The sequence below is a fragment of the Bacteroidota bacterium genome, assembly GCA_039821555.1.
In the GTDB taxonomy this organism is placed as follows: Bacteria; Bacteroidota; Rhodothermia; order Rhodothermales; family Rubricoccaceae; genus JBCBEX01.
The window spans coordinates 57,672-108,692 of the sequence record JBCBNX010000013.1 but is presented as its reverse complement, the minus strand read 5'-3'; the positions used below and the strand labels follow the sequence as shown (position 1 = coordinate 108,692).

Annotated in this window: 45 protein-coding genes (1 of these 45 cut by a window edge); 21 read left to right on the top strand and 24 right to left on the bottom strand. The window is 68.0% G+C overall.

Features of this window, described 5'->3' with window-relative positions:
* The coding region (locus AAFU51_14195) for an alanine--tRNA ligase-related protein (GenBank protein MEO1572401.1) at positions 1-379 on the bottom strand (379 nt) is incomplete at its 3' end.
* A gap of 270 nt (positions 380-649) precedes the next feature.
* On the opposite strand from AAFU51_14195, the gene AAFU51_14190 reads away from it, so the two are divergent.
* Positions 650-1,519, top strand: coding sequence for an NAD-dependent protein deacetylase (locus AAFU51_14190; GenBank protein ID MEO1572400.1), 870 nt, complete (start codon positions 650-652; stop codon positions 1,517-1,519).
* Between the two features lie 9 nt (positions 1,520-1,528).
* Here the strand turns inward: AAFU51_14190 and AAFU51_14185 are convergent, their stop codons facing one another.
* Together AAFU51_14185 and AAFU51_14180 are read right to left on the bottom strand one after the other, a co-directional pair.
* Complete coding sequence (locus AAFU51_14185; GenBank protein MEO1572399.1) at positions 1,529-1,990, bottom strand: MarR family transcriptional regulator; 462 nt, start codon at positions 1,988-1,990, stop codon at positions 1,529-1,531.
* 66 nt (positions 1,991-2,056) lie between these two features.
* Entirely contained in the window at positions 2,057-3,223 is a 1,167-nt protein-coding gene (locus AAFU51_14180; protein MEO1572398.1) for a glycosyl hydrolase family 18 protein, read from the bottom strand.
* Positions 3,224-3,573: 350 nt separating this feature from the next.
* Here AAFU51_14180 and uvrC point away from each other — a divergent pair, with 350 nt between their 5' ends.
* The 4 genes from uvrC (at position 3,574) to AAFU51_14160 (ending at position 9,712) form a co-directional block, all read left to right on the top strand.
* The gene (uvrC, locus tag AAFU51_14175) at positions 3,574-5,439 is read left to right on the top strand and encodes an excinuclease ABC subunit UvrC (protein ID MEO1572397.1); all 1,866 of its coding nucleotides are present in this window, start codon (positions 3,574-3,576) and stop codon (positions 5,437-5,439) included.
* Positions 5,440-5,488: 49 nt separating this feature from the next.
* Positions 5,489-5,920, top strand: coding sequence for a hypothetical protein (locus AAFU51_14170; GenBank protein MEO1572396.1), 432 nt, complete (start codon positions 5,489-5,491; stop codon positions 5,918-5,920).
* Positions 5,921-6,139: 219 nt separating this feature from the next.
* Positions 6,140-9,022: an aminomethyl-transferring glycine dehydrogenase gene (gcvP, locus tag AAFU51_14165; GenBank protein MEO1572395.1), complete on the top strand. Its 2,883-nt coding sequence runs from the start codon at positions 6,140-6,142 to the stop codon at positions 9,020-9,022.
* Between the two features lie 3 nt (positions 9,023-9,025).
* Positions 9,026-9,712 carry a hypothetical protein gene (locus tag AAFU51_14160; protein MEO1572394.1) on the top strand — a complete coding sequence of 229 codons (687 nt, stop codon included), beginning with the start codon at positions 9,026-9,028 and terminating at the stop codon, positions 9,710-9,712.
* Between the two features lie 3 nt (positions 9,713-9,715).
* On the opposite strand, the gene recN is transcribed toward AAFU51_14160, so the two are convergent.
* Positions 9,716-11,446, bottom strand: a complete 1,731-nt coding sequence (recN, locus tag AAFU51_14155) for a DNA repair protein RecN (GenBank protein MEO1572393.1) — start codon at positions 11,444-11,446, stop codon at positions 9,716-9,718.
* Between the two features lie 420 nt (positions 11,447-11,866).
* Positions 11,867-12,163 carry a hypothetical protein gene (locus AAFU51_14150; GenBank protein ID MEO1572392.1) on the bottom strand — a complete coding sequence of 99 codons (297 nt, stop codon included), beginning with the start codon at positions 12,161-12,163 and terminating at the stop codon, positions 11,867-11,869.
* A gap of 134 nt (positions 12,164-12,297) precedes the next feature.
* Here AAFU51_14150 and AAFU51_14145 point away from each other — a divergent pair, with 134 nt between their 5' ends.
* Together AAFU51_14145 and AAFU51_14140 are read left to right on the top strand one after the other, a co-directional pair.
* Positions 12,298-13,173 carry a hypothetical protein gene (locus tag AAFU51_14145; protein MEO1572391.1) on the top strand — a complete coding sequence of 292 codons (876 nt, stop codon included), beginning with the start codon at positions 12,298-12,300 and terminating at the stop codon, positions 13,171-13,173.
* Positions 13,174-13,313: 140 nt separating this feature from the next.
* Positions 13,314-15,794: a DUF87 domain-containing protein gene (locus tag AAFU51_14140; GenBank protein ID MEO1572390.1), complete on the top strand. Its 2,481-nt coding sequence runs from the start codon at positions 13,314-13,316 to the stop codon at positions 15,792-15,794.
* 34 nt (positions 15,795-15,828) lie between these two features.
* Here AAFU51_14140 and AAFU51_14135 read toward each other — a convergent pair whose 3' ends face one another.
* From AAFU51_14135 to AAFU51_14125, 3 genes are read right to left on the bottom strand one after another with little or no spacing between them, the layout of a single operon-like run.
* Positions 15,829-16,317, bottom strand: a complete 489-nt coding sequence (locus AAFU51_14135; GenBank protein MEO1572389.1) for a VOC family protein — start codon at positions 16,315-16,317, stop codon at positions 15,829-15,831.
* Between the two features lie 55 nt (positions 16,318-16,372).
* On the bottom strand, positions 16,373-17,170 hold the full coding sequence (locus AAFU51_14130) for a hypothetical protein (GenBank protein MEO1572388.1): 798 nt from the start codon (positions 17,168-17,170) through the stop codon (positions 16,373-16,375).
* Between the two features lie 17 nt (positions 17,171-17,187).
* Entirely contained in the window at positions 17,188-17,781 is a 594-nt protein-coding gene (locus AAFU51_14125) for a GNAT family protein (protein ID MEO1572387.1), read from the bottom strand.
* 120 nt (positions 17,782-17,901) lie between these two features.
* Here AAFU51_14125 and AAFU51_14120 point away from each other — a divergent pair, with 120 nt between their 5' ends.
* The 4 genes from AAFU51_14120 to AAFU51_14105 all read left to right on the top strand — a co-directional run bounded on the left by AAFU51_14120 (position 17,902) and on the right by AAFU51_14105 (position 21,377).
* Positions 17,902-18,222, top strand: coding sequence for a DUF202 domain-containing protein (locus AAFU51_14120; protein MEO1572386.1), 321 nt, complete (start codon positions 17,902-17,904; stop codon positions 18,220-18,222).
* A 130-nt stretch (positions 18,223-18,352) separates the two neighbouring features.
* The gene (locus AAFU51_14115; protein ID MEO1572385.1) at positions 18,353-19,498 is read left to right on the top strand and encodes a DegT/DnrJ/EryC1/StrS family aminotransferase; all 1,146 of its coding nucleotides are present in this window, start codon (positions 18,353-18,355) and stop codon (positions 19,496-19,498) included.
* Positions 19,499-19,511: 13 nt separating this feature from the next.
* A complete protein-coding gene (locus tag AAFU51_14110; protein MEO1572384.1) occupies positions 19,512-20,102 on the top strand; it encodes a sugar transferase in 591 nt (196 codons plus the stop codon).
* 24 nt (positions 20,103-20,126) lie between these two features.
* Positions 20,127-21,377, top strand: coding sequence for a glycosyltransferase family 4 protein (locus AAFU51_14105; GenBank protein ID MEO1572383.1), 1,251 nt, complete (start codon positions 20,127-20,129; stop codon positions 21,375-21,377).
* Here the strand turns inward: AAFU51_14105 and AAFU51_14100 are convergent.
* From AAFU51_14100 to AAFU51_14085, 4 genes are all read right to left on the bottom strand, one after another.
* Positions 21,364-22,320 carry a prolipoprotein diacylglyceryl transferase gene (locus AAFU51_14100; protein ID MEO1572382.1) on the bottom strand — a complete coding sequence of 319 codons (957 nt, stop codon included), beginning with the start codon at positions 22,318-22,320 and terminating at the stop codon, positions 21,364-21,366. The genes AAFU51_14105 and AAFU51_14100 overlap by 14 nt on opposite strands.
* A 92-nt stretch (positions 22,321-22,412) precedes the next feature.
* Positions 22,413-23,711, bottom strand: a complete 1,299-nt coding sequence (hisS, locus tag AAFU51_14095; GenBank protein ID MEO1572381.1) for a histidine--tRNA ligase — start codon at positions 23,709-23,711, stop codon at positions 22,413-22,415.
* A gap of 113 nt (positions 23,712-23,824) precedes the next feature.
* Positions 23,825-24,301, bottom strand: a complete 477-nt coding sequence (locus tag AAFU51_14090) for a PTS sugar transporter subunit IIA (protein MEO1572380.1) — start codon at positions 24,299-24,301, stop codon at positions 23,825-23,827.
* Positions 24,302-24,477: 176 nt separating this feature from the next.
* A complete protein-coding gene (locus AAFU51_14085) occupies positions 24,478-25,881 on the bottom strand; it encodes a dipeptidase (protein ID MEO1572379.1) in 1,404 nt (467 codons plus the stop codon).
* A 128-nt stretch (positions 25,882-26,009) separates the two neighbouring features.
* Here AAFU51_14085 and AAFU51_14080 point away from each other — a divergent pair, with 128 nt between their 5' ends.
* A complete protein-coding gene (locus tag AAFU51_14080; GenBank protein MEO1572378.1) occupies positions 26,010-27,713 on the top strand; it encodes a hypothetical protein in 1,704 nt (567 codons plus the stop codon).
* Positions 27,714-27,741: 28 nt separating this feature from the next.
* Here the strand turns inward: AAFU51_14080 and AAFU51_14075 are convergent, their stop codons facing one another.
* Positions 27,742-29,055, bottom strand: coding sequence for a thiamine pyrophosphate-dependent enzyme (locus AAFU51_14075; GenBank protein MEO1572377.1), 1,314 nt, complete (start codon positions 29,053-29,055; stop codon positions 27,742-27,744).
* Between the two features lie 164 nt (positions 29,056-29,219).
* Positions 29,220-31,127, bottom strand: a complete 1,908-nt coding sequence (locus tag AAFU51_14070) for a 2-oxoacid:acceptor oxidoreductase subunit alpha (protein MEO1572376.1) — start codon at positions 31,125-31,127, stop codon at positions 29,220-29,222.
* A gap of 224 nt (positions 31,128-31,351) precedes the next feature.
* On the opposite strand from AAFU51_14070, the gene AAFU51_14065 reads away from it, so the two are divergent.
* From AAFU51_14065 to AAFU51_14055, 3 genes are all read left to right on the top strand, one after another.
* Complete coding sequence (locus tag AAFU51_14065; GenBank protein ID MEO1572375.1) at positions 31,352-31,819, top strand: hypothetical protein; 468 nt, start codon at positions 31,352-31,354, stop codon at positions 31,817-31,819.
* Positions 31,820-31,850: 31 nt separating this feature from the next.
* Positions 31,851-32,402: a hypothetical protein gene (locus tag AAFU51_14060; GenBank protein ID MEO1572374.1), complete on the top strand. Its 552-nt coding sequence runs from the start codon at positions 31,851-31,853 to the stop codon at positions 32,400-32,402.
* 135 nt (positions 32,403-32,537) lie between these two features.
* Positions 32,538-33,086: a hypothetical protein gene (locus AAFU51_14055; GenBank protein ID MEO1572373.1), complete on the top strand. Its 549-nt coding sequence runs from the start codon at positions 32,538-32,540 to the stop codon at positions 33,084-33,086.
* A 201-nt stretch (positions 33,087-33,287) separates the two neighbouring features.
* Here the strand turns inward: AAFU51_14055 and AAFU51_14050 are convergent, their stop codons facing one another.
* Both AAFU51_14050 and AAFU51_14045 read right to left on the bottom strand, forming a co-directional pair.
* A complete protein-coding gene (locus AAFU51_14050) occupies positions 33,288-34,394 on the bottom strand; it encodes an RluA family pseudouridine synthase (protein MEO1572372.1) in 1,107 nt (368 codons plus the stop codon).
* The gene (locus AAFU51_14045) at positions 34,391-35,560 is read right to left on the bottom strand and encodes an aminotransferase class V-fold PLP-dependent enzyme (protein ID MEO1572371.1); all 1,170 of its coding nucleotides are present in this window, start codon (positions 35,558-35,560) and stop codon (positions 34,391-34,393) included. The genes AAFU51_14050 and AAFU51_14045 overlap by 4 nt, the downstream gene beginning before the upstream one ends.
* 154 nt (positions 35,561-35,714) lie before the next feature.
* Between AAFU51_14045 and AAFU51_14040 the strand changes: the two genes are divergently transcribed.
* Positions 35,715-36,392 (top strand): energy transducer TonB, encoded by a 678-nt coding sequence (locus AAFU51_14040; protein ID MEO1572370.1) that lies wholly within the window; start codon positions 35,715-35,717, stop codon positions 36,390-36,392.
* A 29-nt stretch (positions 36,393-36,421) separates the two neighbouring features.
* Here the strand turns inward: AAFU51_14040 and purU are convergent, their stop codons facing one another.
* The 6 genes from purU to obgE all read right to left on the bottom strand — a co-directional run bounded on the left by purU (position 36,422) and on the right by obgE (position 44,807).
* Positions 36,422-37,297, bottom strand: a complete 876-nt coding sequence (gene purU, locus AAFU51_14035; GenBank protein MEO1572369.1) for a formyltetrahydrofolate deformylase — start codon at positions 37,295-37,297, stop codon at positions 36,422-36,424.
* A gap of 22 nt (positions 37,298-37,319) precedes the next feature.
* Positions 37,320-38,504, bottom strand: coding sequence for a DNA-processing protein DprA (dprA, locus tag AAFU51_14030; GenBank protein ID MEO1572368.1), 1,185 nt, complete (start codon positions 38,502-38,504; stop codon positions 37,320-37,322).
* Between the two features lie 116 nt (positions 38,505-38,620).
* Complete coding sequence (locus AAFU51_14025; protein ID MEO1572367.1) at positions 38,621-39,232, bottom strand: T9SS type A sorting domain-containing protein; 612 nt, start codon at positions 39,230-39,232, stop codon at positions 38,621-38,623.
* Complete coding sequence (locus AAFU51_14020; GenBank protein MEO1572366.1) at positions 39,214-42,606, bottom strand: vWA domain-containing protein; 3,393 nt, start codon at positions 42,604-42,606, stop codon at positions 39,214-39,216. Before AAFU51_14020 ends, AAFU51_14025 begins: the two co-directional genes overlap by 19 nt.
* Positions 42,549-43,541 (bottom strand): hypothetical protein, encoded by a 993-nt coding sequence (locus AAFU51_14015; protein ID MEO1572365.1) that lies wholly within the window; start codon positions 43,539-43,541, stop codon positions 42,549-42,551. Before AAFU51_14015 ends, AAFU51_14020 begins: the two co-directional genes overlap by 58 nt.
* 237 nt (positions 43,542-43,778) lie before the next feature.
* Complete coding sequence (gene obgE / locus AAFU51_14010) at positions 43,779-44,807, bottom strand: GTPase ObgE (protein ID MEO1572364.1); 1,029 nt, start codon at positions 44,805-44,807, stop codon at positions 43,779-43,781.
* Between the two features lie 115 nt (positions 44,808-44,922).
* Here obgE and rnhA point away from each other — a divergent pair, with 115 nt between their 5' ends.
* The 4 genes from rnhA to AAFU51_13990 all read left to right on the top strand — a co-directional run bounded on the left by rnhA (position 44,923) and on the right by AAFU51_13990 (position 47,833).
* On the top strand, positions 44,923-45,387 hold the full coding sequence (gene rnhA / locus AAFU51_14005; GenBank protein MEO1572363.1) for a ribonuclease HI: 465 nt from the start codon (positions 44,923-44,925) through the stop codon (positions 45,385-45,387).
* 216 nt (positions 45,388-45,603) lie between these two features.
* Entirely contained in the window at positions 45,604-45,906 is a 303-nt protein-coding gene (locus tag AAFU51_14000; GenBank protein ID MEO1572362.1) for a hypothetical protein, read from the top strand.
* 82 nt (positions 45,907-45,988) lie between these two features.
* Positions 45,989-46,513, top strand: a complete 525-nt coding sequence (locus tag AAFU51_13995; GenBank protein ID MEO1572361.1) for a TRAP transporter small permease subunit — start codon at positions 45,989-45,991, stop codon at positions 46,511-46,513.
* Positions 46,514-46,516: 3 nt separating this feature from the next.
* Positions 46,517-47,833, top strand: a complete 1,317-nt coding sequence (locus AAFU51_13990) for a TRAP transporter large permease subunit (protein MEO1572360.1) — start codon at positions 46,517-46,519, stop codon at positions 47,831-47,833.
* Between the two features lie 123 nt (positions 47,834-47,956).
* Here the strand turns inward: AAFU51_13990 and AAFU51_13985 are convergent, their stop codons facing one another.
* Entirely contained in the window at positions 47,957-48,892 is a 936-nt protein-coding gene (locus tag AAFU51_13985) for a hypothetical protein (protein MEO1572359.1), read from the bottom strand.
* A gap of 150 nt (positions 48,893-49,042) precedes the next feature.
* Positions 49,043-50,314, bottom strand: coding sequence for a Glu/Leu/Phe/Val dehydrogenase dimerization domain-containing protein (locus AAFU51_13980; protein ID MEO1572358.1), 1,272 nt, complete (start codon positions 50,312-50,314; stop codon positions 49,043-49,045).
* 207 nt (positions 50,315-50,521) lie between these two features.
* On the opposite strand from AAFU51_13980, the gene dacB reads away from it, so the two are divergent.
* Positions 50,522-51,021 carry the start of a D-alanyl-D-alanine carboxypeptidase/D-alanyl-D-alanine-endopeptidase gene (gene dacB, locus AAFU51_13975; protein MEO1572357.1) on the top strand. 1,066 nt of this gene lie beyond the right edge of the window, so only the first 500 of its 1,566 coding nucleotides appear in the window; its start codon is at positions 50,522-50,524; its stop codon lies off the right edge, out of view.

Genomic DNA, 51,021 nt, shown 5'->3' with positions numbered 1-51,021 from the left:
CGACGGCGTGCAACTCCCAGGCCCAGGTGATCGCCTCGCGCTTGAAGTAGTCCCCGAAGCTCCAGTTGCCGAGCATCTCGAAGAACGTGTGGTGGTAGGTGTCGAGGCCTACCTCTTCGAGGTCGTTGTGCTTGCCGGAGACGCGGAGGCACTTCTGGGTGTCGGCCACGCGCGTGTAGGGGCGGCTGCCGGTCCCGAGGAAGACGTCCTTGAAGGGGTTCATCCCCGCGTTGATGAAGAGCAGCGTGGGGTCGTCCTGCGACACGAGCGGCGCGCTGGGGACGATCTCGTGGCCCTTCTGGCGGAAGAAGTCGAGGAAGTCCCTACGAATGTCGGAGGCAGAGCGGATCTGAGACGAGGTATGGGTCGGGGTGCTCATGGGAGCAGCGGGCAAGCGTGTGGACAGGGGAGCGAATAAGCTACGCCGCGCCTCTCGGTGCGCTCCGGCACCGCGCGGGAGATTGGGGGAAAAGGCGCGCGGAACGTCGAGCGCTCGGCGGGATGCAAGCGCCAGACGCGCTGCCCCCGCTTGACACGCCTGGACGGCGGTCAAGCTGTCCCCCTCACGTGTGAGGGGGACAGTTTTGGTTGACTGGGAGCATCGCGACCGTCAACCAAAACGGGGGGAGCCGCCCCACCTCGATCTCGCATGCTCCCAACGACCGCACCCGCCACCACCCTCGATGCACTCGTGGACCTGCTCCGCGACCGGCGCATCGCCGTGCTCGTCGGCGCGGGGCTCTCGACGGACTCGGGCATCCCGGACTACCGAGGTCCCGGCACGCGGCACCGGAAGCGGAGCCCGATCCAGTACGACGACTTCGTGCGGAGCGCTGCTGCCCGGCAGCGCTACTGGGCGCGGGCGAGCCGGGGGTGGCCGCGCGTCGCGCAGGCGCAGCCCAACGCCGGGCACCGCGCGCTGGCACAACTCGACGCGGCGGGCCGCCTCACGGGCACGATCACGCAGAACGTCGACGGCCTCGACCGCGCCGCACGCATGGTGGAAGGCACCGACTCGCATGCCCCCGTCGTAGATCTACACGGGCGGCTGGCGGACGCGGTCTGCCTCGCCTGCCAGCGCGTCTACCCGCGCACCGACGTGCAAGGCTGGATCGCCGAGGTGAATCCGGGCCACCTCGAACCGTTCGACGCCGACCTGCTCGCGCCCGACGGCGACTTCGAGCTAGCCGACGAAGCCGTTGCGCGCTTCGTCCCGCCGACGTGTCCGGTGTGTGACGGCGCGCTCAAACCGGACGTGGTCTTCTTCGGCGAATCGGTCCCGAAACCTCGCGTGGCGCAGGCGCAGGCCCTCGTCGCGGACGCCGACGCGCTGCTCGTCGTCGGGTCGAGCCTCGCGGTCTACAGCGGCTACCGCTTCGTGCGGCAAGCCGACAAGGCGGACACGCCCGTCGCCATCGTCACGCTCGGCGACACGCGCGGGCATCGGCATGCGACCGTCGCCCTGGATGCACCGCTCGGGACGACACTCCCCGCGCTCGCGAACCGACTGCTCGCCTAGCTGCGTGCGTCACACCTGGTCGGCGCGCAGCTTTTCGAGGAGGTGCGAGAGCGTGTGGAGATCGTCCTCCGTGAGGTGCTGCGTGAGGGAAGAAATGCGCGTGTCCACAGGGCCGTCGAGGCGCCCGAGGACCTCCCGGCCTAGGTCAGTGATGCCGACCTCGACGACGCGGCGGTCGTAGTCAGCACGGCGGCGCTTGACGTAGCCGTTCGCCTCCAAGCGGGCGAGGAGGCGCGTCACGTCGGGCGTCCGGTCGAGGAGCCGTTCGCCGATGTAGGCGCACGGGACGCGGTCGGTCTCGGCGCCGCGCAGGATGCGGAGGACGTTGTACTGCGCGTGCGTCAGGCCCTCCTGCTGCATCACGCTCTGCAGCTCGCCCTGGACGTAGCTGTGCGTCACCATGACGTTGAGCAGCGTCTCCAGCGCGGGGGTGCGGAAGTGGGCTTGGTGGATGAGATCGTTGAGCTTCACGGCTGTCGGGCGGCGAGTGAGGGTGGCCCGTTCAGAACGTCCACCTCATCCACAAGTTCAGATCGGTCACGGCTGCGCGATCGCCACGGCGTCGCCTACGGGACGTGGGAGCTGCGTGCGCTGGGCCAACGGGAAGGCCTCCACGACAGCCGCCGTGAGTTCGCCGCCGTCGTAGCCCAGCGGGAAGACGGCGATGCCGCCGAGCTGCTTGCGCTTGACGAAGTCGAACTTCTCGGTGAGACTCACGAGGTCCTCGTACCACCCCTGCCGCCACTGACCCTCGGCGTCACGGTAGGCGTAGAACGGCGAGCCGCTGACGGGGTCGCGGCGCATGCCGAACGCGGCGGCGCGCTGGACGGCCGAGCCCGGGATCTCCGGTACGCGGGCCGAGATCGGTGCATAGGCGACGATCTCGCCAGGGCCGGTCGTGGCGGCTCCGGGTTCGCCGGTGACGGTGGGCCACTCGTAGCCGAAGTAGGGCACCGCCATCACGAGTTGGCGACGCGGGACGCGCAGCTGGTCGTAGCGGTCGAGGACGGCGTGCCAGTTGAGGCGGCCCCAGCCGCGCAGCGCGGAGATAGGCCCGGCGGTGTCGCCGTGCTGGTGGTGGAGGTCGTAGCCCTGCACGACGAGGTAGTCGGCGGCCTCGGCGAGCCCAACCTCGTCGTAGGCGTCGGCGGGGTCGAGGGCGAGCGTGAAGACGGTGACGGTGTAGCCGGTCCCGAGCGTACGGCTGAGGTCGGCGACGAAGCGCGTGTAGGCGTCGCGTGCCTCGGGCGGGACCGGATCGAAGAGCTCGATGTCGAGGTGGACGCCGTCGGCGTTGGCGTCGCGGACGGCGGCGAGGGTGCCCTGGAGCAGCCGCTCGACAGACGCAGGATTCGTGAACAGCTTCGTGAAGACCGCCGCGTCGAAGAGCGTCAGCGACGGCGCGGCCCGGGTGGCGCTGCGGTGCGCCGTCTCGACCATGCGCACGCCGCGGTCCTCCCAGCCGTGCGTATTGGCAAACGTGCCGTTCGCCTCAATGGCAAGCTCGAAGTAGAGCAGCTCGTCGATCGCGTCGAGGCGCGCGTGCTCGTAGGCGTCGCCCATCCAGTAGGGGTGGTAGCCGAGCACGAAGAAGTCGTGCTGCGCGCACGCCGGGAGCGTCAGGACGAGGGCGACGAGGAGGGCAAGGCGGAGCACGAGGCGGGCGGCGGCGAGGCGGAGGTCGGCGGTACCGAGCAAGCGCATGGAAACAGGAGGGAAGCGAGAGAAGCGTTGGTGCCTTCTCGCGCCAAGACCTCGCCGCGCCCCCGCGCGTGCGCTGGACCGTTCCCGCAGCGCAACCGTGCTGCGTTTGTGCACCGTGCTTTGTCATGCCCCTTCACCGTGCCCCTCTGACTGAACGCAGTCACAGGGTCGAGCGTACACAGGTGGATTCGTAACCGTGCCGCTCCCCCCGTCCCTGCGTCGTCTCCGCGTGCGTCTCTGATGAGCCGCCCGCTCCGCTCCTCGGGACTGTCCCCCTCAGGGATGAGGGGGACAGCTTGACCGCCGTCGCAGGCGTGTCAAGCGGGGGGAGCCACCTCACTTCTTCCTCCATGACCGACGCGCTCGCCGAGAAGCTCGCTCACCTCCCCACCCAGCCGGGCGTCTACCAGCACAAAGACGCCGGGGGCACCATCCTCTACGTCGGCAAGGCCAAGAACCTGCGCAACCGCGTCCGGAGCTACTTCCAGGAGTCGCGCCCCCGCGATGCGCGCCTGCGCATCCTCGTCTCCAAAATCGTCGATGTCGAGGTCATCGTCACCGACACCGAGGCCGAGGCGCTCATCCTCGAAAACAACCTCATCAAGCGCCACCAGCCGCGCTACAACGTCAACCTCAAAGACGACAAGACCTACCCCTACATCTGCATCAAGCGCGAGCGCTTCCCGCGCGTCTTTCCCACGCGGACGGTGCGTAAGGACGGCTCGGAGTACTTCGGCCCGTACACCGACGGCAAGGCGCTGAAGCTGATGCTCAAGACGATCAAGGACCTCTTCAAGCTGCGCACGTGCTCGCTGCGGCTCTCGAAGGGCAACGTCGAGGCCGGCAAGTTCGAGCCGTGCCTGGAGTACCACATCCAGAACTGCAAGGGCCCCTGCGTAGGCTACCAGTCCGAGGAGGACTACGACGCCGCCATCGACCAAATCCGGCAACTGCTGAACGGCAAGACGAAGGCGCTCGTGGGCATCGTCAAGGACGAAATGCAGGCCGCCGCCTTGGCAAAGGACTTCGAGCGCGCCGCCGAGCTGCGCGACCGGATGCGGGCGCTCCAGAAGTACGCCGAGAAACAGAAAGTCGTCACCACCGAGGAGGTCGACCGTGACCTCTTCGCGCTCGCCATCGACCGCGAGGACGACGCAGCCGTGGGCGTGCTCTTCAAGGTGCGCGAGGGCAAGATCATCGGCCGCCAGCACAAGATCCTGCGCCGCTTCGAGGGCGTCGAGGACGCCGAGCTGATGCAGCGCTTCGTGGAGGCGCACTACGCCGACGCGACGTTCTTCCCCGACGAGGCCTACCTGTCCCACGACGTGGCCTCGCCCGAGCCCATCGAGGCCGTGTTGCGCGAGGGGCGCGGCAAGAAGGTGCCCCTCAAGACCCCGGCGCGCGGCGAGAAGGCGAGCCTCATGCGGATGGTCGAGGCCAATGCCGACCTGCTGCTCGGCGAGTGGAAGCGGCAGAAGATCGCCCGCGGCGAGGAGCGCATCCCGCGCAGCGTCACCGCCCTCCAGCGCGACCTCGGCCTCAAGAAGCCGCCCCGCCGCATCGAGTGCTTCGACATCTCGCACCTCGGCGGCACGGGCACCGTGGCGAGTTGCGTGGTCTTCGAGGACGGCAAGCCGAAGAAGTCCGACTACCGCACGTACAAGATCCGCTCGGTCCCCGACGGCAAGCCCGACGACTTCCAGAGCATGCGCGAGGCGACGGAGCGGCGCTACAACCGCATGGTGCAGGAAAACGGCCCCTGGCCCGACCTCGTCATCATCGACGGCGGCAAAGGGCAGCTCAGCTCGGTGATGGAGTCGCTGAAGCGCACCGAGGTCGTCGGCCGCTTTGCCATCGTGAGCCTCGCCAAGCGGCTGGAGGAGGTCTACAAGCCTGGGCTGTCGGACCCCGTGATGATCCCGCGCACGTCGAGCAGCCTGCGCCTGCTCCAACGTGCCCGCGACGAGGCGCACCGCTTCGCCGTGACGGCCCAGCGCAAGCAGCGCGCGATCAAGACGCTCCGCACCGAGCTTACCGAGATCGACGGCATCGGCGCGAAGACCGCGCGCAAGCTGCTCTCGACCTTCGGCAGCGTAAAAGGCGTCCAGGCTGCCTCCGAGGACGCCCTCGCCGACGAGGTCGGTCCATCGGCAGCCAGCAAGGTCAGGGCCTATTTCGACACCCCACCGGCTGAGCGCGCGGAGAATGAGGCCTAGCGCCGTATCCTGCGGGCGAGCCACCCTCGAACACTACGCCCGTATCGCTATGCTTCGCCTCGCTGCTCTTACTGTCGCCCTGTTTGCCCTCACGCTGAACGTAGGCTGCGCCGACTCGTTCGTGACGCCGGAAACGCTCGTGCCCGGCGACCTGATCCCGGGGGGCTTGCCGCCTGCGGTGGGCAACACAACCGACAGCTTCGGCTTCGCCGTCACGGCGGACGACCTCGCGTTCGAGCAGGACTACGCCCTCAGCTTCACCGGCGACGCGTCGCAAGTCGGCCTCTCGGTCGTTGGCTACAGCAACGGTACCGCCTCGCTGGAACTGCTCGATGAGGACGGCACAGTGCTCTACGCGCGCAACCTCGCGCAGAATGTGGCCGAGGGGGCGCAGACCGTGGCAGGCCGTCCTGCCAGCGCCGTGCTGCGGTTTGAGGGCTACTCCGGCATCGTCTCGGTCGGCGTCTCAGGGGGCGAGTAGCTGCCTGCGCAGCACGTCGCGCGCCACACTTCCCACTGAAAGTCACGTCCGGGTGCACACCAATGCGCCCGGACGCTCTGGTTTGTAGAGGCGCGGACGTTACGAGGAAACCGTGTAGCGTCGGCGGCTTGCGAAACACGCGGCGGGGTGCTTCATTCTTTCAGTCTTGATTGAAACCTTCATCCCCTCAGCCCCCTGCCCCGGACGATGGAAACGACCGTGAACACCCCGACCGCGCTCGCCCACCCCGACCGTTTCGACCGCCGCCACAACGCCTCCGATGACGCCGCCGTCCAGGCGATGCTCGACGCCATCGGCGTGAACAGCCTGGATGCGCTTGTGGACGCCGCCGTACCCGACGCGATCCGCCTCGGCCGCGCGATGGACCTGCCACCCACACTCTCAGAGCACGCGCTCCTCGGCGAGGCTCAGCGGCTCGCCGACCACAACGAGGTGTTCCGGTCGTACATCGGCATGGGCTACCACGGCACGCTGACGCCGCCGGTCATCCTCCGCAACATGTTCGAGAATCCGGGGTGGTACACGCAGTACACGCCCTACCAGGCCGAGATTGCGCAGGGGCGGCTGGAGGCGCTGCTCAACTACCAGACGATGGTGAGCGACCTCACGGGGCTGGAGATCGCCAACGCGTCGCTGCTGGACGAGGGCACCGCCGCCGCCGAGGCCATGTCGATGTTCTTCGGCCAGCTGCGCGGCAAGCGCTCGACGTTCCTCGTCCACGACCGCTGCCACCCGCAGACCGTCTCTGTGGTGCAGATGCGCGCGGAGCCGCTCGGCATCAACGTGGTCGTCGCCGACCCGGCGGACTTTGACGCCCTGTTGTCTGAAAGGGGGGACGACGTGTTCGGCGTGCTGCTGCAGTATCCCGACACCGACGGGCAGATCCACGACTTCGCGGCGCTCGCGGAGCAGGTCCACGCCCAGAAGGCGTTCGTGGCCGTCGCGACGGACCTCCTCGCGCTCACGCTCATCGAGGCCCCCGGCGTGTGGGGCGCGGACGTGGCGGTGGGCAATAGCCAGCGCTTCGGCGTGCCGATGGGCTACGGCGGCCCGCACGCGGCGTTCTTCGCCTGCACCGACAAGTTCAAGCGCAAGATTCCCGGCCGCCTCATCGGCGTGAGCCGCGACGCCAACGGCGACACCGCGCTGCGGATGACGCTCCAGACGCGCGAGCAGCACATCCGCCGCGAGAAGGCCACCTCCAACATCTGCACGGCGCAGGTGCTCCTGGCCAACATCGCCGGGATGTACGCCGTCTACCATGGCCCCGACGGCCTCCGCGCCATCGCCGAGCATGTCCACCGCGCCACGAAGACGCTCGCCGCTGCGCTCGACCAGTTGGGCATTGAGGTGCTCACGACGGACTATTTCGATACGCTCCGCGTGCGTACCGGCGACGCCACCGCGCGCATCCTCGATCTCGCCGCGACGCAGTTCCGCATCAACCTCCGCGACTTCGGCGACGGTACGCTCGGCGTCGCGCTCGACGAGACGGTAACGCTGGACGACCTCGAAGACCTCGTCAGTCTGCTCCATGCCGGTGGCGAGCGGCAGGTCTTTGCCGCCGACGTGCTCGCAGAGGGCACCTACGCCGGGGCCAAGCCGCGCACGACGGACTACCTCACGCACCCGACGTTCTCGGCCTACCACGCCGAGCACGAGATGCTGCGCTACCTCAAGCGGCTGGAGAACAAGGACCTCTCCCTCGCGCACAGCATGATCCCGCTGGGCTCGTGCACGATGAAGCTCAACGCGACCGCCGAGATGATGCCGGTCACGATGCGCGGCTTCTCCAACCTCCACCCCTTCGCGCCGACTGAGCAGGCACAGGGCTACCACGCGATGATCGACGAGCTGCACGACGCGCTCTGCGAGATCACGGGCTTCGACGCCGTATCGCTGCAGCCTAACTCGGGCGCGATGGGCGAATACACCGGCCTCCTCACGATCCGCGCCTTCCACCTGGCGAACGGCGACGCGCACCGCACGGTCTGCCTCATCCCGTCGAGCGCGCACGGCACCAACCCCGCTTCGGCGGTGATGTGTGGCATGGACGTAGTCGTGGTGCAGTCCGACGAGGACGGCAACGTGGACCTCGACGACCTCCGCGCGAAGGCGGACGCCCACGCCGACAACCTCGCGGCGCTGATGGTGACCTACCCCTCGACGCACGGCGTCTTCGAGCCGACGATCAAGGAGATGAGCGCCATCGTCCACGAGCGCGGCGGGCGCGTCTACATGGACGGGGCGAACATGAACGCGCAGGTCGGCCTCTGCCGCCCGGGCGACTTCGGGATGGACGTGTGCCACCTCAACCTGCACAAGACGTTCGCCATCCCGCACGGCGGCGGCGGCCCCGGCATGGGTCCCATCGGCGTGACGGCGGAGTTGGCTCCGTTCCTCCCCGGCCACCCGGTCATCGCCACGGGCGGCGACCAGGCCATCGGGCCCGTCGCGGCGGCCCCCTACGGCAGCGCCTCGATCCTGCTCATCTCGTGGGCCTACATCCGCATGATGGGCGCCGAGGGCCTGACCGAGGCCACGCGCCGCGCGATCCTGAACGCCAACTACATGGCCAAGCGCCTCGAAGGGCACTACGACGTGCTCTACCGCGGTCCTGGTGGCACGGTCGCGCACGAGTTCATCCTCGACACGCGCCCCTTCGGCGAGGCAGGCATCAGTTCCGAGGACATCGCCAAGCGGCTCATGGACTACGGCTACCACGCCCCGACGATGAGTTGGCCCGTGACCGGCACGCTGATGGTCGAGCCGACCGAGTCGGAGACGAAGGACGAACTCGACCGTTTCTGTGACGCGATGATCGCGATCCGCAGCGAGATCCAGGAGATCGAGCTCGGCGTGGTCGACGCGGAGCAGAGCGCGCTCAAGCACGCCCCGCACACGGCGGCCGTCGTGACGGCGACGGAGTGGGACCGGCCCTACACCCGCGAGCAGGCCGCCTACCCGGCTCCGTGGACCCGCACGGCGAAGTTCTGGCCGACGGTCGGCCGCGTGGACAACGCCTTCGGCGACCGCAACGTGGTCTGCACCTGCCCCCCGATGGAAGCCTACGAGGCGTAGCCTATGCTCCTCAGCCTCGCCCTGACGCTGCTGGCCGCGGCGAGCCCACCCGACTCGCTGGCGGCGATGCACGGTGAGTGGGTCAACGACAGCACGACCGTCATCGAGACGCCACTCCCCGATGACGCGGGCGGCGGCGTTCTCGCGCAGACGATCTACTACCGCTACCTCGTCGTGTCCGACTCGGCGCTGACGGAGACGTCGGTGTGGGAGGACGATCAGGCAGAGGGCTTGCAAGCTGCGACCACCACCACGCGCTACGAGCGCGAGGGCGCGCAGCTTCGCATCGGCGATGTGCTGGTCGACGTGATCGTGGAGGGTGACCGCCTCACTACGAGCACCGCCTACGGCTCGACGATGTACCGGCGTTCGCGGCCGACCACGACGCCCGGCTCGCTCCTCGGCACCTGGGTCGTCTACGTCACCGACGACGCGGGCGTGACCATCGACCTTGCCTTCGTTTTCAGCGAGGACGGCACCCTGCGCGTCGGCTTTGAAGACCCGCGCCCCTTCCGAGCGCTCGGCGACTTCCTCCTGTTTGCCGACGATCAGGACCCGGTGGACCTCCCCACGGGACGCCTCGAACTCTGGGAGGTTGCACGCTACGAGGTCATCGGGCCGGACCGCGTCAACCTCGTCATGCCGACAGGCGAAACGACACCACTCGAACGGCTGCGCCCGCGCGACTAGGCGCTACTCCTCGCGTCCCGCCTCGATGAGTTCGCGGGCGCTCTGGAGCACGGCGTCGGAGAGGTCTTCGCCCGCGAGCAGCTTCGCCACGGCCTCGGCGCGCTCGGCGTCGTCGAGGCGGCGAATCGAGGTGCGCGTGCGCATCGCGCCCTCAGCGTCGGCGTCGATCTCCTTCTCGACGGCGAAGTGCAGGTCGCCGAGCGAGGCCACCTGCGGGAGGTGCGTGATGGCGATGATCTGATGGTAGCGCGCGAGCCGCCGCATCGTCTCGCCCACGCGGCGGGCGATCGTGCCGGAGATGCCGGTGTCGATCTCGTCGAAGACCATGATCGGGAGGCGGTCGCTCTTGGCGAGGATCGTCTTGAGCGCGAGCATCACGCGGCTAACCTCGCCGCCGGAGGCGACTTTCACAAGCGGCTTGGGGTCTTCGCCAGGGTTGGCGGAGATGTAGAACTCGACCACGTCCGCGCCATCGGGGAAGGCGCGCAGGCGCTCGTCGCCGCCGGGCAGCACGATCCAGCCATCGGCGTCCGGCTGCTGGCCGATCCGTACCTCGAAGCGCGCGTGCGGCATCCCGAGCGTGGCGAGCTCGACCTGGATCATCTCCTGCGTGCGCTCGCCGACCTCGTGGCGTTTCACCGTCAGCCGCTGCGCCGCCCGCCCGAGCGACTCCCGCGCGTCGGCGATCTTACCGTCGAGCCGTTGGAGCGCGCCCGCGAAATCGCTCGCGAGCGCGAACGTCTCGCCGATCTCGGCGCGATGCTCCAAGACGGACTCGATGGTGCCGCCGTACTTCCGCTTGAGGTAGTCGAGTTCGCCGAGGCGCTCGCGGATTTCGTCGAGGCGCTCGGGGTTGAACTCGATGCGCGCGTTGTAGTCCTGCAGAAATTGCGTCGCCTCGCCGATGGTGATTTCGGCGCTGCGCACCTCATCAAGCGTGTCGTCGAAGCCGGCATCGATGCGGGCGAGATCCTGGAGTTCGTTGCGCGCGACGACGAGTTGGTCGTAGACGCTGTTTTCGGACTCAAAGAGCAGCGTGTAGAGCTGCGAGGTCGCCTCGTAGAGCCGCTCGGCGTTTTCGAGGACGCGGCGCTCGGCTTCGAGGTCTTCCTGCTCGCCGAGTTGCGGGGCCGTGCGGTCGATCTCCTCGATCTGGAAGGCGAAGAGCTCCTTTTGCTGGGCTAGGGCGGCTTCGCGCTTCCGGAGGCTGTCGCGCTCGCGGGTGAGGTGCTGCACCTCGGCGTAGCGCTTGCGGTACGTCTCCACGAGCCCGCCGAGGCCGCCGAAGTCGTCGAGCAGCGCGCCGTGCGTCTCCGCGTCGAGGAGCGACTGGTGCTCGTGCTGCCCGTGCAGGTCGATGAGGTTGGCGGCGACGTTCTTGAGCACGCCGAGCGTGGCGGGCGTGTCGTTGACGAAGGCGCGGCTGTGGGATGCCGTCACCTCGCGGCGGACGATGAGCAGGCCCCCGTCCATCGGCTCAATCTCGTGCTGATCCAGGAGCGCCGTCATGCGCGCGGAGCCTGCGTCATCGAAGACGCCCTCGATGACGGCCTTCTTCGCGCCGGTGCGGATCGCTTCCAGCGACGCCCGCTCGCCGAGGATGAGCTTGAGCGCCCCGAGCAGGATCGACTTGCCCGCGCCCGTCTCGCCGGTAATGATGTTCAGCCCGCTGTCGAACTCGACTTCGAGCCGGTCGATGATCGCATAGTCGCGGACGCGCAGCGTGCGAAGCATGGCGGGAAGGCAGAAGGGTGAAGGCAGGAGGCCGGCCTGGACGGGCTGATTCGTAGCCGATAGTACGAGCCGGGGCCGTTGTATTCCGCGCGAGACGCCGCGGATCGCGTGGCGGCGAGAAAGTACGCGCGAAGATGCGACTCAGGAACGACGGAGGTGGCCACCGGCGCTCTTGCACGAGGCGGTGCTCGCGATGGTGAGGCCGCTTTGCCTCACGGCAAACGCGTCACCAGGGCGTGTCTCCTATGGGATGCCTGGTCCCATCACCGTCGTCCTCGCGAACGCGGCGACCCACACGATGTACTACACGAGTCGGCCTGCGGCGACCTGCCGCCCCGGATCGACTCCAGGACATCGACTCCAGGACATCGACTCCGGGACGCGGCACGGTAGAGGCGAGGCGCGAACCTAGCTCCGTGCTCAGGCCTTGCCGCGCCAGCGCAGGCTCTGCCGGTTCATCGCCGCTACCACGGGCGTGCCCCCGTCGCGCATGGCCTCGGCGTGGCGGACGGCTTCGGCGAGATGCGCCTCGGAGACGTACTGGTAGGCAGGGCGGCGCTCGACGTGCGCATACCAGGCGTCCTCGAACACGTGGTCGAGCGCGACGCGCATGAAGCAGTGGTCGAGGCGGATCGGCCAGCCCTCGGCGCGGGCCTGCGCGGGCAGCACGTCGCGCATGAGGTGGAGGTAGCGGGCTTCGAGATCGGTACGGGTCACGGGAGTTGGTGGGAAGACGAGGGCAGCGGCAGGGTGTCAAGACGCTTCCTCCGCTCCTCGTTTCCGCGTCCTGTCGTTTCCCAGATCTTCCCTCATCGCCTCCCCCGCCAATGAGGGCTCCGGCCCACTCGACCATGCGCCAGACTGACGCCTTCTTCGCTAGCCTCGACGCCCCAGCCCGCTGGCCGGAGACGCTCGTGCACGCTCGCCTCGTCCTCACCTACACCGAGGCGGCGGTCTGCGCCGGCATACCGGGGGATGTGTTGGAAGACCTGGAGACGTACGCGCCCGCGCTGGAAGCGCTCCTCAACGCAGGATTTCTGGGCCGTCCGCGCGCTGCCACGTCCGGAACTACGGCGGCCACGGCGGCCACGGTGGCCGCTGTGCTCACCGAGGCTGACACGCTGCAGCTCACGCTCTCGACCAGCGGTGCCCACGCCGACGTGCTCGTGCTGGTGCTGCGGCTGCTGCTCGCGCTCCACCAGACGCCCGCCGGGGCCTTCGAGCGGCTCGTCGCCATGCTGGGCAGCGAAGAGGAAGCCCGCGACGTGTTCGGCGGGAAGGACTGCGGCGCCCTCGTCCGCCGCCTTGCCGTCGTGGACGTCACCGGTCAGGCTGGCGCTGCGGAGCACGCCGTGTCGCCCCTGGCGCTTCTTTCTGCCGGGGCTCGTCGTCTCGCCTCCGGTCCGATTGGCGAGCACACCAGCGACGCAACGCACCGCTCCACGGCGTATGGGCTGGTTCAAATTGAACGGCTCGTCGTCACAGGCGCCGCCTTCGAGATCCCGGAGGACTTGGAGGATGCCTTCCTCACGCTCGCCGGACTCGACCTCTTCCTACCGCCGGACGCGGACCCCGACTTCGAGCCGGGCGAGGAGGAGTTTTGGCTCCGCGACGGTGCCCTCGTCGCCGACACGGTGTCGATGGAGGAGGCGCTGTTGGTCGAGTGGATAGCGTGCCTCGCCGGTGCGCCCGCCGAGATGCTACACGTGCGGGTGGAGGCTGAGTAGGTTCGCGATGGAGGGCGAGGCGACACACGCTGCGACACGGCGGAGCGATGGGCTGTAGGTAGGCCGCCGTTCCTCAGCACACGGGGGCTTGGCTCTTCCGATCTTCTCCCACGCCCCCCCATCTCCCACCCCCACTTGCCATGTCCGCTGCCTCCACCAAGTCCGCTTTCGAGGGCCTCGGCACGTTCTACCTCGGCACGCCCGTCGACCCAGCCACGGGCGAGCGGCTCGCGGAGCGCCCCGCCGACGCGCCCGTCCTCTACGACGCCGCCGACCTCACGACGCACGCCGCCATCATCGGCATGACGGGCAGCGGCAAGACCGGCCTCGGCATCGGGCTCATCGAAGAAGCCGCGCTCGACCGCATCCCGGTGATCGCCGTCGACCCGAAGGGCGACCTCGGCAACCTGCTGCTCACGTTCCCGGACCTCGCGCCGGGCGACTTCGCGCCGTGGGTGGACGCGCAGGAGGCGCAGCGCCAGGGTCGCACCACCGACGAGCACGCCGCCGCCACGGCCGACCTCTGGACCAATGGCCTCGCGAAGTGGGGGCAGACGGCGGAGCGCATCCAGCGGCTTCGCGCCACCGCCGACCTCGCGATCTACACGCCCGGCTCGTCGGCGGGCCTGCCGCTCTCGGTGCTCAAGTCGTTCGACCCGCCCAGCGACGCGCTCCGCCCCAATGCAGATCGTTGGGACACCGACTTGTACCGCGAGCGCATCGAGGCCACGGTCTCGGGCGTACTCGCGCTGGCTGGCGTCGAGGCCGACCCGATGCAGGCCCCCGAGCACATCTTCCTCGCCCGCGTCGTCGGCGATGCCTGGGCGGCGGGGCGCAGCCTCACGCTCGCCGACCTGATCCGTGCCCTCCAGGCGCCTCCGTTCGAGCAGCTCGGCGTGCTCGATGTGGACACGTTCTTCCCCGAGCGCGACCGGGGCAAGCTCGCCATGCGCCTCAACGGGCTCCTCGCCTCGCCGGGCTTCGCGGCGTGGGGCGAAGGCGAGCCGCTCGACGTGGCACGGCTGCTCCACAGGCAGGACGGCACCCCGCGCGTCTCGATCTGCTCCATCGCGCACCTCGGCGAGGCGGAGCGGCAGTTCTTCGTCACGAAGCTGCTCACCGAACTCATCGCGTGGATGCGGCAGCAGCCGGGCACGGGCAGCCTGCGCGCGATCCTCTACATGGACGAGGTGTTCGGCTACCTCCCGCCGCAGGGCAACCCGCCCACGAAGCCGCTCTTCCTCACGCTTCTCAAGCAGGCCCGTGCCTACGGCGTCGGGCTCGTCCTCGCCACGCAGAACCCCGTCGACCTCGACTACAAGGCGCTCTCGAACTGTGGGACGTGGTTCGTTGGCCGCCTCCAGACGGAGCGCGACAAGGCGCGGCTGCTCGACGGCCTCGAAGGCGCCACGCCCGGCGGCCTCGACCGTAGCACGATGGACACGCTCCTCTCGGGCCTCGGCAAGCGGCGGTTCCTGCTGCACAACGTCCACGAGTCCGCGCCGCAGGTCTTCGAAACGCGCTGGGTGCTGTCCTACCTCGCCGGGCCGCTCACGCGCACGCAGATCGGGACGCTGATGGAAGGGCGCGTCGAGACGGAGAGCCAGGGCAATGGTGCGGCGGAGCCGGTAGCCGCGCACCAGGCTTCACAGGTGGCAGACCGAAACGAGACGAGCAGCACAGGAGATGGGGGGCGTCCAGCCATACCTGGGGATGTGCCGGAGGTATTCCTTACGACAACGGAAGGGAGCGATGGGACTGGGTTGACCTACGTGCCGATGCTGCTTGCCCACGCCGAAGTACCGTTCGCGCGCAAATCGCTCGACCTCGACCACACGGCGAGCACTGTGCTCCTCGCCGAAGTCGATGGCGACGCGCCGGACTTCGAGAACGCCGAGCCGCTCGCGTCGAAGCCTACCACGGAGACGAGGCCCCACGACGGTACTGCGTTTGCCCCGCTGCCGTCGACGTTCGCCGATGCCGGGTCGTATGCCAAGTGGGAGCGGGCGCTCAAGCGCTGGCTCCAGCACGAGCGTCCGCTGACGCTTTTCCAGCACAAGGGCCTCAAGGCGACTTCGCAGCCGGGCGAGGACGAGCGTGCCTTCCGCGCCCGCCTGGCCGACCTCGCCCGCACCGACCGCGACCGCCGCAAGGCCGATCTCCGCGAGCGGTTTCAGAAGAAGCTCGACGCGCTCGAAACAAAGATGCGCGCCGCTGAGGAGCGCGTCGCCCGGGAAGCGTCGCAGGCGTCGCAGAAGAAGCTCGATACGGTCGTCAACGTCGGTGTGTCGCTGTTGGGCGCGTTCCTCGGGAGCCGCCGCATGAGCCGCACGACGGTCAACAAGATCGGGACCGCCGCCCGCAGCGCCGGACGCATGCGCAAGGAGTCCGACGACGTCGCCCGCGCCGAGAAGAAGCTCGACGATCTCAAGGCGCAGTACGCCGACCTCGACGCGGAGCTGATCCGCGAGCTCGAAATGGTCGACCTCGACGCCCCCGAGATCCAGCCGCTGGAGACGGTCGAGGTGAAGGCGAAGCAGACCGACATGCACGTCGGGACGCTCGCGCTCGCGTGGGTGCCCTACGCCCGCGACGCCGACGGACGACTCCGCCGCGCTTGAATCGTCGCCCGGGCCCGCTACTGCTCGACCAGGCCTACCGCTCGACGTTGTTGATCTCGATCCAGTGGCCGTCGGGGTCCCGGATGTAGACCTGCCGGATGCCGTCGCCGCGCGTGCTGATCGTGGACGCCGCACCCGGCCAATCGAAGTACAGGATGCCCTGCGCGTCGAGGTAATCCGCAAGGGCGTTGATGTCGGGCGTGGCGAGGGCGAGGTGGGTGCCCTTCGGAATGGTCTGCGCGGCGTCGTTCTCGATGAGATGCAGTTGGAGGCCGTCGCCGAGCTCGAACCAGCGGATACCACGCGCGCCGGGCGGCGTCGGGATTTCGGCGAGGCCGAGGGTGCCCGTGTAGAACGCCGCGCTGCGGTCGAGGTCAGCCACCTGAAGCGCCTGGTGCTCGAAGACGAGGCGCGGCACGCCATCCTCGTTCACGGCGGGAGGCTTCCGCTCGACAGACACGCTCACGCAGCCGACGCTGCTGAGCGCAAGAGTTAGGCAGGCGAGACGAACGAGATGGGGCATGGGGCGATGGGCTAGAGAGATAGGGCCGCAAGCTACGCTCCACGTCGCTCCCCATTCACTCGCAGAGCACGTCCCAGAGGGCGTGCATCATCCGGGTCTGCTCGGCGAGGTGGCCGTGCTGCGCCTCGACGTTGACGTAGGGCACGCCCTGCTGCGCGGCCCACACCGAGAGCGAGCCGTCGTCCGTGGCCGTGTTGGCTTGGAGCACCGCGTTGAACCCGGCTTCGGCGAGCGTGTCGAAGAGCGCGCGGTTGGTGACGAAGTAAAAATCGTCGGCGTCGGCTCCGGGGGCGAGGTGAAGCCCGGCGGCGTCCTCGGCGGAGGGGCCGTCGGTGGCGTAGCTCGTGGCGGCGTAGCTGCCCTCGGTGTTGTTGTGCGCGGTCACCACCACAGCGGGTTCGCCATAGAGGGCGAGCAGGCGTTCGGCGAAGCGGCGGACGGCCCGCCGCGCCTCGGGCGTGTCGCGCGAGAGGCTTGCTAGCGAGGCTCCGGCTCCGGCATCGGTGAACACGCGGTTCGGGTCCACCGCAAACGAGTCGGCGGCGAACGAATCGACCTGGCTCTCCTCGCTCTGTGCGTTGCGGAGCGCAAACGCCAGGTTGCGAGTCCCGGTGTGCTGGAGGTCGACGAGCCGGCCGCCGCGCTCGGCAATCACGGCACGCGCGGCCTCAACGCCCGTGTTCTCGTTGTCGTGCAGGACGAGCACGTCCGCGTCGCAGCCTGGCTGCTCGGTGACCACCACACGGACTACACCGGTGCCGATGGGCAGCGTCACGGTGCGCCGACCCTCCTGCGCCAGGAGCGGCGGCGCCGCGGCTGGTAGGAGCACAGCAACCAGGAGGATCGAGGACACAACGGAGCGCAGGGTCGTCACGAGTTGGAGGCGATGGGAGCCGATTCGGGCAGAACGTACGGCACCCACTCGCGGCGCAGCAGGCCGTAGAACGCCGTGTCGCAGACCTCGCCGTTGAGGTACCAGCGCTCGCGCAGCAGCCCCTCGTAGCGGAAGCCTGTGCGTTCGCAGAGCCGGATCGAGGCCACGTTGCGCGGGTCGATGTCAGCCTCGACGCGGCGCAGCCCAAGCGCCTCGAAGCCATAGCGCAGCACCGCGCCCACGCCCTCAGCGGCATAGCCTCGCCCCCAGGCGTCTCGCGCGAGGAGGTAGCCGATCTCCGCTGTTTGGTTGTCAGCGTCGAGGTCGAACAGCCCACACGCGCCAATGAGCGAATCGTCTGCAGCGCGCACCCAGCCCCAACGCAGCCACGTCCCAGCAGCGAGGGCTTCTCGGTCCTGCTCGATGAAGCGAGCGGCCTCGGCGGGGTCCGTCCAGGGCGCCCAACTCCAGTAGCGCATCACCTCAGGGTGCGAGAACAACGCGAAGACCGCGTCGGCGTCGGGCGGAACGAGTGCGCGCAGCACGAGCCGGGGCGTGCGCAGCACAGGCAGGACAGTAGGCAGCGTCATGAGACGGTAGGTGGGTAGCAATTTGGGACTAACAACGTAGGGCTTTTTCGCAAGACGACGCTGGCCCCCACGAGCCGAGTGCGAGAACTTGTGTCGTCCGTCCGCCTACCTCCAGCCGTCATGCCTACCTCCGAGCACCTTGCCTCCCGCCGCACCGACCTGGCGGACGAGCGCACGCAGCTTGCCAACGAACGCACGGCGTTGGCGAACGAACGCACGCGGCTAGCCAGCGAACGCACGCTGCTCGCCTACGCCCGGACAGCCCTTGCGTTGGTGGCCGGCGGGGTGACGCTGCCGAAGCTCTTTCCCGGAAGTCCTGGCATCGCCGCCCTCGGCGTGGTGCTGTTCTCGCTGGGCCTCGTCGTCGCCGTGGTGGGGCTGGTACGCTTTGCCACGCTGGCGCGCCGGATGCGCCAGATGCGAAAGGCCCGTGCGTCTTAGACACGGTAGCATAGACCCCATACTCTTCACCCGTCGCCCTTTACTCCCCCGCGCGGCTGCGGGTACTTTGACGCGCCCTCGCTCTCGCCCTCGCTCTCGCCCTCGCCCTCGCCCACGTTCCGCCTCCCCCGTGCTTCCGCTCGCCCAGCCCGACCTCAGCCCCCTCGAAGAGCGCTATGTCCTCGACGTGCTGCGTTCGGGGCGTCTGGCGATGGGGCCCTACACGGAGCGCTTCGAGGCGGCCATGGCCGATCTCGCGGGGACCCGGCACGCCGTTGCGGTGAGCAGCGGCACCGCGGCGCTGCACCTCATCGTGCGCGGCCTCGGGCTCCAGCCCGGCGACGAGGTCGTCACCACGCCCTACTCGTTCGTGGCGTCGTCGAACGTGTTGCTCTACGAACGGGTCACGCCGTGCTTCGTGGACATTGAGCGGCGCGGCTATGGCATCGACGTGGCGCAAATCGAGGCCGCGATCACTGAGCGCACGCGCGGTGTCCTCGCCGTGGACGTGTTCGGGCAGCCGGCCGACTGGCCCGCGCTCACGGCACTCGCGGAGCGGTACGACCTCGTCCTGATCGACGACGCCTGCGAAGCGCCCGGCGCGACGGTCGGCGGCCAGCGCATCGGCAGCTGGGGCGACGCGGCCGGCTTCGGCTTCTACCCCAACAAGCAACTCACGACCGGCGAGGGCGGCTGCATCACGACCAACAACGACGCGCTCGTGGCGTTCGCGCGCTCCGCCCGCAACCAGGGCCGCGCCGACGACGCCCGCATGGAGCACGTCCGCCTCGGCTTCAACTACCGCCTCGACGAGCTCTCGGCCGCCGTCGGCCTCGCGCAGGTCGAGCGCGCACCGGACCTGCTCGCCGCCCGCGCCCGTGTGGCCGCGCTCTACGCCGACGCCCTGGCTAGCCAACCCCGCCTTCGCACCCCGACGACCGTGCGCGGCGCGCGGAGTTGGTTCGTCTACGTGGTCGAGCTTGCTGCGGACGACCTCGACGATGCCGTGGCATCCGAAGCACGCGATGCGCTCATGGCCCGCCTCCGCGCCGACGGCATCGGCTGCGCGCCCTACTTCCCGACGATCCACCTGCAGCCGCTCTACCGCGAGCGGTTCGGCTTCGCGCCGGGCGTGTTTCCCGTCGCCGAGGCGGTGGCCTCCCGCACGCTCGCCTTACCGTTCACCACGCGCATGACCGAGGACGACGTGGCGCAGGTAGCCGATGGGCTCGCCCGGCACCTCCCGGCCGTCCTCGACGCCACGCTCGTCGTATGACTACAGGGGCGGCATGAGTGCGGGTTGGACCGACCGGATGCAGCGCGTCCGTGACCTCGCGCTCGTGGTGCCCGCACTCGTGGTGGGCGCTCCGCTTGGGCTGGCGCTCGCAGCCGCCGTGAAGGTCGAAGACGGCGGCCCGGTGTTCTTTCGCCAGACCCGCCCCGGCCGCGACGGCGCGCCGTTTTCGATCCTCAAGTTTCGCTCGCTGGGCACCCACCCGCACGACCCGAACCGCCCCGACCTCGTCGCCACGCGCGTCGGCGGCTGGATGCGGCGCTGGGGCATAGACGAGTTGCCGCAGCTCTGGAACGTGCTGCGCGGCGAGATGAGCCTCGTTGGGCCGCGCCCGGTGCTCTTCGGCGAGATCGCGCACTACGACGCTGAGCAGCGACTCCGCCTCGCCGTCCGGCCGGGCCTCACCGGCTGGGCACAGATCCACGGCCGCAACGCGCTCACCTGGCAGGAGCGCACCGTCCTCGACGTGTGGTACGTCCGCCACCGCTCGCTCTGGCTCGACGCGCGCATCCTGCTGCGCACCCCGCTCGCGCTGCTCCGCGGCGAGGGCGTCTACGGCCCCGGCAACCAGGATCTTTTTGATTGACGATTTGCGATTTAAGATTGCCCAATGGCTTCCTCAACAACTCCAACATCCAACATCGGACACCGCAAATCGAACATCCTTTGTCTCTACCAGCACTACAGCACCCCCGACGCGGCGGCGCACGGGCGGCTCTACACGATGCTGGACGCCTGGCAGGACCGAATTACGACGGACCTCGTCACGTCGCGGCTATGGCTCGACCGGCGGCTGACGAGCGCGTTTCCCGACGCCCCTGCGAGTACGCGGCTGCACGCGCTCGACGTGCCCTACGACAACGCGATGGGCGCGGCGCGGCGCATCCCGGCCTACCTCCGCTTCGCCTGGCAGGCCGAGCGCCTCGCCCGCCGTCTGCCGAAACCGGACCTCGTCTACGGTATCTCGACACCGCTGACGGTCGGCTGGGCGGCGCTGCGGGTGGCGCGGCACTTCGGCGTACCGTTCGTCTTCGAGGTGCGCGACCTCTGGCCCGACTTTCCCGTCGAGATGGGCGCGCTGCCCCCCCTTCTGGAGAAGCCGCTTGCACGGCCGCTCTACGCGCTCGAACGGCGGCTCTACCGCGAGGCCGCGCACGTCGTCGGCGTCTCGCCCGACATGACCGCGCACGTCCGTAGCATCGTCCCTGAGGCGCGCGCCACGACGGTGCTGCAGGGCACCGACCTCCACCTGCTCGACGCGATCACTGCGCAGGAGGTCGAGCGGCTGCGGCACGAGCACCGCCTCGGCGACCGACGTGTCGCCCTCTACGCGGGCACGCTGGGCCGCGCCAACGCGATTCCGGCGACGCTCGCTGCGCTCCAGCACCTCGCCCACCGCGGCGACCTCGTTTTTTGCTTTATGGGCACGGGCTTCCACGCCGAGACGATCCAGGCACAAGCCGAGCGGCAACCCAACATCCGACTGCTCTCGCCCGAGGCCAGGCACCGTGCACTTGCCTATTTCAAGCTCGCCGACCTCACGCTGGTCCCCTTCCTCGACCTGCCCGTGCTCAGCACGAACGCGCCGGCGAAGCTCTTCGACAGCCTCGCCGCCGGGACTCCGGTCGTCGTGACGAACGCGGGCTGGACGAAGCGCCTCGTGGAGACCGAGCGCTGCGGCTGGCACGTCTCCCTCGCCGATCCCACCTCCTTCGCTGTACGCCTCGAAGCGCTCTTAGACGACGCCACTACCCTGCACGATGCTGGACAGCGCGGCGAAGCCTACGCCCGCGCGCACTTCGACCGCCGAGCACTTGCCGACGACATGGCCGCGCTGTTCGACGAGGTCACCCGGTCGTGACGGGCGTAGCGTCGAGCGTGGCGGGGTCGCGGCGGCGGGTGAAGACGAAGAGGCCGATCACGCCTAAGACGAACAGCGCCATCGCGATGAGCTGCGACTGCGAGAAGATGCCCGCGTTGACCGGGTTGATGCGGATGAACTCGATCAGGAAGCGCTCGACTGCGTTGAAGACGAGGTAGAGCGAGAAGAGCCAGCCCGCCTTGAACGGGTGCGTGCGCAGCGCCCAGAGCACGGCGAAGAGCACCACGCCCATCGCAAACTCGTAGAGCATGGTCGGGTAGACGCCGTCGGCGCCCTCGACGCAGGTACCGCCCCGGTCCACGACGAACTGCGTCGGGTCCACGCCGAGGTAGTTGTTGGGGAACGTCTCGCTCCAGAGCCAATCCGGCAAGAACGCGGGCTTGTCTTCGAGCCGGGAGCACGTGCCCCAGTCGCCGTCGCCGGCGAGGTAGCAGCCGATGCGGCCGATGCCATAGGCGAGGATCAGGCCCGGCGCGGCGGCATCGGCCCACTGGAAGAACGGCTGGCCCTTGCGACGGAGGTAGTAGGCCATGCCCAGCGTGGCGCAGATCAGCCCGCCATAGAACGTCAGCCCCGACGAACTGAAGAGCATCTCGGCGGGGTTCTGGACGAACTCCTCCCAGTAGTCGATCAGGTGGAAGAGCTTGGACCCGGCGATGCCAAACGCCGCGGCGAGCACCATCAAGATGAGCACGAGGGTTGCCGGGCTGACGTCGCGGGTGACGGTGCGGCCCTTCTTGTTCTTCTCCGAGATCGTCGTTGCCGGAAGCCGGCCGGCCGCATAGAGCCGTTCCACTTCGCGCCGCGTCAACTCAGTCGCCACGAGGATGGCTACGGCAACCATCAACCCGAACGAGTAGAGCGGGATGGGAAACTCGAACCCGAAGAGGTCCTGCGTGAGGTCGCTGATGCGAGGATACATGGGGAAGAGGCTGTCAGCTGTAGGCTATCGGCTGTCCACCGACAGCTCAGATCATCTTAACGCACGGCCAGGCGCTTTTCATCCTTCTGCGTTCATCCTTCGTCTTGCGCGGCGGCTAGCACGTCGGCGAGGTCGGCGGCGGCGACTTCGCGCTGGTCGCTGGCGGCGAGGTCGCGCAGTTGGACGACGCCCTGGTCGAGTTCGTCCTTCCCGACGATTACGGCGTAGCGGGCGGCCTGGCGGTTGGCCTCCTTCATCTGCGCCTTCATCGAGCGGCCTTTGAGGTCGAGCGCCGTGCGGACGCCCCGGTCGCGAAGCGCATAGGCGGTCTGGAAGGCCCAGGCCTGCGCCTCGTCGCCGAGGGCTACGAGGAACGCCGTCAGCGGCGCGGGGTCGGGGAGGGCGATGCCCTGCGCGTCGAGGGCGAGGAAGAGGCGCTCGAAGCCCGACGCGAAGCCGACGGCCGGGACGGTCTGGCTGCTGCCGACGGCTTCGGCGAGGCCGTCGTAGCGCCCGCCCCCACCGAGCGCACTCTGCGCCCCGAGGTCTCCGGAGACGAGTTCGAACGCCGTCTCGGTGTAGTAGTCGAGCCCGCGCACGAGCGCCGGGTCCTCCACGTACGCGATGCCGAGGTCGCCGAGGCGCGCCTTCACCTCGGCGTAGTGCGCCTTGCTGGGGTCGGACACCATCTCGGGCAGGCGCGGGGCGGCGGCGAGGATGGCCTGCTCGCGCTCGTCCTTCGTGTCGAGGATGCGGAGCGGGTTCGTCTGGAGCCGCTGCTGGCTCGTCTCCGTGAGGTCGGCGGTGTGCGGTTCGAGGTACTGCCGCAGCGCGTCCACGTAGGCGCGCCGCGCGGCCGGGTCGCCGAGCGTGTTGAGGCGCAGCGTGTGGCCCGTGATGCCGAGCGCGTCGTAGACGGCGAGCATCAGCGCAATGCACTCGGCGTCGGCCAGCGGCGACGGGGTGCCGATGAACTCGACGCCAAACTGGTGGAACTGGCGGTAGCGGCCCTTCTGCGGCTCCTCGGCGCGGAAGCACGGGCCGATGTAGAACAGCCGCTGCGTGCCGCCCTTCTGCTGGAGGTGGTGCTGGAGGTACGACCGCATCACGGGCGCGGTGACCTCGGGGCGAAGCACGTAGTCCGTGTCGCCGCGCGTGAAGGCGAACATCTCCTTCTGCACGATGTCAGTCGAGCCGCCGACGCCGCGCGCCACGAGCGCCGTCGGCTCGAAGACGGGCGTACGGATCTCGCGGACGTGGAAGCGCGCCATCACATCGCGCACGACGCCCTCCACGTGCCGCCACGCGGCCGAGCCATAGGCGTGCGCCCCGGCCGTCGTCGCGCCGTCCGGGAGGATGTCGAAGGTACCTTTGATCGTCTGGAAGCTCATGGGAAGGCAGAAGGGAGAAAGGAAGATGCTAAACGGGAGCGCGCGTTGCGTCCTCTCCTATCATGTCTCGATGGTCACCGTGTTCGTCTTTCATCCCCCATCCCTCTGCCCTCTCAGACCCGTCCTTGTTCGGCGCGGCGGATGCGGTCGAGGACGGCGTCGGGCGTGTCGGCGGTGCGGAGGGAGGTAGCGAAGCCCGGGCGGTTCATCAGGCGCATGATGCGGCTCAGCAGCGTAATGTGCTGACTTTGCTCGGAAGCGGCCCCTGCAAGCAGCAGCACCATCTCGACGGGCTGCTCGTCGATGGCGTCCCAGTCGAGGGGCGCGGCAAGCACGGCGAAGGCCGCGCAGCTTTTTGACACGGCGCCGGTGCGCGCATGCGGGAGCGCGAGGCCTTCGCCGACGCCCGTCGAGAGCGTGGCTTCGCGGGCGAACACGTCGGCGCGGAGCCGGGCGAGGTCGTCCACGCTCTCCTTGCCGCCCAGCCGGTCCACAAGCGCGTCGATAGCGGCGGCCTTGTCGGGCACGTCGAGCCCGAGCACAACCGTCTCCGGCGAGAGCAACCGATGCAGCGCGGAGGGCGGTTTCATGGAGGGACGGGCATGAGAAGAGGAGCACGTCCAAGCTACTGCGCCGCCAGGCCCGGTGGGACGAAGCGCGTGTGAGGCTGTCGCGGGTCGCAGAAGCGAATCGGCCTATCGAGCTGCGTCATGCGAGATCGCTCGCGCGTATTCACCAGTCGCCAGTCCCTATTCGCTAACCGCCCCTATTCCCCTGCACCCTGCATCGACGACGCTACCCGCTCCGCCTCTTCCAGCACCCGCAGCGTGTTGAGGCCGAGGATCTTCCGGATGTCGTCCTCCGCGTAGCCGCGCTTGAGCAGGCCGTAGGTAATGCGAGGCAGACGCGTCACGTCCTCCATGCCCTCGGGCAGCGCAAAGACGCCGTCGAAGTCGGAGCCGAGGCCCACGTGGTCCACGCCCGCCACCTGCACCGCGTGGTCGATGTGATCCACGATGTCCTCCCACGTCCCTCCAGGCAGGCCGCGCGCACGCTTCTCGGCGGCGACGGCCGTCCAGTACATCCGCAGGTTGCCGCCGTGCTCGGTGCGGACCCGCTGCAGCGCCGCGTCCATCACGTCCCGCGTCAGGTTCTCGTTGACGACGTAGTCGAAGAAGTTGATCATTACCACGCCGCCGTTCTCGGCCAGCGCACGCAGCATGGCGTCGTCCAGGTTGCGCACAGCATCCACCTTCGCGCGCGCCGACGAGTGGCTCGCGATGACCGGTGCCTGGCTCACGGCGAGCGCGTCGTAGAACGTCTCGTCGGAGGTGTGCGAGACGTCCACGAGGACGCCGAGGCGGTTCATCTCGCGGACGAGGTCGCGCCCGAGGTCGTTGAGGCCGCCCCAGCGCGGGCGGCTCTGCGAGGCGTCGGCCCAGGCGTTGGTGTTGACGTGCGTGAGCGTGACGTAGCGGATGCCGAGGTCGGCGAACTCGCGCAGGACCTCCACGTCGCCCTGGAGCGCGTGGCCGCCTTCGAGGCCCCAGAGCACGGCGCGGCGGCCCGCGGCGGTGATGCGGCGCACGTCGGCGGCGGTGCGGGCGAGCTCGACGCGCTCGTCCTGCGCGACCTGCTCCACGAACGTCCGGTGCATCGCGCGGGCGCGCTCCGTGGCCGCCTCGCCCTCGCCGTAGCGCGACGAGACATACGCGGCGAAGAAGGCTCCGTCGAGGCCGCCCTCGATCATGCGGGGGAGGTCGACGTGGCGACTGCCGCGGCGGCGCTGATAACGGCGCGTGAAGTCGTAGCCGTCGTCGAGCACCAGCGTCGGCGTGTCGATGTGGCCGTCGAGGACAAGCGCGTCGTAGTGTAGTTCGAGCGCACGCTGCCAGAGCGTGTCCCCATTCTCGGCGTCTTGGGCAAGCAGTCGGCTCTTGAGCGGCTCGCCGAGGCGCACGTCGCCACCGTCGGCAAACAGCACCGTGTCGGCGATCATCAGCGCGTCGAGCGACGTCAACGCATCGAGCGAGCCCGGGGCCACGCGCACCGTGTCGCTCGGCCCCCGCGCGATCCGTGACGGCGCGATCCGCGACGGCTGCTGCGCCGGCGCTGGCTCCGCGCAGCCGAGAAGCAGGACGAGACTGACGAGGAGAAGCAGGCGGGCCATGGCGATGGGCAAGAGGTGCGGCCTGCAGTATACGCGGCGAGACTCGGGGGCGACGCCGAACTACCTTTCGGCACTAGGCTGTGCGCCTCGTACGTTGGACTGACCTTCTACCTCTTGCACCTCACTCCATGCTGCGTCTCGCTACAGCCTGTATTCTCGCCCTGCTTCTGTCTCTGCCCACACAAGCCCAAGAGGTCGGCACCTGTGAGCCGGGCCTCGCCGAGCGCGTGCTTGATGTCGCCGGAGCGAAGGCCAAGCTTCACAACACCGGCAACCTGTTCTGGAATGCGAACCTTGGTTTCAGTGACTTTACCTATGCCGTTCCGAAGAACGCAGGCACCGATGCCAACGTGTACGTCCACGCGCTCTGGATTGCGGGGCTCGTAGAAGGCGACACCCTAGGAGCCGGTGCTCCCTGGCGAGGCTATGAGTATTGGCCGGGGCCGATCCCAGAGTCGGGCGTGCCCTCTGACTGCGCCGCGTTCGACCAACTCTGGTCTGTACGGCGGAGCGACCTCGCCCGCTTCTACGAGTCTGGAGAGGCCACCGAAGATCTGCGCACGTGGCCGGCTCATCTCGGTGCCCCTGTGATTGATGGCGACGGAATTCCTGGCAACTATGACCTCGACGCGGGCGACCAGCCTGCGCTACGCGGCGACCAAACCGTATGGTGGGTGATGAACGATGCTGGAAACGTCCATCGGGTGACCCGCTCGGCTCCACTCGGCCTGGACGTGCGCGTGGAGGCCTTCGCCAAAGCTTCCACTGTCCAAGACATTCACGAGGCGACGTTCTACCGCTACACGCTCACGAACCGCTCTACGAGTACGATTGACCGTGCGTTTGTCGGCTTCTTCTCCGAGATGACAGGAGGGTATAACTACCAAAACGACTTTGTGGGCACCGACACAACCTTGAGCCTGTGGTACACCTACGACTTTAGGCCTGATATCTACGTCGGAGGATCTTGGGCCATCGGGGCGACTGTGCTTGAGGGGCCAATCATCCTTCCCGACGGGCGAGACAATGACCGAGACGGAGCGATAGACGAGCCTAGCGAGCGCGGTGACTTGCACGCGACACTCCTGTTGTACGGAGGCGGAGGAGATCCCACACACGATGAAATCAGTTCGGCTCAGGACATATACCACTACCTCTCGGGAAGCTGGAGAGACGGAGTTCCGCTCACGGAGGGTGGATATGGCTACAACGGCCCCGACGGTGGGCTCGGCCAGTCGAGCGAAGGCTCCATCACGCGCTACATCTTTTCAGGCGAGCCTGGCTCCTTCTGGAGCGAGCCGTGTTTCCAGCCTGGTTGTGAAGAGCCCAGCAACGACGGGCGGCGACACGGCGTCTACTCAGCGGGTCCATTCCGCCTAGAGCCGGGCGAGAGCCAGACGATTTCGATCGCTATCGTCCACGCAGACGGCGACGACTATCTCAGTGCCGTGCATGCCCTCAAGGACGCCACCCGCTACGTCCGCACCGCCTTCGACCTCGGCCTCCTCGACCCGGAGCCCGTTCCGATTCCCGCTGACTTTCTCGCCGAGGACCTTCCCGGTGCGCTCGGCCTAGGCACCCCCTTCCCGAACCCGACTACTGACTCGATCACGCTACCGTACCGCGTACCCGCCACGCTCAGCGGGCCGATCCGTGTCGCCTTGACCGACGTGCTTGGACGCGAGGTCGCCGTCGTGGTGGAGGGTACCCCGGAGCCGGGTGAGTACGAGGTGGTGCTGGACACCAGGGTGCTCGCGCCAGGCGTCTACGTGGTGCGGATGCAGCGGGCACTCGCGCTCTCAGAGGTGCAACGCTTCACCGTGGTGCGCTAGCAGCATCCGCCGCAGCGTCACGAGATCGTCACGAAATCGTCCAGGTCTCGGCGTCGTGGAGGAGCGTGCGCAGGTCGCCCGCGCCCTTTTTCTTCGTGACGGCCTCGACCTGCCGTTGCAACTCGGTGTCGTACGTCGGGCGGCCCTCGACGTAGAACACGCCGAACGGCCGCGGCATCTCGGCATCCCAGAAGAGCTGCGTGATGACGGCGTGCGCCATCGTCCGGTCCGTCTCGTCGTACACGAGGCAGTCGTCGGCACTCCGATCGCCCGTGAGGTCAACAGCTTCGAGCTTCAGCCCGTCGAGGCGCAGCCCATGCTGGCCCTTATCGAAGGTGAGGGGCTGGCCGTGCTGCACGAAAACGGTCCGACGCGGCTTCGACTGGCGCTCGGTGAAGTCGAAGAAGGCCCCATCGTTGAAGATGTTGCAGTTCTGGTAGACCTCCACGAAGCCCGTCCCGGTGTGGCGGTGCGCGCGGCGGAGCATCTCGGTCATGTGCTTCGCGTCGCGGTCAAGCGTGCGCGCGACGAAGGTGGCGTCGGCCCCGAGTGCAAACGCCGCAGGGTTGAACGGGTGGTCGAGCGAGCCGTACGGCGTCGACTTGGTGACCTTGCCGACTTCACTCGTAGGACTGTACTGGCCTTTCGTAAGCCCGTAGATCTGGTTGTTGAAGAGGATGATCTGGCATTCTAGGTTGCGCCGCATGAGGTGCGCGAAGTGGTTGCCGCCGATCGAGAGCGCGTCGCCGTCGCCGGTGATGAGCCACACGTCGAGGTCGGGCCGGGCCGCCTTGAGCCCTGTCGCCACCGTGGGCGCGCGCCCGTGGATCGAGTGCATCCCGTAGGTATCCATGTAGTACGGGAAGCGCGACGAGCAGCCGATGCCCGAGATAAAGACGACGTCCTCCTTGCGCTCTGTCAGTTCAGGCAGGACGCGTTGAACGGCAGCGAGCACGGCGTAGTCGCCGCAGCCGGGGCACCAGCGCACGTCGGCGTCGGAGGCGAAGTCCTTGCGCGTGAGGACCGGCAGCGACGCCACGTCCCCATCGCCCCCCGGCGGCGTGACCGTACGCAGCGCGGGCGGCTTCGTGGGACGCGCCCCAGGCGGCTTGCCGGGCGGCTTCACGCCCGGACGCGCCGGCTTCGCGCCAGGCGGCCGCGTCGGCTTCTTGCCGCCAGCCTTGGGCGGCCCAGTAGGCTTCTTCCCCGCAATCGACGGCGGGAGCGCGGGCTTCGTGGTCGGCGGGCGCTTGCCAACGGGTTGGGTCGGCCGCGCGGGCTTCGCACCCCCAGGCACCGGCGGGCGCTTGCCTTCGTTCTGCGGCGTGTTCTCTTCGCTCATGGCAGGGGTCTTTGCTGTACAACGGCTGTGCGTTGCTCGGCTCCCCCCGTTCTCGCTTCGCTCGAACTGTCCCCTCACGGGTGAGGGGGACAGCTTGACCACCGTCCAGGTGCGTCAAGCGGGGGAGTCGACAGGGCTTGATGAAAGGATGACACGCGATATGACTAGGGACGGTCAACAATCGCGTCTTCGATCTCGGCGGCCTTGAAGGGCAAGCCTTGCACCTTCGTGACAGGCTGCGCGTCGACGAGGTATTGCTCGCGGAGGAGGCGGACCAGTTGGCCGTTGTTGAGTTCGGGGACGAGGACGCGGTCGTAGCGGGCCAGCACATCGCCGAGGTCGTCAGGAAGCGGCCAGACCCAGCGCAGGTGGAGGTGCCCGGCGCGATGCCCAGCGGCGCGGGCGCGCTCGACGCCCACCTCGATGGCCCCACGCGTGGAGCCCCAGCCGATGACGAGCGTCCCGTCCTCATCGCCGTCGACGACACACGGCGGGATCTCGGCGCGGACGCGCTGCACCTTCTCAGCGCGCGTCTTGGTCATGTGCTGGTGGTTGGCGGGGTCGTACGATACGCCGCCCGTGCGGCTGTCCTTTTCGAGCCCGCCGAGGCGGTGCTCCAGGCCGGGCGTGCCGGGGCGCACCCACGGACGGGCGAGCGTCGCTGCGTCGCGAACGTAGGGCAGGAAGTCCCCCTTGGGGTTATTGGTCTCCGTCGTGAAGGCGACCTCGAACGGCGTCAGGCCATCCGGGTCGGGGATGCGCCAGGGCTCGGAGCCGTTGCCGAGGTAGCCGTCGGAGAGGACGATCACCGGCGTCATGTACTTCACCGCGATGCGGCACGCCTCATAGGCGACCTCGTAGCAGTCGCCCGGCGAACTCGCGGCGATGACCGGGAGCGGGCCGTCGCCGTTGCGGCCGTAGACGGCCATCAGGAGGTCGGACTGCTCCGTCTTCGTCGGCATGCCCGTGGACGGCCCGGCGCGCTGCACGTCGATCAAGACGAGCGGCAGTTCGGTCATGAGCGCGAGGCCGAGGAACTCCGTCTTGAGTGCGAGGCCCGGCCCGGAGGTACCCGTCACGCCGAGGTGCCCGCCAAACGCAGTCCCGAGCGCTACGCCAATGGCGGCGATCTCGTCCTCGGCCTGGACCGTTCGGATGCCGAAGTCCTTGTACTTGCTCAGCGCGTGGAGCAGGTCCGAGGCGGGCGTGATCGGGTAGGTGCCATAGACGAGGTCGAGGCCGCTTTTGACCTTCGCCGCGACGAGGCCGAGCGCGAGGGCATCGTTGCCCTTGATGGCGCGGTAGGTGCCCGGCGCGAGCGTGGCGGGCGCCACCTCGTAGCGCGCCGCGAACACCTCGGTCGTCTCGCCGAAGAAGTAGCCCGCCTTGAGCGCCTTCAGGTTCGCGTCGCGGATCGCGGGCTTGCGGGCGAACTTCTCGGTCAGCCAGTCCTGCGCCGGCTCAAGGGGTCGCGTGTAGAGCCACAGCGCCAGCCCGAGGGCGAACATGTTCTTGCAGCGGTCGACGTCCTGCGTACCCAGTCCGTGCTCCTCCGCATGCTCGGCGAGCGTCTCGCGGGTGAGCCGGTTGAGTTCGATCTTGAAGACCTCGTAGCCGTCGAGCGTGCCGTCTTCGAGCGGATTCGAGTCGATGTGCGCCAGTTCGAAGTTGCGCTTCTCGAAGGCATCGGTGTTGACGAGCACGGCCCCGGCAGACCGCCCCGGTGCCGCCTTGCGAACACGGTGGAGGTTGACGGCCAGCGCCGCCGGGTTCATCGCCACGAGGAGGTCGACCTCGTCGCCGGGCGTGTGAATCTCGCCGGAGCCGAAGTGGAGTTGGAAGCCCGAGACGCCGTAGGTCGTGCCCGCGGGGGCGCGGATCTCGGCAGGGAAGTCGGGCAGCGTCGCGAGGTCGTTGCGCGCGAGCGCCGTCGCCAGCGTGAACTGGCTGCCCGTGAGCTGCATCCCGTCGCCGGAGTCGCCCGCGAACAGGATCGTGACTTCGGAGAGCGGTCGGACCGGCTTGGAACTGGAAGCGGCAGCACCAGCGGCAGCCGCAGGGACGTCAGACATCGGACCGTGGGAGAGCGGCAGGGGAGCGTAGATCAAGGTAGGGCGCACGGTACGCCGCCCCAAGCCGCATGATTCCACCGAACCCCCCGTGTCGGGTACGTGGCGACGCCCTACACGACGACTTCACGGAAGCGATGGTAATTGAGCCAAGCATGACCCCGGTGCTGCTGTCAACACGCGTTCGCAGCTAGCTCCCATGCGTTCACACCAGCCCTCCCGTCTACGTGCTCCGCCTCCTTTTTTGCAGCGTGCTTGTGCTTGTCTTCGCTGCCCCCGCGTCGGCCCAAGAGTACCAGACGCAAGGCGAGGACTTTGATTTCAACGTCATCGAACTACCCGGCGACAACTTCTATATCGAGGTTCGTGGCACCGACAAAAAGGGAATGCAGCCCAATGGAGGTCTAGTTGACGGCGTCTACTTCATTTCCAACGAGGGAGAAGCAACGGACTGCAACGCCGAGCCCGAGGGCTGCAGCGAACTGATCAGCAATGCGGTAGACGGTGGAGGAGAGACGACAACCTCCGCCGATCCACCCCCTGGCAGTAGGCCCGCTCCGGAGAGCTTACCTGGCGGCGCGCCGGACTACCACTACGAATTCCAGCGACAACGCGACGGCACGCTGCTGTTCTCCCTTGACCGCCGTGTGCGCGGCCTGTGGGGCTACTGCTCCGAGCCGCGCTTGTGTGACTGAGCCCCACCCCGACTGCGCTGCGCGTACGCAGATGCCCCCTCTTTCTTCCACCTACACGTTCCTGCCCATGCTTACGGTCATCCGCGTCCTCTCCAGGGGCGCGCTCGTGCTCATGCTCGCCGTACCCGCCTCGGCCCAGATGGACTGCTTCGAGAGACTCCGTGCCTCCGTTGAGCAGGCCTACGAGACCCAGGACGGCCCCGGTACGATTCCCGATGGCGAGACGGTCATCGAGATCAGAGACCAGGGTAAAATCACGGGGTACTACGTCGCCTACAACAACACGCGCAATATGCCCTCCGCCCAGTTCTGGTCTCCGACTGGCGAGATCACCAACTGCGATGCTCAGCCGGACGAGTGCCGCGAACTGCTCGAAGAGGCCTTTGGTGGCGGTGGCGGTGAGCAGACCCCGCCTGCCGACCCGCCTGCGAATAGCGGGTCAGCCCCGCAGAGCCTGCCCGGTGGCGCACCGGCGTACCACTACGAGTTTGAGCGCGCCCGTGACGGCTCCCTGGTCTACTCCGCAGAGCGCCGCCTGCGGGGCCTGTGGGGCTATCGCTTCGAGCCGCGCCTGTGTCGGTAGGTGCCCGTTGCTCCTCTTCGCCTAGACGCGCCCGACTACGTCGATGGTCGAGCGCCTCATGCTCGCAATGCTCCGTCGGCCCCGGTATTCCCAGCAGCCCTTCCCGTGTGGGCTCGCCCCTCCTGTCTCTCCACCATGCGGATCACCATCGCCCTGCTGTTGCTCGCGGCCACGGTGCTCGTAGTCTTCGTTACGGTGCGCACCCAGACCTTGCTCTACGAGGCCTTCCAAGACAGCGCCGCTCAGTCTGAGCAATCTGCCTACATCGCCGTGGGCAACGGCACGGTCTACCTTACGGTATTGGGCCATGCCGAAGACGGCCTACTCAGGCGCGACGACGAGGTCAAATTCGGCAACGGCCACTACGTACTCAGCGGTGACCGGATCGTCGATTGCGACGAGGACACCAACATCTGCCGCGGCCTGCTCCTCTCGGCGATGAACGACCCAGCCCCGACGGATGCCCTCGTTGAGGCGCTTCCTCCACCGGACGCCGTGCCTTCCAACGTACCTCCGAAACACGACGAAGCAGGGACCGAGGTCGTCTACTTCGCCCAGTTCGAGGTCATGTCCAACGGATCCGTCCGCTACGACCCCTCGGGCCGACGGACCGCTGGCGCCTGGGGCCTCCGGATGCTGCCCGCCTGGTTCGATGCGCGCCGCGTCGGCTCAGGCGAGGGCTGAGCCACCCGCTGAGACGCCTCCGTCCAACGAGAAGCCAAAAGAAACCCGAGCCAGCGCGGAGATCGTCAGCTTCCTCCGGTTTGAAGTCCAGCGCGACGGCTCGGTCCGGTATGACCACTCGGCCCGGAGCACTGGCGGCGCCTGGGGCTCTCTGATGTCGCACCCGTGGGACTTCAACAAACGGGAGCGCTAGCGCCGCACTCACGCAGGCTCAACCGTGCGTAGGCGCTCCAGCACGTGCGCCATGTCGTCCGGGAGCGGTGCCTCGAAGTCCATCGGCTCCTCGGTGACGGGGTGCGCGAAGCCCAGCGTGTGCGCGTGGAGTGCCTGGCGCGGCAGCGCGGCAAAGAGGTTGGCCATGAACTTCGCCCGGCTGCCCACGGCGGAACCGTAGACGATGCGATTGCCGTCGTAGGTGCGGTCGCCGAAGAGGGGGTGGCCGAGGTGGCGCGCGTGGACACGGATCTGGTGTGTGCGGCCTGTCTCCAGCCGAAAGCGACAGAGCGCGGTGTGCGCGTGGGCCTCCAGCGTCTCCAGGTGCGTGATCGCGTGCTTGCCGCGCCCCGGCTTAACGACCGCCATCCGCTTGCGGTCGCGCGGGCTGCGGCCCAGCTCTGTCTCGATGTGCTGCACAGGCGGGTCGGGGACACCCCAGACGAGCGCGAGGTACAGCCGCCGCGTCGTGCGCGCCGCGAACTGCTTGGCGAGGTGGCTCAGCGCCGCGTCGGTCTTGGCGACTACCATCAGGCCCGTCGTGTCTTTGTCGAGGCGGTGCACGAGGCCCGGCCGCACGACGGGGTCACCCTCGAAGCGTGGCCCGGCGTCCTGCGTGGCCAGCCCCACGTCCTCGTCGTCTTCCTCTTCGATGTCGTCGTAGGCGAGCGGGCCAGCCCCGACATGGTACAGCAGCGCATTGACGAGCGTGCCCGAGCGATGCCCGTACGCCGGGTGCACCACCATCCCTGCAGGCTTGTTGACCACGAGCAGCACGTCGTCCTCGTAGACGATGTCGAGCGGGATCGCCTCCGGTGTCAGTTCGATGGGCGGCGGGCGCAGCACCTTCGCTACGAGCCGGTCGCCCGCCTGCACGACGGTCGACGGCTTCGTCACGACGGCCCCGTTGACCGACACCCGTCCGTCCTTGATGCCGCGCTGCACCTTCGAGCGCGTGACGTTCGGGAGGAACCGCGTGATGTAGACATCGAGCCGGGTGTCCGCAACCTGCCCGGCGGGCACGTCGAGGACGACCTCTTGCTCGATTCGCTCTTCGGCGGGTTGCTCCTCCGCAGGCTGTTGGCTTGCGCTCATTGGGCCACCATGGTTGACGCACCGAGTGCCACACCAAGCACGTCCAGCGCGCGTTCGATCTCGTCCAGCGTGTTCGTGTACGACGGGGCGAAGCGCAGCTTGCGGTCGCGCACAGCGGTCATGATGCCCTCGGCGGCGAGCGCTTCGTAGAGGGTGTCGGCGTCCTGTCCCACCTCGTCGGGCGCGACGGTGACGATGCCCGCACGTTCGTCGGGGTCGCGCGAGCCGTAGCGCGGCAGGCCGAGCGCGTCGAGGCCGTCGGCGAGGCGGGCGGTGAGCGCCTGAGTGTGCTGCCAGGCTGCGTCCGGCCCCACGTCGTGGTAGACACCTAGCGCCGCGTCGAGGGCGACGATCCCGGCGGTGTTGAGCGTCCCGAGGCGGAAGCGCGTCGCGTCGTCGTGGAGCGTGGTGTCGTAGGCGGTGAGGTCGTCCCAATCGATGGGGCCGTTGAGCCAGCCGAGCTGCGGCCGGAGGCGGGCCTGGAGCGCCTCCGTGACGTAGAAGAAGCCGACGCCCTGCATGCCCATGAGCCACTTGTGACACCCGCATGCGAGGAAGTCGAGGCCGAGCGCCTCCACCCCACCGTCAGCGCCGATGGGCACCGCGCCCACGCCCTGGATCGCATCGACGGAGAGGAGCGCGCCGTGGTCGTGCACGAGGTCGGCGAGCGCGGCGAGGTCGGCGCGGAAGCCGGAGAGGAACTGCACCCAGCTCACGGCCACGAGGCGCGTCTCGGCGCGCAGCGTTGCGGCGACGGCGTCGAGCGTGAACGTGCCGCGCTCCGTCGGGATGAAGTCGATCGCCACGCCGCGCGCTTCGAGGGAGCGCCACGGGAAGACGTTGGCCGGAAACTCGCACCCCGGCACGGCAATGCGGTCGCCCGGCTGCCAGTCGAGGCCGTGGGCGAGCACGTTGAGCGCATACGACGTGTTGGGTGCATACTCGACGCGCTCGACCTGCGTGCCGAGCACCTGCGCGATGCGCGCGCGGCCCCGGTCAAGCGTCGGCGCGATGTCGAAGTAGTTGTTCGGCTGCGTCGCGTGGCGCTGCTGGAGGTAGGCCGCCACCGCGTCTATGACAGGCTGGCTGAGCGGCCCGGTCGAGGCGTGGTCGAGGTAGGCCATCCGCTCCGTGTGTGGAAAGAGAGCGCGGAGGTGGTCGGTCACGGGTCGAAGGTCGTGGGTCGTGTCGAGCAACGATCGGCGTTGTCTCGTGTCTGTGGGGCAAGGATAGTACGCGGTGCCCGATGTGTTTCGCCCTCGGCGTTTCCGCTACCGCCTTTCATCGCCGTCGTCGTTCATCCACGAACCCCAGGCTGTCATGTCTGTCCAGAAGACCTCGCGCGCCGACCTGAAGCGGCAATATCCCGTTGTCTTGCAAGTCGGCGCGTTGCTCGCGCTCGGCGTCGTGCTCGCCGCCTTCACCACGCCGTATCGCGCTGCGAACAGCTTCGAGATCGACGTGCCTGATACCGAGGTCATCACGGTGCCTGACATCGAAATCACCCGGCACGAGTTGCCGCCGCCTCCACCGCCGAAGCCGCCCGCCCCCATTGAGGTAGTGGACACCGATATCGAGGACCCGGTCATCGACATCGACATGACCATGGACCCCTTCGAGATGCCAGCGCTCCCCGGCCTACCGCCTGCGCCCGCTACTGACCCGGAGCCTGCCCCCGATGAGGTCTTGCCCTTTCTCCCTGTAGAGGACCAACCTCAGCTCCTGCCAAGCGAGGCCGAGGCGATGGCGGCTTTGCAGCGCTGCATCCGCTACCCCGAGATGGCCCGACGCGGCACGGTAGAGGGACGCGTCTACGTGCAATTTGTCGTAGACGAACGTGGCAACGTGATCGACCCATACGCTGCACGTGGCATCGGTGGCGGGGCCGACGAGGAGGCCGTGCGCTGCGTGCGCGAGCTTCAGTTCCGCCCCGGCATGCAGCGCGGCCGCCCCGTCAAGGTGCAGTTCACGCTGCCAGTCACGTTCCGTCTCCGCTGAACCGTAAATCGAAAATCAGACGTCGTCACTCAGGCAAAGACGATGGTCTTGTTCTCGTAGACGAGTACGCGGCTTTCGAGGTGCCACCGGACGGCCCGCGCGAGGACCTCGCGTTCGAGCGTGCGGCCGAGGTCCTTGAGGTCGCGGACGGTGTGGCGGTGCGACACCCGCGCGACGCCCTGGTCGATGATCGGCCCGGCGTCGAGCTCCTCGGTGACGTAGTGCGCCGTCGCGCCGATCACCTTGACGCCCCGCTCGAACGCCTGTCGATAAGGATCGGCCCCGATGAACGCGGGCAGGAACGAGTGGTGAATGTTGATGATGCGGTTTGGGAAGCGCGCCACAAAGTCGCCGGAGAGGATCTGCATGTAGCGCGCGAGCACGACCACCTCGACGCCTTCCCGTTCAAAGAGCGCCAGCGTCTCGGCTTCGGCCTCCGCCTTCGTCTCGCGGGTGACCGGGATGTGGTGGAACGGCACGCCGAAGCGCTCGACCTCGCCGCGCAGGGCATCGTGGTTGCTCACCACGCAGGCGATGCGGCCGGGAAACTCGCCCCGGCTCCAGCGCCAGAGCAGTTCGAGGAGCGCGTGGTCGTAGCGCGACACCATCACCGCTACGGGCGCGGGCTGCGCGGCATAGTCGAGGCTCCAGGTCATGCCGAACGGCTCGGCCACGACGCGCGCGAACGCCGCTTCGAGCGCGGGCCGCGAGAGGTCGAGGTGCGGCGTCGTGAACTCGGCGCGCATGAAAAACACGCCCGCCTCGGGGTCGGTCGAGTGCTGATCGAGCGCGGTGATGTTGGCGCCGTGCGCGCGGAGGAACGTGCTCACGGCGGCGACGATGCCGGGGCGGTCCGGGCACGTGACGCGGAGCCGGGCGAAGTCGGCGTGCGCGGGGTTGGGCATGACGACAGGGTACGATCAAGGCTTAGCGGCGGTAGAACTGCCGGCCAGCGAGTTGCCCGATGTGACCGTTCAGTTCGAGGCTCAGAAGGTAGACCAGGGCGTTCGACACGTCCACCCCAGCGCGTTCGCAGAGCGTGTCGAGGTGCATCGGCTCCGGCGTCAACGCGTCGTAGAGTTGCTGCTCGACCCGGTTGAGGCTCTCCGGCGGCGGTGCAGGCTTCGCTTCGCTGGCTAGTGCCTGGCCGCTTCCTCTCGACCGCGCGCCGAAGAGGTCTTGCTGGCCTTCGATCTCGGCGAGGAGGTCGCCGACGCTGGTGACGAGCTTCGCGTGGCCGAGTTGGATAAGCGAGTTGCCGCCGTCGCCGTTGCCCGAGAACAGTGGCGCGGGGGCGGCAAAGACCTCGCGGTTCTGCTCCAGCGCGGCGTAGGCCGTCAGCAGCGCTCCGCCCTTCGCCCGCGCCTCGGCGACGAGCACCCCCAGCGACAGTCCGGCAATGATGCGGTTGCGGCGCGGAAAGTTGGGCGCGTCGGGCTTGGTGCCCAGCGGGAACTCGGAGACGACCGCCCCCTGCCCGCTTTCGATGATGCGACGGACCGTGGCCGTGTGACGCTGCGGGTAAATGCGGTCCACCCCCGAGCCGAGGATGGCCAGCGTCCGCCCGCCCGCGTCCAGGGCCGCCCGGTGCGCCGCGATGTCGATGCCGTAGGCGAGGCCGCTCACGATGGTGTAGCCGCGCTCCGCGAGGCCCGCCGCGAAGTGCTCGGCCACGCGGAGGCCATAGGCGCTCGCCTTGCGCGTCCCCACGATGGCAACCGCGCGCGTGTCGGCCTCGGTGAGTGTGCCGCGCAGCCAGAGGAACGGCGGCGGATCGTAGAGCTCGCGCAGCCGCGCCGGGTAGGCGTCGTCGGCGCACGTGACGAGATCGGCTCCGAGCCGCGCACCCTGCTGGAGTTGGCTGTCGATGGCGGCGTGGCCGTCGAAGGCTGCGATGGCCCGCGCCGTCTTGAGCCCAATGCCCTCGACCTCCGCGAGTGCCCGCACGTCCGCTCGCATCACTGAGGTGGCGTCGCCGAAGCGGTCGAGCAGCGCCCGCACCCGCGCGGGCCCTACGCCCGGCACGGCGGCGAGCGCGAGTAGCATCCGCGCATCGAACCGCGCGCCCGTTGCATCGGACGGGGTATCGAGTCGAGCCGTGGCGTGGGGCATGGAGCAGCGTGGTGAGGTTCGACCCTCACAGACACGTCACCGCGCACGATGTAACCCCGGAGGTCAGCCTCCGGCGGAGAGAAACCAATTCAGCCGTCGTGGCTCTAGCGTAGGGGTCACCGCACGAGCAAAATCTTTTGCGTCCGCACGAAGGACCCGACTCGGAGTTGGACGAGGTAGAGGCCGCTCGGCACCCCGTCTGCCCTCCACGCCACGGCATGGTACCCAGCGGGCCACTCCTGATCCGACAAGACCGCCACGCGCGCGCCGCGCACATCGTAGACGGCCAGCATGACACGACCTTGTTCGGGGAGTTCGAAGCGGAGCTGCGTCTCGTCGGCGAACGGGTTGGGGTAGCTAGGACTCAGCGCATAGGCTGTGGGCAACGCCTCGCCGTCCTCATTGGCGACAGTGGTCGCTGTCGAAAAGCTCCGACGTGCAGACCACTCACTGCGGGCCTGGCCGTCGCCCAGCGCGCGGGCCTGCCAGTAGTAGGTCGTCCTGCCTTCCAGTCCCAAGGGGAGGAACGCGTTTTCAGCGGTAGTGCCCTGAATGGCCACGTCGGTGAAGTCCTCGTCCGTGCTCAACCGCACGTCGTACGCTACCGCCCCGGGAATCGAATTCCAGACCAGCACTGGGGCGACCGTCAGATCGGCGGCCCCGTCGTCAGGCATCGTGAGCGTGGGTGCTGCCAACACAAAGTCGGTGACTACGAAACCATCGAGCAAGGCGACGACGTCGTCACTCGAATGTCACGCGCACCGAGCGAGGCGTCCTCTTCGATCTGAATGACCGCACTGAGTTGCGTGGGGCTCACCACGGTGGTACTGAGCGTCGTGATGCCCGTGCCACTCACGCTCAACGCCGAGATGCCTTCCACAAAGCTCGTGTTGGACCCTGTAACCGAGAGTGTTGTCTCGGTGCCCGGCGCCCCTACGTTTGGCAGGGCCGAGACGAGCAGCGCTCGGTCTTGCCCCTCAGACGTGACGAAGAACGGCCCGGTTTGGTTTTCCGCCGCCACCTCATCGCCCGTCACGACCTGGACATCACGGAGCCCCATGGGCGCATTCTCTGCGATCTCGATGGACGCTTGGAGTTCGGTTGCCGAGATAGCCGTCGAGGAGAGCACCGTAATACCCAACCCCATCTGGAGTTGGGAGGTCTCGTCGAAGTTGGTATTCGTCCCAAAGACCGATACGGTCAGGTTGCTCCCGGCATCCCCGACCGTCGGCGCTACGCTCAACACCTTAGGGCCCGTCTCTGGAGGCGTCACGATGAAGGAGCCAAGCCCCTGGGCACTGTCTGCTACCGCCCCCTGCTGCGTGACCGCCAAGAGGTTGTAGAACCCTTCCGCGGCCCCTTCATCGACGGCGAGGGTAGCTAGCATCCGGACGGGCGAGAGCACGGTCACCTCCTCGACCGACACGCCAGCGCCTTCGACCTCGAGCCGGGTGGCTCCAGGCCGGAACGTGGTGCCGGAGCCTGCGATATCCACGCTGAAGCGACTGCCGCGTGGACCGCGGCCCGGCTGCACCAGCGCGAGCGACTGGTTGATGCCGCCCTGGACGAGATTGAATACCGTGTTTTCGAAGCGCTGCACCTCCTGCGCGTCGAAGGAGTTCACCTCAGGCATCAGCGCGAAGATGCCGCCCGTCTGGAGGGCCATCTGCGAGAAGGCCTCGATCGCGTTGAAGACAGGCGGCGGCGGCGGCGGACCGCTACTGACGGCGTCGAAGTTCAACAGCAAGCCGCTCAGGTCGTTTGTACCTGTAAATGGCTCATAGAGCGTCCCTTCGGGGTCGGCGTCAATCGGCTGCGGCGCCGCCGACAGGTCCGTGGGTCCTGGGTCCTCAGAGAACCCCGTGTGCACCGCCGCAAAGACGCCGGCGGCGCTGATCGTGCCGTAGTCGATGGAGAAGGTGCCGTCCGGCCGAAGGGTCAACGCAAACGTGTTGGGGCTTGACGAGGGGCTTGGCGCGTTGTACTCAGGCACCTCCTGGAACGTAATGACAGCCGCCCCATCGCGCTCTTCCACGAAGACGCGACCACGCAGCGAGGGATCGAGGTCGTCCCAGAGCGGCGCGATGCGCGGCGGCCCAAAGAGCAAATTCCCCACCGACCCGCCGCGCGAGACGTCGCCCGAGTTGAAGGTGACGGAGCCGTTGGAGTTCACGTAGGCGGTGCTGTAGGTGGCTTCGCCAAACGGGAACGAGAAGGGCAGCAGGATCTGCGCGAAATCGTCGTCCCCAAGCCAAAGGGTGTCGGCTGCCGCGCGGACCTGGACCAGTTCGTTGCGCAGCGCCAGGCGGGCACTGGCGGGCTTGACCGTGTCGGTCGACCGCTCAGGGGCTGCGGCTGTGTTCGGCTCGTTCGCGCCTGCGCCCTCTCTGGCGGCTAATCCCGAGCATGACCCGGAGAGGACCACGTCCACACGGACGCCGCGCGCGCGCAAGGTGCGGATCGTTCCCGCGATGTCTTGGCCCGGGTGCGGGTCTGCATCCGTGGCGAGAAAGACGCGCCCGTTGGCCCGGAGCCGCTGCTCAGCTGCCATGACAGCCTGGGCCGAGGCCTCGGGACAGTCAGCGCCTCCATCGGCAAAGAGGCCCGAGACCTGGGACTGAATGGTAGCCAGGTCGTTGGTGGGCGCGAAGGAGGTGACGCCGTCTTTGAACGTCACCAGTTGAAACGTGGTCGCCCCGTCGTTGGGATAGGTGGCGAGGTGGTTCAAGAGCCCTTGACGGACGCCTGCAATTTCCTCGTCCATGCTCCCGGTGTCGTCGATGACAAACGCCACATCCACGCCGCTTGACTCGATCAGCCGAGGCAGGCTGATGTATGTGCCGGTGGCGGGTGCACTCACGTTCCGGCCTTTGACGACCCATTTCACACGCTTCTCCGTGCGAAAGATGTTGTCGGTGAGCTCCGTTGCCGTCGGGGTGTACGTCGGCGTGGTCAGCTCGGGCGTCTCGTAGAGCAGCGTCGAGAAGTCTTCCGAATAGAACGCGACCGTGAATCGATTGAGCCGGAAGGAAGGCCCAGCCCCGTTGGCGCTCCAGGTGAAGGTCGGTGTCGCGGATCCATTCAGCGGGATCACCGTCCCGTCTGCCGGCGCCGTGGGGTCGGGCGCGATGCCCTGATCCGCGAAGATGGCGCCATACTTCGTCTTATCCTCCTCGCTCACGTTGGCAATCAGCGCATTCCACACGTCGGACATCGAAGCAGGACGAGCGGTCACGAGCGCGTTCCAGATGGCCTGGTCACCGAGACTCACCTTGTCGCGGTCGTCGTTGGCGCTATCGTAGAGGTCCCAGAGTGCGCGCTGGACGGCCACCTCGTTGTCCTCGCCCCGGCCGCGGCTGCCCGTCGCCTCGATGCTGTACGAGAAGGTGGCATCCTCGGTGTCCTGGTAGAAGAGGTCCCCCACATTCGGGATGCCGAGCGCGCCGCTGCCTCGCTCGCGCTGGAGCGTGATGCCAAAGTAGGTCGGCCAGGCTTCGCCCCAGGCCAAGCGAATCCCATCCTGCTTGCCGACGCGCTCGGCCAGGTGCTCGTACGGTCTGTGCGTACCGCCAGGGTTTCTGTCCAGACTGAACGACTCGGCGACGTAGTGCCCGTGCTCATGATGCAGGACATCCCAATCGTATCGGTCTTCGAGGAGGATGAACAGGCCCCCACCGGACACGGAGTAGTAGGAGGTAGGATAGGCCCCTGCAAACTCGACGGAGAGCGTCGGGAGAGTTGTGCCGGAGATGGCCTTCGTGTAGCGAGCGCTCTCGATCAGCGCGTCCTGTACCGAGAACGCATTTCCTGCCGCGGTGGTGTTCGAGATGGAGACATTAATGACGATGTCTGTAGAGACGTTTGGTACTTGCAAGTCTATCGTCGAGAAGGAATAGGTGCTCGATGGGTCCCCCTGATCGCCCGGCGTGACCACGTAGAACTCGTCCGACCTCGCCAGCACGTTGATGTAGAGGTCGGGCGCATCGGATGCGTCCTCAGGGACGGGGACGGAGTACGCTCCATTGGCGTCGGTGGTGGTCGTCGCTAGGAGGTCATCAAAGCCGAAGTCGTCGTCCCAAACCTCGATGGGGGCAAAGCGCACGGGGCGAAGGGTGCCATTGCGGTCTTGGTACTTGATCGTACCGGAGAGGGTGAAGACGGCGCTACTCGTTTTTTTTCTGACCGTGTCGTGGTCACCTCGCCTGTGCCTCGGCCGAGTTGCTGCATCGCCGCCTCGAAGTCTTCCGGCGTCATCCGCCCCGCGGTCAAGGCGTGCCGGAGGCTGTCTTGCTGCGCCACGATGAAACTGCCCCGCGCGGCAAAGCTCCTCGCAGGGCCAAGGAGGACGTAGAGGACATCGGCGCGGCTTACCGAGACGGCGACGTCTCCGGCTCCTCCTTCTGCCGCGACGACGGCGCGTAGTTCTGCCCGTCCCCGGTCACCAAGTTCTAGCGGCACCTCGATGCGGCGCGTGTCGCCTGCCGCCAAAGCGCCGAGCCGAATCTGCGCAGGGCCCACCAAACGCAGACCTGAGCTGGGTTCGAGCGTCAGCACGGCCTCCTCCAAGTTGCCCCGCGCCGAGACGGTCAGGACCGCTGTCGCGGCGCCTGGCCCAAGGCGCTGGCCTGCGTCGACCGTCCACATCACGTCGAGCGGCACACCGGGCTTGGTCACATGCGAGGCGTCGACGGGGTTCGCCGCGTCGAAGGGCTCAGCAACACCCGGGTACTCAGACGGCTGGTGCACACACGCACTTCCACCCAGTGCTACGAGGCACAGCATAGCCATGCCAATGATCGTCGTTGCCGTCTTCACCGACGTGTGTACCATAGTAACTGCTAGAGGTGAAAGCGTGTCGCTTCGAGGAGGGAGGCAGAACGGATCCGGCCAGGACAAAAACAGTGCCTTCCCGTACATAATTCTCAATGGGTTGTGCCAACCGCGCGCCTTGAGTTCCGCAAACGCGCAGCCATTGGGACGAAAGACCACCGATTGACTGTGCGCGGCTCCCTTGCGATGGACTGCATCGTCGCCCATGGGCTACCGACCCCAGCCGTCTGACACGGCTTTCGGTCCTCTGACATGGCTTCCGATGCAAGGTCCACGGACCTAGTCCTGACATCTCATATGGCGGCCTACACCATGTGGTGGCCTATACCGTCCATGCTGGGTGGGCTGGCCAAGCCGCGTGCCTGGGCTGGCACTGGCGCGTTACCTGCACCGGGTAGCACGTTTGCTCCTCGTACGCCCTCAGACCTTTGCCAAGCGCACGCCCTATTCCCTATTTCCTATTCCCTCCGCTACTCGACTCTGCTCCACGGCGCTCATGAGCACCTGCTTGAGCGGATCGAGGTTCTTGCGCGCGACAGCCGAGAACGCGATCACGGGCACGTCGTCGGGAAGCTGCGCGCGGGCGTCGGCCACGAAGGCGTCGTACATGTCCGGCGGCAGCAGATCGGTCTTCGAGAGGCCGATCAGGCGCGGCTTGGCGAGCAGGTGCGGGTTGAATGCTTCTAGCTCGCCGAGCAGCGTCGCGTAAGTCGCGCCCGGGTCCTCCTCGTTGACCGGGACGACGAAGAGGAGCACCGCGTTGCGCTCGATGTGCTTGAGGAAGCGGATGCCGAGGCCCTTGCCCTCGCTCGCCCCTTCGATCAGGCCTGGAATGTCGGCGATGACGAACGAGCGGTAGTCGCCGAGGTAGACCATGCCGAGGCTCGGCTCCAAGGTCGTGAACGGGTAGTCGGCCACCTTTGGCTTGGCCGCGGAAAGGGCGCTCACGAGCGTACTCTTGCCCGCGTTCGGGAAGCCCACGAGTCCCACGTCGGCGAGGAGCTTGAGTTCGAGCGTCACGTCGCGCTCGATGCCCTTAGTGCCGGGCTGGGCGTAGCGCGGCGTCTGGTTGGTGCTGCTCTTGAAGTGCGTGTTACCGAGGCCGCCCATCCCGCCGGGCGCGAGCGTGAGGCGCTGGCCCTCGTCGGTGAGCTCGCCGAGCAGCTCACCCGTCTCGGTGTCGCGCGCGATGGTGCCGAGCGGCACGCGCAGCACGATGTCCTGGCCGCTCTTGCCCGTCTTGCCGGAGCCTTGCCCCGGTTGGCCGTGGTCCGCGAAGTGGTGGCGGTTGTAGCGGAGGTCGAGGAGCGTGTAGAGATTGGCGTCGGCTTCGAGGAGGACGGAGCCGCCAGAGCCGCCGTCGCCGCCGTCGGGGCCGCCGCGGGGCTCGTACTTCGCGCGGCGGAGGTGAGCAGACCCGGCCCCGCCGTTGCCGCTGCGGACGGAGATGGTGACGTAGTCGACAAACTTCACGGGCGGTGCTTTTTTCGTCCTTTGTCCTTTGAGGAGCGTGATTTGTCTCCCCCCAACGGGGGCGACACCGCGTAGGTTTGACGCCCCGCGAATTCTTCAGCAGCGCCCCCGTCCCGTGCCCCAGAAAAAAACCGTCACGATCTACACCGACGGCTCGTGCAGCGGCAACCCCGGCCCCGGCGGCTGGGCCGCAATCCTGATCTACGGCGCGCAGGAGAAGGAACTCTCCGGCGGCGAGGACCGCACGACGAACAACCGCATGGAGCTGCGCGCCATCGTGGAGGGGCTGCGCGCCCTCACCGAGCCCGTGATCGCCCGCGTCCACACGGACAGCGCCTATGCAGTGAACGCCTTCGAGCAGGACTGGATCGGCGGGTGGCAGCGGCGCGGATGGAAGACGGCGGGCAAGAAGCCGGTCAAGAACCAGGATCTCTGGCGGGACCTGCTGGCCGAGATGAAGCGCCACGAGGTCGAGTTCGTCAAGGTGAAGGGCCACGCGGACGACGCGCTCAACAACCGCGCGGACGCCCTGGCTGTCGCCGCCATGCGGGTGCGCAAGGAGGAGATCACGCCTTCCTGATGGGTCCCCGTATCCGACTGTAGGACCAACGCTTACTCGCGGACGTTGTGGTCGATTGGGAAACCACTTTTCTAGCCAGGGCCGCAACCTTTCGGAACGGCCTGCGTCGCACAAAACCGCGCTGATTCTCGCCTATCTCCTTCGGCGCGGCCTTTGCCTTTCTCTGCGCGTGCCCCGGCACGTCCCTTCCCTTCCGCCCAGCGTCGACGTTCTGTGATGCTGCCCGTCTTGGTCTTTTTTCTGCGCATGGCCGTCGTCCTCGGCACAAGCGCGTGCTTCTGCTACAATCTGGCTCGCCAGCGCGGCCTCGAACCCGGCGCCTGGGCCGCCATGGGCGCCTTCCTCGGTCCGTTCGGCATCCTGCTGATCTTCCTCGCCGAGCCGCCTGCACAGCCTCCGCCCTCCGGCGGCCGACGCGGTCAGGACCCGCGTCCTCCGGCGCGCCCCCGTTCACCGCAGCGCGGCCCCTCCAGCGGCGGCAAGCGCCCCCGCGTCCGGATGCCGCAGCGCGTGCGGTAGCGCCATCGGCCCCAGCGGTGTTCCTCGCGGCGCTGCTTCGTTCGCAGCGCTCGTGGTAGCTTTTGGCAGTGCTCCCCCTGCCATGCCGTCCTCGCCGCTGCTCCGCCTCGCCCACGTGCTCGACCGCCTCACGGCGGCGGCGGGCCGCAGCGCGTTCGTGCTCCTCGCGGTGATGACGCTCGTGGGCGCGCTCAACGCGGGGCTGCGCTACGTCGGCCGGCCGCTCGGCCTCAGCCTGTCGTCCAACGCGCTCTTCGACGCGCAGTGGATGCTCTTCGGGCTGGTCTTTCTGCTCGGCGCGGCGTGGACGCTCCAGCAAGACCGCCACGTCCGCGTGGACGTGCTGTTCAGTCGCCTGCGCCCCCGCACCCGTGCGTGGATCGACCTGCTTGGCGCGCTGCTCTTCCTGCTGCCCTTCTGCGGGCTGATGCTGTGGGCGACCTGGCCGCTAGTCGAGAACGCCTGGATCACCCGTGAGGGCGCGCTCGACCCAGGTGGGCTTCCGCGCTGGCCCATCAAGATGCTCCTCCCGCTCGGCTTTGTGCTGCTCGCCCTGCAAGGCGTCAGCGAGGCGATCAAGGCGGCGCACCGGCTGCGGGACGCCTAGGCCATGGACGTCCTCGCCCCGCTCATGGCCATCGTGGCGCTGCTGCTGATCTTCAGTGGCTACCCGGTGGCGTTCGCGCTCGGCGGGACGGCGCTCCTGTTTGCCTTCGTGGGCGTCGAGGCCGGGTTCTTCGACTGGCCCTACCTCCTCGCGCTCGGCGACCGCACGTTCGGGGTGACGACGAACACCATCCTGCTCGCGGTGCCGTTTTTCATCCTCATGGGCACGCTCCTCGAAAAGAGCAGGCTCGCCGAGGACCTGCTCACGGCGATCGGGGCGCTCTTCGGGCCGATGCGCGGCGGGCTCGCCTTCGCCGTCGTGTTCGTGGGGGCGCTCTTGGCTGCGGCGACGGGCGTAGTCGGCGCGAGCGTTGTGGCGATGGGCATGATCTCGCTGCCGGTGATGCTGCGCCACGGCTACGATCAAGCGTTTGCCACGGGCGTCATTACCGCAAGCGGCACGCTCGGGCAGCTCATCCCACCGAGCGTAGTGCTGATCGTGCTCGCCGACCAACTCGGCGTCTCCGTAGGCGACTTGTTTCTCGGCGCGCTCGTGCCAGGCTTGCTCCTCGTGACGCTCTACGCGGGCTACGTCGGCCTCGTGGCGATGCTGAAACCGTCGTGGGCACCGGCGTTGCCGCCCGAGGAGCGCTCCGCATCGGTGCCGGACCTGCTCCGGCTCGCGCTCCGTCGCCTCGTGCCGCCGCTCGTGCTCATCCTCGTGGTGCTCGGGAGCATCTTCGCGGGCATCGCCACGCCAACCGAGGCGGGGGCGCTCGGGGCCGTCGGCGCGCTGATCCTGGCGGCGGTCAACCGGCGGCTCAACCGCGCCGTCGTGTGGGAGGCGCTGCGCGACACGGGCCACCTCACCACGATGGTCGTCTTCCTACTGCTCGGCTCGATGGCCTTCACGCTCGTCTTCCGCGGCCTCGACGGCGACCTCTGGATCGAGGGGCTGCTCACGAACCTGCCCGGCGGCGTGGTCGGGCTCCTCATCGTGGCCAACATCGTCGTGTTCGTGCTGGGCTTCTTCGTCGACTTCTTCGAGATCGCCTTCATCGTCGTGCCGCTGCTCGCCCCGGCGGCGCTGCTGCTCGAAATCGACCTCGTGTGGTTCGGCGTCATGCTGGGCATGAACCTCCAGACGAGCTTCCTGACGCCGCCGTTCGGCTTCGCGCTGTTCTACCTCCGCGGCGTGGCGCCCGAGGAGGTCCCCACGACGGCGATCTACCGCGGCGCGATTCCGTTCATCGTGATCCAGCTCATCGGGCTCGGCCTGCTGCTGACGTTCCCCGAGATGGTGACGTGGGCGACCGACTGAGGCAGTGAGGCAGTGAGGCAGTGAGGCAGTGAGGCAGTGAGGCAGTGAGGCAAGGTTGCTCACCACGCTTCATGCGGGCAACTTCCACCGCGACACCTACTTCCCCCGACACCCCCGCACTCCCTATAGCCCAAGCTGCTCGCGGAGGGCTTCGTCTTCGGGGCTGTTCTGGCCCCAGTAGGCGGTCATGAGTTGGGCGCGGCGTGTGGCGGTCGTGGTGACGGTCTGGCCGCGGGCGCGGCGCGTCTCGGTCCAGCCCTCGATCACGTGCGGGAAGGCGGCCTGGAAGCGGATGGCGAGCGTACGGCCGAGGCTCGGGTAGGTGAGCGTGTAGGTGCGCACGCCAGCGGCGTCGGGTGCCGAGAGCGACGGCTCGGCGGTGTGCGGCTGCCAGTCGATGTGGCTGAGGCGCTGGTAGACGGTGCCGGGCAGCATCTCGACGGGCTCCGCCGGGAGCGCGTCGGGGTTGAGGCGGAGCGTCGTCCAGATTTCGTCTTCGATCAGGACCTCGTCAAAGCCCAGGTCCTGATCGCCCTCCTGCTCGAAGTAGGAGCGGAACTCCAGGTCGTAGCCGTCGCCTGAGCGATTGAGTTGGGTGAACGTGTGGCCGCACCACTCCTGTGAGGTCGTCGTGACCTTGAGCGCGGGCGCGGCGTCGACGGGCTGGAAGACCGAGGACATCATCGAATAGGGATAGATGCCGGTCAGGAACGAGCGCGTGGCGTTGAGCTTGAGCACGGTCGCCTCGTCGTCACCCCCCGTCGAGCGGTCGAGCTTGACCTGCTTGCTGCGCGAGAACGGCTCGGTTACGAAGACGAGCACCGCCTCGCCGTCGTGCTGCGCGCCATAGCGGGCCTGGTCGAGGTCGTAGCCCGTGATCTCGGCGAGGCCCTGGTACCAGTAGGCGCCGAACTCGTCCTCGGAGACGCCATAGCCGGGCCCGTACTCGTCGGGCACGTCGAACGATGCCGGGGCTGTCGGCACGCCGGGCGCAGGGGCAGGCTCGGGGTTCAGGCAGGCGACCAGAAGGAGGGGAAGCGAGAGGAGAAGCAGGCGCATAGCGAGAGCGGGTTGGTTTCCACCGCGAACCCAGCCAGGACGCTGTGTGATCCGCGCTGCTTCCGGGTGCCACTTCATCGCCCGCTACGGACAACGGACTAGGAATACCGCCGCCGTCTCTGAACTTCTGCCCTCTCCCTTCATCCTTCTCTACAGCATCCCGCGCAGCTTCTCGGTCTGGACGACGCGCTCGATGCCGATGTCGAAGGCCGCCTCGCGGAGGGTCGTGCCTTCGGCTTTCGCGCGGCCGCTGACGTTGGCGTAGGCATCGAGGATGATGCGCTTCAGCTTCGCGTTGACCTCGTCCTCGGGCCAGGTGTACTGCTGGAAGTTCTGGCTCCACTCGAAGTAGGACACCGTGACGCCGCCCGCGTTGGCGAGGATGTCGGGGATGACGACCACGCCGCGCTCGGCGAGCCGCCGGTCGGCCTCGGGGGTCACGGGCAGGTTGGCACCTTCCACGACGAGCTTCGCCTTGACGCCGTCCACGTTGCCCTGGTGGATCGCGGCTTCGAGGGCGGCCGGGATGAGCACGTTGCCATCGAGCGCCATGAAGTCGGCATGGCTCACGGCGTCGATGCCCGGCGCGACGTAGCCTGCGAGCGAGCGGTGGCCCACCTCGGCGACGTAGCGCTCAAGGGCAGGGATGTCGAGCCCGTCGGCCGCGAACAGCCCGCCCGAGATGTCCGACACGGCCACCACCTTCGCGCCGGCCTCGTGCAGCAGCAGCGCCGCGTTCATGCCCACGTTGCCGAAGCCTTGCACGATCACGCGGAGGTCGCCCACGGCGATGCCGAGGTCTTTGGCCGCTTCGAGGGTGAGCAGCATCACGCCGCGGCCCGTTGCCGCCGCGCGCCCCCGCGAGCCGCCGAGTTCGAGCGGCTTGCCCGTCACGATAGCCGGGTTATGCCCATGCTGGCGGCCGTACTGGTCGACGACCCACGCCATCACCTGCGCGTTGGTGCCGTAGTCCGGCGCGGGCACGTCGCGGTTGACGCCGAGGATGAGGTGGATGCGCGAGATGTAGCGCCGCGTGAGCTGTTCGAGTTCGCGCGCGCTCAGCGTTCGCGCATCCACCTGAATGCCGCCTTTGCCGCCGCCGAACGGGATATCGACGAGGGCGGTCTTGTACGTCATCATCTCGGCGAGGGCGCGCACTTCCTGGTCGTCCACGGTGGGCGCGTAGCGGATGCCGCCTTTGAACGGACCGCGTGCGCCGTTGTGCTGGATGCGGAAGCCGGTGTAGACCTCCAGTGAGCCGTCGTCGCGCGTGAGGGGGACCTCAACCTTCATCTCGCGGAACGGCGTGCGGATGAGCGTGCTCCAGGAATCCGGCAGGCCAAGACGTCCGGCCGAGGCGTTGAAGTTGGCGGTAGCGATCTCGTAGGCGGAGACGACGGGGCGAGCATGATGGGTAGACATCAACGTGAGGGAGCGAGTCGGGGGAGACGACGTGTGCCGAGCGGGCACGCGTCCAACGTACGGGTTTTCCTCTAATCTGAGGCGTCCTCCTCCGCGCCGTACAGGGAACATAGGGGCCATGTCATACCGTCGATTAGGCCCGTCCGCTCTTCGTCGGGGTTGTAGCTTGCTGCGTCCTGTCTGCGCCCCTCCTTCGCCCGTCTCCTGATGCTGCGTCTCTCGATGCTGCCGGCCCGCACGCTCGCGGCCCTCGTCGCCCTGCTGCTTTTTCCCGGCACGGCTCCGCCCGTCGCGATCCCGGTAAGCACGATCCTGGTAGACGCGGAGCCGCCTGCTATCGCCCAAGCCCCGAGCCCGCCTCCCGCCGCGGTAGCTCCTACCCCGATGGCTTCCACCCCGATGGCTTCCACCATCGACGCGGTACTGGACGACCCGGAGCTGCCCGAGGCGTTCTGGGGCATTTACGTTCAGGACCTTGACTCGGGACGCGTGGTGTATCGCCGGAACGCGAGCCTGAACTTCATTCCAGCGTCGAACCAGAAGCTGCTCACCACGGCGGCGGCGCTCGACGTGCTCGGGCCTGACCACCGCTTCACGACGACACTCCACTTCAACGGGGACACCGACGGCACGACGCTCGACGGCGACTTCATTCTGACAGGCAGCGGCGATCCGACGTTCGGCAGCCGCCGCGTGGCCGACACCGT

Coding starts and splice junctions, on each gene's coding strand:
- AAFU51_14190 (MEO1572400.1), top strand. CDS start 650: ATGCTCCCAACGACCGCACCCGCCACCACCCTCGATGCACTCGTGGAC.
- AAFU51_14180 (MEO1572398.1), bottom strand. CDS start 3,223: ATGCGCTTGCTCGGTACCGCCGACCTCCGCCTCGCCGCCGCCCGCCTC.
- uvrC (MEO1572397.1), top strand. CDS start 3,574: ATGACCGACGCGCTCGCCGAGAAGCTCGCTCACCTCCCCACCCAGCCG.
- AAFU51_14170 (MEO1572396.1), top strand. CDS start 5,489: ATGCTTCGCCTCGCTGCTCTTACTGTCGCCCTGTTTGCCCTCACGCTG.
- AAFU51_14160 (MEO1572394.1), top strand. CDS start 9,026: ATGCTCCTCAGCCTCGCCCTGACGCTGCTGGCCGCGGCGAGCCCACCC.
- recN (MEO1572393.1), bottom strand. CDS start 11,446: ATGCTTCGCACGCTGCGCGTCCGCGACTATGCGATCATCGACCGGCTC.
- AAFU51_14145 (MEO1572391.1), top strand. CDS start 12,298: ATGCGCCAGACTGACGCCTTCTTCGCTAGCCTCGACGCCCCAGCCCGC.
- AAFU51_14140 (MEO1572390.1), top strand. CDS start 13,314: ATGTCCGCTGCCTCCACCAAGTCCGCTTTCGAGGGCCTCGGCACGTTC.
- AAFU51_14135 (MEO1572389.1), bottom strand. CDS start 16,317: ATGCCCCATCTCGTTCGTCTCGCCTGCCTAACTCTTGCGCTCAGCAGC.
- AAFU51_14125 (MEO1572387.1), bottom strand. CDS start 17,781: ATGACGCTGCCTACTGTCCTGCCTGTGCTGCGCACGCCCCGGCTCGTG.
- AAFU51_14120 (MEO1572386.1), top strand. CDS start 17,902: ATGCCTACCTCCGAGCACCTTGCCTCCCGCCGCACCGACCTGGCGGAC.
- AAFU51_14110 (MEO1572384.1), top strand. CDS start 19,512: ATGAGTGCGGGTTGGACCGACCGGATGCAGCGCGTCCGTGACCTCGCG.
- AAFU51_14105 (MEO1572383.1), top strand. CDS start 20,127: ATGGCTTCCTCAACAACTCCAACATCCAACATCGGACACCGCAAATCG.
- AAFU51_14100 (MEO1572382.1), bottom strand. CDS start 22,320: ATGTATCCTCGCATCAGCGACCTCACGCAGGACCTCTTCGGGTTCGAG.
- hisS (MEO1572381.1), bottom strand. CDS start 23,711: ATGAGCTTCCAGACGATCAAAGGTACCTTCGACATCCTCCCGGACGGC.
- AAFU51_14090 (MEO1572380.1), bottom strand. CDS start 24,301: ATGAAACCGCCCTCCGCGCTGCATCGGTTGCTCTCGCCGGAGACGGTT.
- AAFU51_14085 (MEO1572379.1), bottom strand. CDS start 25,881: ATGGCCCGCCTGCTTCTCCTCGTCAGTCTCGTCCTGCTTCTCGGCTGC.
- AAFU51_14080 (MEO1572378.1), top strand. CDS start 26,010: ATGCTGCGTCTCGCTACAGCCTGTATTCTCGCCCTGCTTCTGTCTCTG.
- AAFU51_14075 (MEO1572377.1), bottom strand. CDS start 29,055: ATGAGCGAAGAGAACACGCCGCAGAACGAAGGCAAGCGCCCGCCGGTG.
- AAFU51_14070 (MEO1572376.1), bottom strand. CDS start 31,127: ATGTCTGACGTCCCTGCGGCTGCCGCTGGTGCTGCCGCTTCCAGTTCC.
- AAFU51_14060 (MEO1572374.1), top strand. CDS start 31,851: ATGCCCCCTCTTTCTTCCACCTACACGTTCCTGCCCATGCTTACGGTC.
- AAFU51_14055 (MEO1572373.1), top strand. CDS start 32,538: ATGCGGATCACCATCGCCCTGCTGTTGCTCGCGGCCACGGTGCTCGTA.
- AAFU51_14050 (MEO1572372.1), bottom strand. CDS start 34,394: ATGAGCGCAAGCCAACAGCCTGCGGAGGAGCAACCCGCCGAAGAGCGA.
- AAFU51_14040 (MEO1572370.1), top strand. CDS start 35,715: ATGTCTGTCCAGAAGACCTCGCGCGCCGACCTGAAGCGGCAATATCCC.
- purU (MEO1572369.1), bottom strand. CDS start 37,297: ATGCCCAACCCCGCGCACGCCGACTTCGCCCGGCTCCGCGTCACGTGC.
- dprA (MEO1572368.1), bottom strand. CDS start 38,504: ATGCCCCACGCCACGGCTCGACTCGATACCCCGTCCGATGCAACGGGC.
- AAFU51_14015 (MEO1572365.1), bottom strand. CDS start 43,541: ATGGGCGACGATGCAGTCCATCGCAAGGGAGCCGCGCACAGTCAATCG.
- AAFU51_14000 (MEO1572362.1), top strand. CDS start 45,604: ATGCTGCCCGTCTTGGTCTTTTTTCTGCGCATGGCCGTCGTCCTCGGC.
- AAFU51_13995 (MEO1572361.1), top strand. CDS start 45,989: ATGCCGTCCTCGCCGCTGCTCCGCCTCGCCCACGTGCTCGACCGCCTC.
- AAFU51_13990 (MEO1572360.1), top strand. CDS start 46,517: ATGGACGTCCTCGCCCCGCTCATGGCCATCGTGGCGCTGCTGCTGATC.
- AAFU51_13985 (MEO1572359.1), bottom strand. CDS start 48,892: ATGCGCCTGCTTCTCCTCTCGCTTCCCCTCCTTCTGGTCGCCTGCCTG.
- AAFU51_13980 (MEO1572358.1), bottom strand. CDS start 50,314: ATGTCTACCCATCATGCTCGCCCCGTCGTCTCCGCCTACGAGATCGCT.